Raw genomic sequence first — 57,671 nt, forward strand, 5'->3', positions numbered from 1 at the left:
TCAGAACAAGCCCTTGAACGCGCCGACTCGCAAGCGGTTCGATGACCTGCTCCATCGCTATCGCATCCGCCAGGCTGACCAGCTGCGTGAACGAGGCAATCTGGCCAGCGCCTATGACACACTGGCGCCCGCGCTGGCGCAACGTCCCGGTGACAGCGCTGCCGTCTCGGCCCTGGCGCGGATGTACTCGGCCAACGGCGACACGGCAAAAGCCCTCGAACTCTACAAACCGCTGTTACAACGTCAGCCAAACGACCCGCAACTGCTGCTGGGTGCCGCCGACGCGGCGGTTCTGGCACATGACACGGTATTTGCCGAACAGGCGCTGCAACAGTTGCTCAAGACCGAATCCGGTAACCCTCAAACGCTGACGCAGGCTGCACGCCTTTACCAGAACATGGGCAAGACCGGCATGGCGACCGATCTGCTGCGCAAGGCAGTGGCCATCGAACAGAGCGAGAAACGCAGAAGCCAGGGCGGTCAAATGGCAGGTTCGACGGTGGCCCCCAACCCTTTTGCCGGGGTGTCGGGGCAGCGTAGCGAGGTCAGTCGCGATACCTTGCTGGCAGCGATCCCGCCACCGGCTCAGGAGATGCCGGGCACCGCGAAGTCTTACGGCCCCTTCGACATCAACGCTACTCCAAGGCCGCAGCAGGCGAGCACTGCATTCGAGTCGCAGGTGCCGCGCGCCGCACTGGTGAACGAGGACATCAGCCCCGCGCAACTGGCGCTGAATAGAATCCTCCAGGAGCGCAGTGCCTACGTCACCCAGGGCCTGAGCATTCGCAGCAACAACAGCGAGTCGGGACTGAGCAAACTGACCGATATTGAAGCACCGCTGGAAATCAATATCCCGCTGGATGAAAGCCGCGTCGCCCTGCGCGTGACGCCAGTCTCACTGAACGCCGGCAGTGTCAGCGACGAGGCTCGGCAGCGCTTCGGTAGCGGCGCGCAAAGCGACGGCGTCGGCTCGCAAAAAGCCGAGGGTGTCGGCCTTTCCGTCGCTATTCAACGGCCCGCGGATGGGCTCAAAGCCGATCTCGGCACCACCCCGCTCGGCTTCAAATACACCACCGCCACCGGCGGCATCAGCGTTGATCGTCCCGTGAGCGACAGCTCCAATGTCCGTTACGGCGTGAGCGTTTCCCGGCGCCCGGTGACCGACAGCGTAACCTCGTTTGCCGGCACCACGGACAAACGCAGCGGCCAGTCTTGGGGTGGTGTGACCGCCAACGGCGGACGTGGTCAGTTGAGCTATGACGACAACGAAGTCGGCGCCTATGGCTACGCTTCCTGGCACCAGCTCTTGGGCAACCATGTCGAGTCCAACAGCCGCAGTGAACTGGGCAGCGGTGTCTACTGGTACCTGCAAAATGCGCCGGACAGCAAACTGACTGTCGGCCTGAGCATGACCGGCATGAGTTACGCCAACAACCAGGACTATTTCACCTACGGTCACGGCGGCTATTTCAGCCCACAGACGTTCTTCGCCCTGGGCGTGCCAGTGACCTGGGCACAACGCTCCGGGCGCTTGACGTATCAAGTCAAGGGCTCGGTCGGCGTGCAGCATTTCGAGCAGGACAGCGCCGACTATTTCCCCAACGACAAAGCCCTGCAGGCGGCCTCGGGCCTGCGCTACGAAGCGCAAAACAAAACCGGGATCGGCTACAGCCTCGCCGCGGCGGCTGAATACAAGGTCGCGTCGAACTTCCTGCTGGGCGCCAATCTTGGCCTGGACAACGCCCACGACTACCAACAACTCAGCGGCGCCCTGTCTTTGCGCTATCAGTTCGAGGACATCAGCGGCCCCATGAGCCTGCCGGTCAGCCCTTATACATCGCCCTATTCCAACTGATCATTCTGGAGCTTTCGATGCCCACTTCTGCCCTTGCCGGTCTGACTCTCCTTGTCCTTGGGGAGAGCCATATGAGCCTCGCGGACCATTTGCTGGAACCGCTGCATGACAACCTGACTCGCCAAGGCGCCCAGGTTCACTCTATCGGTGCCTGCGGCGCCAGCGCCGGCGACTGGCTGATCACTAAAAAAGTCGACTGCGGTGCCGAACGAAAAGGCAACGGCAAGATCGTGATCAAGGGACGCGATGCAACCACTACGCCGATCCAGGACCTGATAGCCGCCGACAAACCCGACCTGGTGGTACTGGTCATCGGCGACACGATGGCGTCCTATGACAAGCCGGTGTTTCCGAAGGCTTGGGCATGGCAAAGCGTCACCAGCCTGGCCAAGGCCATCGCTGCCACCGGAACCCGTTGCGCCTGGGTTGGCCCGGCCTGGGGCAAAGCGGGTGGCATGTACCAGAAAAATGATGCCCGCACCCAGTTGATATCGCAGTTTCTGGCCGCGAACGTGGCGCCTTGCACGTACATCGACTCGCTGACGCTGTCCAAACCCGGGCAATGGATTACCACCGATGGGCAGCACTTCACCGTCGCCGGTTATCAAGCATGGGGCACTGCGATCGGCGGTGCATTGGCCAAACTGCCCGCCGACCGCGTCAGCAGCACAGGAACCGCCAAATGAGCCGATCAGCACGTGGCTGGGCGCTGTTCGCGCCCTTGATGCTGAGCCTGCACGCCCAGGCCGCCGACATCGCTCTCTACCCGACGGGCCCGGATCAGGACTCGGCCTTCCTGCGTTTTATCAATGCCGCCGAGCAACCGTTGCAACTGCTGGCCGAAGGCTCTCGGGCAAGCCTCAGACTCGAAGGCTCGAATGCCGTGTCTGACTACCTGCCCGTGCCCGCCAACCAGCCGATCAAGGGCACCCTGGAACGCAACGGCAATATCCAGCCGCTGGATATCCAGGTGGCGGCGGGTGAATTCGCCAGCGTGATCGCATTGCCGGACAGTACTCAAGGCATCCGCCAGGTCGTCATCCGTGAGCAACCCGACGACTTCAATAGCCTGAGAGCTTCACTGGCGTTTGTCAGCGCCGATCCGGATTGCCCCCAGGCCGGTTTGCGCGCTGCGGGGGTGAACGCCGAACTGTTCAAGGATGTGGCCAATGCCAGCGTGCAACGCCGCGCCATCAACCCCGTCCGCCTTTCGGTTCAATTGGTCTGCGCCCGCACCGATGTCGGTGCCCCGCTGGACCTGGGCCAGCTCAAGGCCGGCGAGCGCTACAGCGTTGTGCTGCTGCCTGGTGCACATGGCCCGCAGCTGCTGCTCGCAACTGATGTCCTGGCCCACTGATCGGATTGCACCACCACTATGGTTTTTGCCTCTCTCGAGTTTCTGACGTTGTTCCTGCCGCTGTTCCTGTGCGCCTATGCACTGTGTCCAGGAGCCTGGCGCAACGTCACGCTACTGATCGGCAGCTGGCTGTTCTATGGCTGGTTGAGCCCACGGTTCCTCGCCGTGCATGTGATATTGACGATCACGGCGTGGGTCGGTGGCTTGCTGATTGACGCCTTACGGGAAGATGGCAAGGGCCGCATGCGGATACTCGTGGCCCTGATCGTGTTCAACACGGCGGTGCTTTGCTGGTACAAGTACGCCAACATCGTGGCCGGCACATTGATCGACGCCATCACCTGGTCCGGCGCCATGCCTCTGGACTGGCAGCGGGTCATCATGCCGGCCGGGCTTTCGTTCATCGTATTGCAGGCGATTTCCTATCTGGTGGATGTACATCGCCGCACCGTGCCGGTCGAACGCAGCTTCATTGATTACGCCACCTATATTTCGATGTTCGGCCATTCGGTCGCCGGCCCTATCATTCGCTATGACTGGGTTCGGCGCGAGCTGCAGCGGCGTGACTTCAACCTGCAGAATTTCTCGCTGGGCGCGCGCCGGTTCATGGTCGGGATGTGTATGAAGGTCCTGGTGGCCGACACCCTGTCACCCGTGGTCGACGTGGCGTTCAACGTGCAGAACCCAAGCTTCTTTGACGCCTGGCTTGGCTGCCTTGCCTACTCCCTGCAACTGTTCTTCGACTTCGCCGGCTACAGCGCCATGGCCATTGGTCTGGGACTGATGCTGGGTTTCCATTTTCCCGAGAACTTCAACCGTCCCTATCTGGCCAATAGCATCCAGGACTTCTGGCGCCGCTGGCATCTGTCGCTGTCCAACTGGTTACGGGACTATCTTTATATTCCGCTGGGCGGCAATCGCAACGGTGCCTGGAAAACCTATCACAACCTGCTCCTGATCATGGCCATCGCCGGCCTCTGGCACGGTGGTGATAGCTGGAATTATCTGCTTTGGGGCTGCGCCCATGGCCTGGCGTTATGCGCTGACCGTGCCTGGAGCCGTTCTACCCTGCCCACTTTACCGCCGGGGCTTTCCCATGGCCTGACACTGCTGTTCGTAAGCCTGGCCTGGACACTGTTCCGCGCGCCCGACCTTGATGGCGCACTGCGCCTGTATGCCGGGCAGTTCGGCCTGCAGGGTATCGCCCTCGGTGACGAACTGAGCACGACGCTGCGCCCGATACATGGCCTTGCGGCCTTGCTGGGTGTGCTCGGTATCGTCGCACCGCTGCTACGCCCTTACTGTGAGAAACAACTGGGCGGCATAGCGCTCTACGCCTCGACCCTTTGGCCCATCGCCGGTTTCATGCTGTCGTTCGCACTGATCGCCAGTCGTGAAACCGTGCCCTTCCTGTACTTTCAATTCTGATGACGTCCCCAGAGCACACTACCCTCCTCAATCAGCCAGATGCCCTGGTTGCACCCCGCCGTCCGTTGGCAGGCGTGGCGTTGCTGCTATTCCTGTTCGTCGGGCTGCTGTCCTCTGGCCGCCTGATCGGTTCAGGACAGATTGAACGGTTACCCGATAAGTGGCGGGCCGAGCAGATTCTCGACGGCAATGTCACCCATTGGATCGCCAGGGAACTGTCGAAAGCGTCCTTCCCCACAACCCTCGCCGACCTGGAGCGCGGCGCCAGTTGGCTGCTCCTGCGCGATACGGGGCCGAGGGTTCGCCAGGGCTGTCCTGACTGGCTGTTTCTGGCCGATGAACTCAAGGTCGATCATCAAGCCCAGCGCAATGCCGATGCCAAAGCCCAGGCGGTGATTGAGCTCAAACAGCAGCTTTCCCGACGAGGAATCGACCTGCTGGTGGTCATCGTTCCAGACAAGAGCCGCATTGCTTCCGAGCAACGTTGCTCGCTACACCGCCCCGCCGTTCTCGAAGGGCGCATCCAGGCCTGGACCTCGAAACTGGATGTGGGTGGCGTGTCGAACCTGGACCTCACCGGTGCACTGACGCCACTGGGGGCCACTGCCTGGTTACGCACCGATACGCACTGGAACGAATCCGGCGCGAGGGCGGCGGCCGATGCCATCGCGCAGCGCCTGCAGGCCCTGGGCATTACCGCAACACCACGCAGGTCATTCAACGAAAGTCATGCCCCGCTCGCGCTGCGGCCTGGCGACCTGGTCCATCTGGCGGGCATCGACTGGCTGCCGCTCAAATGGCAACCCGCACCCGAAATGGTCGCCCAGACCAACACCCACGAACTTCCCGTGGTATCAGCCGCCAGCCCTGACACTGAGGTAGACCTCTTTGGCGATGCCGACCTCCCCAACACCGCGCTCATCGGCACTTCATTCTCACGCAACTCCAACTTCGGGGGTTTCCTGCAGCAGGCACTGGGCGCCCCCGTGGGCAATTTCGCCAAAGATGGCGGAGCGTTCTCTGGTGCTGCAAACAGCTACCTCAACAATTCCGCCTTCAAAGAAACACCGCCCAAACACATCATCTGGGAGATCCCGGAGCGGGACCTGCAAACGGCCGACACCGCCCTCCTTGCGTATCGATCACTGCAATAGATGCCCCGAATGCCAGTAAGTTACGCTGTAATGCGATCTGTAGCAGCTGGTGAAGCCTGCGTTCGGCAGCTGCTACAAAAAGTACGTCGCGGCTTAACTTGCCGGCATTAGGGCTTGCCCGCGAGCCGCCCTTTGCACTCCCCGCAACACTGAATTGTGATCATTTCATTTGATAGCCCACTAATGGAAGGTGCATGCTAGAGGGCTCGCTTTGAGCTTATATCATTCCGAATGATAGTTACCTTCGCTTCATTCGATTCGTGCCATACCACCCCGCCAAGCATCATCCGTCCATCTCAATACATTGGCGGATGCATCCATGGAACAGTCACTCAAACATTTGCGCTTCCCCTTGGCCCTGTTGGCCGTGCTGGTGATGAGCGCTTGCGGCAAGACCCCGGACGCTGCCGCCACCATGCCCGCGGCCAAAGTCAGCGTGGCCAAGGTGCTGGAACAACCGGTCAACGAGTGGGACGAATTCACCGGGCGCCTTGAAGCGCCGGAAACGGTAGAGATTCGTCCACGGGTTTCCGGCCAGATCGATGACGTCGCCTTCACCGAAGGCGCGCTGGTCAAGAAAGGCGATCTGTTGTTCCAGATCGACCCGCGCCCGTTCCAGGCTGAGGTCCGCCGCCTCGAAGCCCTGGTTGCGCAAGCTCGCGCCACCGCCACCCGCAGCGAAAACGAATCCCAGCGCGGCGAACGTCTGCGCACCAGCAACGCGATTTCCGCCGAACTCGCCGACTCGCGCACCAGCGCGGCTCAAGAAGCCCGCGCCGCCGTTGGCGCCCTCCAGGCGCAACTGGACCTGGCCAAACTGAACCTGAGCTTCACCCGCGTCACTGCGCCTATCAGCGGCCGTGTCAGCCGTGCGGAAATCACCGCCGGCAACCTGGTGACCGCCGATACCACCGCGCTGACCAGCGTGGTGTCCACCGACAAGGTCTACGCCTACTTCGACGCCGACGAGCGTGTCTTCCTTAAATACACCCAGCTCGCCCGCCAGGGACAACGCGGTGCAACCACGCCGGTTTACCTCGGCCTGTCCAATGAAGACGGCAACCCGCACCAGGGCCAGATGAACTTCGTCGACAACCAGGTCAACCCGAAGACCGGCACCATCCGCGGTCGCGCGGTGTTCGACAACAGCGACGGCACCTACACCCCGGGTCTTTACGCACGCCTGAAACTGGTGGGCAGCGGCACTTACTCCGCGGTGTTGATTAACGACGAAGCAGTCGGTACCGACCTGGGTAAAAAGTTCGTGCTGGTGATGGATGCCGACAACAAAACGGCTTACCGCCCTGTCGAGCTGGGTCCGAAGATCGAAGGTCTGCGCATCGTGCGCAGCGGCCTGAACAAAGACGACACCATCATCGTCAAGGGTTTGCAGCGGGTTCGTCCTGGTTCGCCGGTCACGCCTGAAGTGATCCCGATGGCCAGCCAGGAAACCCTCGCGGCTCTCGCACAACAACGACAAGCGCTGGAAGCCAGCAACCTGCCCCAAGTCGCACCTGCCAAGGTCGCGCCGGGTACGGTTGTGAAAGTGGCTGCTGCGACTCCACGCGGTTAAGGGACAATTACTCCGATGAATTTTTCCCAATTCTTCATTTCACGGCCGATCTTTGCAGCGGTACTCTCGCTGCTGATCCTGATCGCTGGCGCCATCTCGCTGTTCCAGTTGCCGATCAGCGAATACCCGGAAGTCGTGCCACCGACCGTTGTGGTCCGTGCCAACTTCCCGGGCGCCAACCCTAAAGTCATCGGTGAAACCGTGGCCGCTCCTTTGGAGCAAGCCATCACCGGCGTCGAGAACATGCTGTACATGTCCTCGCAGTCCACCGCTGACGGCAAGATCACCCTGACCATCACCTTCGCCCTGGGCACTGACCTGGACAACGCGCAGGTGCAGGTTCAGAACCGCGTGACCCGGACCGAGCCCAAACTTCCCGAGGAAGTGACGCGCATCGGTATCACTGTCGACAAGGCTTCGCCCGACCTGACCATGGTTGTGCACTTGACCTCGCCGGACAAACGCTACGACATGCTTTACCTGTCCAACTACGCCTTGCTCAACATCAAGGATGAGCTGGCGCGTCTGGGCGGTGTCGGGGATGTGCAGCTGTTCGGTATGGGCGATTACTCGCTGCGGGTGTGGCTCGATCCGAACAAGACTGCTTCGCGCAACCTGACCGCGACCGATGTGGTCACTGCGATTCGTGAACAGAACCGTCAAGTGGCGGCCGGTGCCCTGGGCGCTCCGCCTGCGCCGAATGCCACCGCGTTCCAGCTGTCGGTCAACACGCAAGGCCGTCTGGTTTCCGAGGAAGAGTTTGAGAACATCATCATTCGCTCCGGCGAAAATGGTGAAATCACTCGCCTGAAAGACATTGCTCGCGTCGAACTCGGCTCCAGCCAATACGCCCTGCGCTCCTTGCTGAACAACCAGCCGGCGGTAGCGATCCCGATCTTCCAACGCCCTGGTTCCAACGCGATCCAGATCTCCAACGACGTTCGGGAGAAAATGGCCGAGCTGAAGAAGAACTTCCCGCAAGGCATGGACTTCAGCATCGTTTATGACCCGACGATCTTCGTGCGCGGCTCCATCGAGGCGGTGGTTCATACCCTCTTCGAAGCGCTGATCCTCGTTGTGCTCGTGGTGATCCTGTTCCTGCAAACCTGGCGCGCCTCGATCATTCCGTTGGTGGCGGTGCCAGTTTCGCTGATCGGTACATTTGCCGTGATGCACCTGTTCGGCTTCTCGTTGAACGCCCTGTCGCTGTTCGGACTGGTACTGGCCATCGGTATCGTGGTCGACGATGCGATTGTGGTGGTGGAGAACGTCGAGCGAAACATCGGGCTCGGACTCACCCCTATAGAAGCCACCAAGCGTGCGATGCGTGAAGTGACCGGTCCGATCATCGCGACGGCGCTGGTGCTGTGTGCGGTGTTTATCCCGGCGGCGTTCATCTCCGGGTTGACCGGGCAGTTCTATAAACAGTTCGCCCTGACGATTGCGATTTCGACCGTCATCTCGGCCTTCAACTCGCTGACCTTGTCGCCAGCGCTGGCCGCCGTGTTGCTCAAGAGCCATGACGCGCCGAAAGACCGTTTCTCCAAGGTTCTGGACAAGATCTTTGGTGGCTGGTTGTTCCGTCCGTTCAACCGCTTCTTTGACAAGGCCAGCCATGGTTATGTCGGCACCGTGGGCCGGGTTATCCGCAGCAGCGGTATCGCCCTGCTGGTGTACGCCGGCCTGATGGTGCTGACGTTCTTCGGTTTCTCCAACACCCCGACCGGTTTCGTACCCGGCCAGGACAAGCAATACCTGGTGGCCTTCGCGCAACTGCCGGATGCCGCGAGCCTGGACCGTACCGAAGACGTGATCAAGCGCATGTCCGACCTGGCCCTGAAACAGCCTGGGGTGGAAAGCGCCGTGGCCTTCCCGGGTCTGTCGATCAACGGTTTCACCAATAGCCCTAACGCCGGCATCGTGTTCGTCACCCTGAAGCCTTTCGACGAGCGTAAGGACCCGAGCATGTCCGCCGGGGCGATTGCCGGTGCATTGAACGGCCAGTACGCCGGGATTCAGGAAGCCTATATGGCGATCTTCCCGCCGCCGCCGGTACAAGGCCTGGGGACCATTGGCGGTTTCCGCCTGCAGATCGAAGACCGGGGCAACCTGGGCTATGACGAGCTGTACAAAGAAACCATGAACATCATCACCAAAAGCCACAGCGTGCCGGAACTGGCTGGCCTGTTCACCAGCTACACCGTGAACGTGCCGCAGGTCGATGCCGCCATCGACCGGGAAAAAGCCAAGACCCACGGCGTGGCCGTCAGCGACATCTTCGATACCCTGCAGATCTATCTGGGTTCGCTGTATGCCAACGACTTCAACCGCTTCGGTCGCACCTATCAGGTCAACGTTCAGGCTGAGCAGCAGTTCCGTCTCGAATCGGACCAGATCGGTCAGCTGAAAGTGCGTAACAACCGCGGCGAGATGATCCCGCTGGCGACCTTCATCAAGGTCAGCGACACCTCGGGGCCGGATCGTGTAATGCACTACAACGGCTTCATCACCGCGGAAATCAACGGTGCGGCAGCCCCCGGCTACAGCTCCGGCCAGGCCGAAAAAGCCATCGAGAAACTGCTCAAGGATGAACTTCCGAACGGCATGACCTACGAGTGGACCGACCTGACCTACCAGCAGATTCTGTCCGGCAACACCGCGCTGTTCGTGTTCCCGCTCTGCGTACTGCTGGCATTCCTGGTGCTCGCGGCGCAGTACGAAAGTTGGAGCTTGCCACTGGCGGTGATCCTGATCGTACCGATGACCCTGCTGTCGGCGATTACCGGGGTGATTGCCTCGGGCGGCGACAACAACATCTTTACCCAGATCGGCTTGATCGTACTGGTGGGACTTGCGTGTAAGAACGCGATTCTGATCGTCGAGTTTGCCAAGGATAAACAGGAAGAAGGCCTCGGCCCGCTGGCAGCGGTGCTGGAAGCCTGCCGCCTGCGTCTGCGGCCGATCCTGATGACCTCCTTCGCGTTCATCATGGGTGTTGTGCCACTGGTCTTCTCCAGCGGTGCGGGTGCCGAAATGCGTCATGCCATGGGTGTGGCGGTGTTCTCCGGGATGCTCGGGGTGACCTTCTTCGGGCTGTTGCTGACGCCGGTGTTCTACGTACTGATTCGCAACTTTGTGGAACGCGGTGAAGCGCGCAAAGCGGCCAAGGCGCTGAAATTGGAAAAGCAACTGGAGGCGCAACAATGAGCCTGAAAGCCTTCCTGCCGAGCCTGCTGGTACTGGCCCTGAGTGCCTGTGCCGTCGGCCCGGACTACAAAACCCCAACCACCGAGGCGGCCAACATCACGGCCGCCACCGATGGCAGCGCCGGTCAGAAGAACTTCGACCGCGCCCGTTTCGAAGGCATCTGGTGGCAGCAGTTCGACGATCCGACCCTCAACCAGTTGGTGACGCAATCCTTGCAAGGCAACCGCGATTTGCGCGTGGCCTTCGCCCGCTGGAAAGCGGCCCGGGCGATTCGCGATGACGCCAGCAATGACGCCATGCCGACCATCACCAGCCGTGCGAGCAGTGATCTGGCCAAGGGGCAAATTCCCGGCCAGACCACTAAACGCGTCAGCAGTGAACGCTATGACCTGGGGCTGGACATGGCCTGGGAACTGGACTTGTTCGGTCGCATCCAGCGCAACCTGGAATCCAGCGACGCTGAACAGCAGGCGGCCGAAGCCGATCTTTACCAACTGCAAGTCACCATGATTGCCGAACTGGTGGACGCCTATGGCCAACTGCGCGGCGCACAACTGCGGGAAAAGATCGCCCTGGCCAACCTGAACAACCAGCAGGAATCGCGCAAGATCACCGAAAACCTGCGTGATGCCGGTGTCGGCGATCAGCTGGACGTGGTTCGCGCCGATGCGCGCCTGGCCTCTGTCGAAGCCAGCGTGCCACAACTGCAAGCCGAACAGGTGCGTCAGCGCAACCGCATCGCCACCCTGCTGGGTGAGCGTCCGGACAAGCTGACCGTCGACCTGAGTCCTAAAGACTTGCCGGCGATCGCCAAGGCCCTGCCGATCGGTGATCCGGGCGAACTGCTGCAACGGCGTCCGGACATCCTCAGCGCCGAACGCAAATTGGCGGCTGCCACCGCGCGTATCGGCGTGGCCAAGGCTGATTTGTTCCCTCGAGTGAGCCTCAGCGGTTTTCTTGGCTGGACTGCCGGGCGCGGTTCGCAGATCGGCTCGTCGGCGGCCAATGCCTGGGCACTGGGCCCGAGCATCACCTGGGCGGCGTTCGACCTGGGCAGCGTGCGCGCCCGTTTGCGCGGCGCCGATGCTGAAGCCGAAGGCGCCCTGGCGACCTACGAGCAGCAAGTACTGCTGGCGTTGGAAGAGTCGGAAAACGCCTTCAGCGATTACGGTAAACGTCAGCAGCGCCTGATCTCGCTGATTCGTCAAAGCGAATCAAGCCGCGCCGCCGCAGACCTCGCCGACATTCGCTACCGCGAAGGTACCGTGGACTTCCTCGTGCTGCTCGATGCTCAGCGTGAGCGTCTGGCAGCCGAAGACACCCAGGCCCAGGCCGAAGTCGATTTGTATCGCGGCATTGTCGCAATCTACAAAGCCCTTGGCGGCGGCTGGCAACCAGAGACGGTCGCCAGCAAGTAATGTGTTAAAGCGCTCCTTTGGTTGGCCGCAACCAACCAATTTTTTTGCCCCGCGCCTCATTCGGTCGCGGGGCTTTTTTTTGTCTGCGCACGGTGCTGGAAGCATTCACAGAACCTGTGGGAGCGGGCTTGCCCGCGATAGCGGTCTGTCTGGTACATGGATGTTGGATGTACCGACGCAATCGCGGGCAAGCCCGCTCCCACAGGGTTAGTGGGTTACCTTGTTTTCCCGGTTTTCCTCAACGGTCACCGTGGCCGTGGTCCCGGCACGCAAACGGTTTTTAGCGACATAGTCAGCATCGATCTGAATCCGCACGGGCACCCGTTGCGCCAGCTTCACCCAGGTGTAACTTGGGTTGATGCTGGCCAGCAGGCGACTGCCGGGGGAGTTCTCGCGGTCGGCGATAGCAAAAGCGATGCTTTGCACGGTGCCGCCGAAGGTCTCGCCGCTCATCAACTCGACCCTGACCCGGTCGCCCTCCTCGATTCGCGGCAGCTTTGTTTCTTCAAAGTAGCCGCTGACATAAAACGAGTCGCTATCCACCAGCGCCAACAACGCCCCCCCGGCAGTGGCGTAATCGCCCTGGCGAGTCAGCAGGTTGGTCACGTAACCGCTGACAGGCGCAACGACCCGAGTGCGCTGCAAGTCCAGTTCGGCTTGGGTCAATGCGGCGATCGCCAGTTGCACATTGGCTTGTGCCAGGCCCAGATTGGCCTGATTGCGCAACAGCTCCGCCTGCGCCACCGCCACTTCGGTACTGGATTTTTCCCATTCTTCGCCGGAGATCGCGAAACCCTGTTTGAGGGTTCGACGGCGACGCTCTTCGCTTTGGCGCTGCCTGAGCAGCGCTTCGCTGGAGACAATCGTCGCTTCAGACTGGCCCAGTGTGGCTTTTGAGACTTCCACCGCTCGCTTGGCATGCTCCACTGCCAGCGCATAACGAGCCGGGTCGATCTCCAGCAGCAACTGGCCTTTCTCGACATGCTGGTTGTCTTGAACACTCAGGCTGACGATGCGCCCCGAGACATCGGCGGACAATGTCACCACATCGGCACGAACCCGCGCATCCCGAGTCCAGGGCGCGCGAGTGTAATGTTCCCAGGCGAACCAGCCGAGCACGAAGGCCAGCAATACCACCGCCACGGTCACCAGTCGAGCAAGGATCTTCCTCAAAGCATCAAGCTCCCATCACCAGAATCAGCGTCGCGCAAACGCAGGCGTACAACGCGCCTTCGAACAAGGCCTCATGCCAGACAAAACGCAGCACGCCAACGCGGCGCAAGATCCAGTCCAGCAGCAGGAAAATCGGCAGGGCCAGTAGCAAAGCCTGGGCGATCGGCGGCAAGTAGACACCACCCAATTCAAAATCAATGGGCAAGGGCTGGCTCTCCTTCCGTTTGGGCGGGTTGAAAGTATTTGCGATGTCGCTCCAGAAACGACACCACGATCAACAACGCCACTCGCATCCTGAATACCGACCACAGGTGTTCATGAACGTCTAAATGCAAGTCGTCCATTTCATCGCCCAAGACACGCAAGTTTCCGAGCAGCTGCTCAAGGTCAATCCCGGGCCGCCCAGAGATCAATCGGCCTGTCTCACGGACGGCAGCCAGCAAACGGTTTTGCTGTTCTGTACTCAGCAATGTGTTGCTTTGCCCCTGTTGCCTGAGCTGGTTCAAGGCCACACCCAGTGCCATGCAGCCAAGGCTGACTTCGAACAGCTCGCTGGAGTGCTTGTCGTTGGTAGCCGGCAATAGTCCCAGCATCATGGTCAGGCGATCGACCATACGGCTTTCAAACGTAAATTGCTGTTCATCGGTGGCCGGCGTCTTCAGCAAAGCGTAGACCTGCTCGCAGTTTTCATTGAACAGCCGGCGCATCCGTAAAACGGGCCTGAACGGGAAAATCAAGGCGTAGACACTGAGCGCCAGCGCGGAAGCGCTGATGTACGCACCGGCAAACTCGAACCACTGAATGGCACTGTTTTGGCCGATTTCTGTGTTTTGCGGACCCAGCAACAGAATGGTCGTCAGTCCAAGACCGATGCCTGTGCCAGTCGTTGCCGGACTGGCCAGCCCCACCGCAACGGCATACAGCAATGGGGCAAGCAACAAGGCGAGTAACTCGAAGTCACTGATCATCGGTATCAGCAAGAACAGATAGAGCGCCGACACCACCAAGGCCAGAGCCTGCCCCCTGGCAAAGCTTTGCGCGGCCAGCAACGGCCGCGGAAAAGTCGCCATCAGCGAACAGAGAATCCCCACCACAATCATCCCGCCACGGGCCCCGTCCCAAGCGGTCTCGATCCAGATCAGACCGGCCACCAGCAACGCGGTAAATGCCCGGATTGCATTCATTGCCGCCAAAGTGAAGTCCAGATGCAGCGGATTTTCCTGGCCACGGAACACGCAACTGGCTTCACGCCCTTCCTGAATCGCGTCGCTCAGTTCCAGAATCTGCGCCAGTTGCTCTAGCATCCGTGCCTGCTCCCAACGCAATGCCCAGGCCAATGAACGCAGCGTGGCAGGCATCGTCTCGGTGAGTTGTTCGGCCTTGTAGGCCTGGTCATCGAAACGCTGTTGCAGCGCGGCGAAATGGTGCCGCTCCTCGCTCGACAGTGAACGCCCTTGCAGGGCTAGTTCATCGAGAAACGCCAATTCTTCGGCGCGCAAACGCTGTATCTCTTCCGGCAACGCGCCTTCCCAGCGCTCGGTCAGCAGTTGTCGCTGATGGCGCAAAGCCGTCAACCGCGAAGTCAGCAGCCCCAGTTGATTGCCGAGCAGCTGCACCAGACTATTGGCGCTTCGCAACCGTGGCGCATCGTAATATAAATGCCGACGTACCCCCTCCAGAGCACTGATTGCGCCGAGCAGCTGCATCTGCCGCCGATGGAAGTCAACCTCGCTTTCTTCGGTTCGAATGACGGCAGCAGCGTGGGTCGCGAGCAGCTTGATGACCTGATCGATCTTGGCGAAGTAATCCCGCGCCACAGCTTCCGGCCGCGCCGTGAGAAGGCTGACCACGCACACACAAACCACCGCCAAAAGCGTCTCGGTCACACGAGTGACGGCCAGCAGGAACGTACCTTCCTGATCGGGCACCGCCAGCAGCGCCACCACCACCGCCGTGTACCCGCTCAGAACAAAGGCCTGGGAACTGGTGTAGCGCAACAACGTGCCGCCGGCGGTACAGAATGCCAACCACAAGGCCAGAGTGAGGATGAAAGGCTGGGGCGCCTGGGGAAAGATCGCCATGATCAATACCGCCACGACTGCTCCGAACGTGGTGCCGATGACTTGGCCGAAACTTCGGGCCAGGGCCATGCCACCCAGTGGCTGGCTGACGATGATCACCGCCATGATCGACCACTTGGGCTGTTCGAGGTCGAACAGGAAGGCCAGATACAATGTCAGCAGCCCCGCCACAATGGTCCTCAGGGCGAACAGCAGCACCTCTCTTCCGGGGTTGAGTATCGCCTTGAAATATAGAAGCAGTGATTGCATGGGAGCGCTCATTGAGTCATCTCCAGCAAGCGTAGTCATTGCTTCAATGCCTCGACAGGTTTCAATGTCGACAAAACCTGTAGGCAACATCTGTGCGCATGCTGGAGCGCGAAGTGCCGGCAGCGCTGGGGCAAACCGAGTTGCCACCCGCCCTTGAGCCCGTCGACTACGTGCTGAACCAAGCTTGGGTTTGACTCACAGCCCGGCCTGACCGAAGCTGGTGGCTTTGCAAAAGCCTGCCAGCCCCGGATTCCTGCATGCCTCAGTCCCGCCGCTACTTGCTCATCAGCCTCTGCGTATTGCTCGCCCTCGCTCTCGCCTGGTTTTTTCTGCGCAGCACGACGCCTGTGGTGCCGGCGGCGATCAAGCATGGCTACAGCGAAGCGCTGGCCCAGGCACGCGCGGGTCAACCGGGGGCGGCGCGGGTGCTTTACCAGCAATTGGGCCGCCCTGATCTGTCGGCCAAGCGCCGCGTCTGGCTGCATGCCGAACTGCCCAATTATCCGAGCCCCCAAGCCCTGAAGCTCGCGGATGCGGACCTGCAACATCCCTCGGCGGATGTGCGCATTGCAGCGATCAAAAGCATCAGCGGGCTGGTACCCAGTGGGCAGCGCAGTCTGTTGCTGGGGCCCTTGCTCGATGACAGCGACCCCAGTGTCCGGTTTGCGGCGGTCAATGCCTTATTGGGTCTGACGCCGGATGAACTGGGGTTGTACTTCGGCCCCTTGGAACAAGCTATCGATGCCTGGGAACAGCTCCTCAAGCGTCAGCCGGAAAGCGCCGAAACCCAGTATCAATTGGCGCGCCTGCACTTGCACAATGCCGAGCTGAAGAACGCGCAGCAGGCCTTGGAGCGCACGTTGCAACTGGCGCCCGGCAACCTGCCGGCACTGGTGATGCAAATCGAAGTGCTGGATAAACAGGGCCAAAGCGATGCCGCCAGGCAATTGTTGGCGAAACAGTTAAAAGCCCAGCCTGACTCGGCCTACCTGCAACATGCGTTGGGGCTCTGGTTGCTGCATCACGGGCAAAGTGAGTTCGCCCTGCTCGGGCTGTCCAAAGCCGTGGAGCTTGAGCCGGACAACAAGGATTACCGCTACGACCTGGCGACTACGCTGCATAGCGAGAAGGAGCTGGAAGCGGCGCAGAACCAACTGCAGGAAATCGTTCAGCGCCACCCGGCCGATCGCAAGGCGCGCGTGCTGCTGATCAACTACTGGAAGGAAAGCGGACAGTTGCAGAACGTGCAGATATTGCTGGCACAGCTGGAACAGCTCAATCCGGATGATCCGGCGTTGCAGCAAGGTCTGTAAACGATCGCTCTGCTACAAATCAGAGCAAGAAAAGGTTGAACCGCCGTCTCGACAAAAGGTCAAGTGATCAGGCAGTCCACTCAGGCTCCAAGCCTGCCGCCTCGCCTCCCTTAGTCACGAGAGGGCATTTCTTGTCTACGTCTAACGAGTTGATCAGTGCAAAAGCCGCCACCGGCATTGAAGGTCTGGATGACATCCTGGCCGGTGGATTGTCCCGCGGCCACGTGTTCTTGCTGGAGGGTGAACCCGGAACCGGCAAAACCACCGTCGCTTTGCATTTTCTGTTGGCTGGCGCCCGTGCTGGCGAGCGCTCGTTGTACATCACCTTGTCGGAAACCGAGCGCGAGCTGCGCCAAGGGGCGTTGTCCCACGGGTGGGAGCTGGATGAGAACATCCACATCTTCGAGCTGACGCCGCCGGAAAGCCTGCTCAATGCCGAGCATCAACAGAGTCTGCTGTACTCCTCGGACCTGGAGCTGGGCGAAGCCACCAAACAGATTTTCGAAGCGGTCGAACGGGTCAAACCGACTCGCGTAGTGGTCGACAGCCTGTCCGAAATCCGCCTGTTGGCCCAAAGCTCTTTGCGCTACCGCCGGCAGATTCTGGCCATCAAGCATTACTTCGTGCGCTACCAGGCCACGGTACTGCTGCTGGATGACCTGACCACCGAAGCCCTCGACAAAACCGTGCACAGCGTGGCCCACGGGGTGATTCGTCTCGAAGAATTGACGCCTAACTACGGTGCCGAACGCCGGCGCATCCGCGTGGTGAAGTATCGCGGTCAGAAGTACCGGGGCGGTTTCCATGATTTCACCATCATGGGTGACGGCGTACATGTATTCCCACGCCTGGTGGCGGCCGAACATCGCGGGCGTTATACACGCCAGCAGTTAACCAGTGGCATCCCGGAAATGGATGCCCTGCTCGGTGGCGGTATCGAGACAGGCTCCAGCACCCTGATCCTCGGCCCGGCCGGTACCGGCAAATCACTGATCTCGATGGTCTTCGCCGCTGCGGCGGTGGCCCGTGGCGAAAAGGCCGCGCTGTTCATTTTCGATGAAGAGCTGGGGTTGCTGTTCGAGCGCATGAAAAACATCGGCATCGACCTGAAGGCCCTGGAAGACACCGGCAACCTGCTGATCGAGCAAGTGGATGCCGCCGAGTTGTCCCCGGGCGAGTTCTCCCACCGAGTTCGCCGTTGTGTCGATGAGGGCCCTATCAAAACCGTGGTGATCGACAGTATCAACGGCTATCAGGCGGCGATGCCCGAGGAAAATGCCCTGGTGCTGCACATGCATGAGTTGCTGCTGTACCTCAATCGCCAAGGTGCCGCGACATTCATGACCGTCGCCCAACATGGGCTGGTCGGTGACATGCAGGCCCCCGTCGACATTACCTATCTGGCCGACACCGTCATTCTGTTGCGCTACTTCGAAGCCCTGGGCAAGGTTCGCCGGGCGATCTCGATCATCAAGAAACGTACCGGCAGCCACGAATCGACCATTCGCGAGTACCGCATCAGCAGCCAGGGCATGACCATCGGTGAACCACTGGATGCTTTTCAGGGTGTATTGCGTGGCGTGCCAACTTACTTGGGCGCGAGCAATCCGCTGCTTAAGGAAGATGTCCAGTGACGGCCATGGAGGCAATGTCCGAGCGTGCGATTATTCTTGCGCCGCTGGGCCGCGACAGCCAGATCGCTCTGATGATGCTCAACGAGGCAGGGTTCGAGGGGGTCATCACCCGCGATCTGGGTGCGTTGTGCAACGAACTGTCGCTGGGTGCCGGCCTGCTGGTGATTGCTTCCGAGGCCTTGTTGGGCGCAAACCTTGAACCGCTGCTGGGTCTGATCGAGCAGCAACCGGCGTGGTCGGATCTGCCGATCGTACTGCTGACCCACCACGGTGGCCCGGAGCAGAACCCTGCGTCGCGGCTCGGTTTGCAGTTGGGCAACGTGACCTTTCTCGAGCGGCCGTTTCATCCGGTCACGCTGATCAGTCTGGTCACCACAGCGTTACGTGGGCGACGACGCCAGTATGAGGCCAGGGACCGGTTGATTGATCTGAGCCAAAGCGAACTGCGTCTGCAAAATACCCTGGAAACCCTCGAACAACAGGTCGAGGAACGCACCGCGCAATTGCGTCACAACGAAGAGGTCCTCAGGCAGTCGCAGAAAATGGAAGCGGTCGGTCAACTCACCGGCGGTATTGCCCACGACTTCAACAACATGCTGACCGGTATTATCGGCAGTCTCGAGCTTCTGCGCCGGCGTCTGGCCCGGGGACGCACCGAGGACCTGGACAGCCTGATCGATCTTGGGGTGACCTCAGCCAACCGTGCAGCGGGCCTGACGCATCGTCTGCTGGCGTTCTCCCGACGCCAGTCGCTGGATTCAAAACCCGTGCAAATGAATACCCTGGTGGTATCCATGGGTGAACTGTTGCAGCGCAGCATCAACGAAAGCATTCACCTGGAAATGCAACTGGACGAGCAACTGTGGGTGGCCGAGGCCGACCCCAACCAACTCGAAAGCGCCCTGCTCAACCTGGTGCTCAACGCCCGGGATGCCATGCCCGACGGCGGAAAGCTGCTGGTCAAAACCTCCAATCAGCATCTGGATACGGGGTTCACCGAGGCCCACAGCAATCTGCAACCGGGCGATTACATTGCCCTGAGCGTCACCGATACCGGTTACGGTATGCCGCAAAGCACCATCAACCGGGCCTTTGATCCTTTCTTCACGACCAAACCCATCGGCCAGGGCACAGGCCTGGGTTTGTCGATGATTTATGGTTTCAGCAAACAGTCCGGCGGACACGTCAGCATTGACAGTGAAGTCGGGAACGGCACCACGGTCAGCCTGTTTTTGCCGCGTTTCAGCGGGGAACTGCTCCAGGACACCCCAGTCGATACCCAACACACCCCTTTCGCCCGGGACGGCGAAACCGTGCTGATCGTCGAGGACGACCCCGCCGTGCGAGTCCTGGTCAGCACCGTATTGAGTGAATTGGGCTACGCCTTCGTTGAAGCGAGCGATGCCGACAGCGCCGTGCCGATTCTCGACTCCGACCAGCGAATCGACCTGTTGATCAGCGACGTGGGCCTGCCGGGCATGAACGGCCGGCAACTGGCGGAAATCGGTCGGCAGTATCGGCCTGATCTCAAGGTATTGTTCATCACCGGGTATGCGGAACACGCAGCGGTGCGCGGGGGTTTTCTTGATCCCGGCATGCAGATGATCACCAAGCCGTTCACCTTCGATTTGTTGACGGCGAAGGTGCGGGAAATGATCAGAACCTGAGGGATGCTTGCGTAGGAGCTGCCGTGCGGTCAACAACCGCCGACGCAGCTTCAGGAGAGCAGGTCCTGCATGATCTTTTGCAACACATCCAGATCGAACGGCTTGGCCAGGATCGGGGCTTTGCGGGTGATCGGGCTGTCTGTCTCGCGAATTTCCTGCGGATAACCGCTGATGAAGATCACCTTGAGCTCCGGTCGCAGCTTCACGGCGGGTTCGGCGATCTGTACGCCAGAGATTCCCCCCGGCAAGCGGAAGTCGGTGATCATCATGTCCAGATGCGGTTTGCTCGCCAGAATTTCAAAGGCCTGCTCGCCGTTTTCGGCTTGCAGCACCCGGTAACCCTCACCCGACAAATAAGCAGACAGCACCATCAAGATCGAAGGGTCATCCTCGACGATCAGTACCACATCTTGTGCATCTTCACTCATGGAAAACCTTTGTTCGATCAATAGCTGCTGATACGACCGTGCGGTCACTCAGAGGTTGCGTTTATCGGGCTGTTTTCCTGCAGCGGCAGACAAACGCGAAACAAGGCGCCTTCGCCAATCCGGCTCTCGACGGTGATGGAGCCACCATGGGCGGCGACAATCTGCTCCGAAATAAACAGCCCCAGGCCCAGCCCCGCTACAACGGCCTTGGCGGAAACCCGTTCGAACTGCTGAAAAATGCGCTGCTGATTATCTTCACTGATCCCGATACCGCGATCCTGAACCTCAACTCGCGCTTGCCCGTCGTGATTGTACACGCGTACGTCGATCGGGCTCTTGGCGCCATAACGCAGCGCATTGGTCAACAAGTTGGAAATCACTTGTTCGATACGGAACTCGTCCCAGTTGCCCACCACGGGCTGGTCGGCCGTCAAGGTCACCGACGACTCTGCGGCCTCGGTCTGCGGTGCAAAGTTTTGCAGAAGATTCTTTACCAGCTGCACCAGATCCAGCCGACTGGAGCGGATCGACAGCTTGCCCGTGCGGATCCGCGACACATCGAGCATGTCTTCGATCAGGCGGATCAGGCTTTTGATCTGCCGCTCATCACGGTCGACCATGGCGTGCATCTTGTCCAGGGTGAATGCCGCGGCGTTATCCCGGGCCAGATGCATTTTGCGCAATTGGGTTTCGAGAATCAGGCCATTGAGCGGCGTACGGACTTCGTGGGCCACGATGGACATGAAGTCATCACGCATGCGCACCGCTTGCTCCAGCTCGTTTTGGGTGTTCTGCAATTGTTTGAGCAACGTCTCCTGTTCACGGCGACTTTGCTCCAGCGCTTCGACCTGGTGCTTCATCGCTTTGCTCTGGCGATACAGGTCGACGAAGACATTGACCTTGCTCTTGACCGCGTGAACATCCAGCGGCTTGTGCAAGAAATCCACCGCACCGCTTTCGTAGCCCTTGAACGCGTAATTAAGCTCGCGGCCGGCGGCACTGACGAACACAATCGGGATGTTTCTGGTTTTTTCCGTACCGCGCATCAACTCGGCCAGTTCGAAGCCGTTCATGCCGGGCATCTGCACATCGAGAATGGCCATGGCAAATTCGTGTTGCAGCAACAGCGATAAAGCTTCGTCGGCGGACAGGGCTTTGTAGACGATACGGTCCTCACGCCTGATCAATGCTTCGAGCGCCAGAAGGTTCTCCGGCAGGTCGTCGACGATCAGTAATTTGGCCTGGATATTACTTAGCATGCGATTCCTTCCAGCTCGACAAGCAAACGGTCGATGCCGCGAAGATCCAGCCGATGAGTATCCAGCACTGCACTGTTCATGATTTGCGATAGATCCGTTCTGGTTTGACCAATGCTTCAAACTGGTTGCCATAGGCCGAGAAGTCCAGGGTTTCTTTACTGCCCAGCGCCAGAAAACCCCGATGACACAAGGATTCGTGAAATAGGCCGAAGGCACGGTCCTGAAGCTTTTTATTAAAGTAAATCAATACATTACGACATGAAATCAATTGAGTTTCCGAGAACACACTGTCGGTAGCCAGGCTGTGATCGGCGAAGGTCACGTTGTCGCACAGGCTCTTGTCAAAAATGGCGTAGCCATAAGCCGCAGTGTAGTAATCGGCGAACGAACGCTGACCACCGGCCTGCTGGTAGTTGTGAGTGTAGGCCCGAACATTCTCCAGGGAGAAAATCCCTTGCCTGGCTTTATCCAGCGAGCGCGGGTTGATGTCGGTGGCATAGAGGATGGTGCGATCCAGCAAGCCTTCTTCGCGCAGCAGAATCGCCATCGAATAGACCTCTTCGCCGGTGCTGCAACCAGCGATCCAGACCTTGATCGACGGCCAGGTCTTGAGCAGTGGCACCACTTCCTGACGCAGTGCCAGGAAATGCGAAGGGTCGCGGAACATTTCACTGACCGGAATCGTCAGCAATTGCAGCAGTTGCATGAACGCGGTCGGATCGTGCAGAACCTTCTCTTGCAGCGCCGAGATGGTTTTGCACTCGAACTGGCTCAAGGCGTGATTGACCCGGCGTTTGATCGACGCGCTGGAGTAATCGCGAAAATCGTAGCTGTACTTGAGGTAGATCGCCTCGATCAACAAGCGCAATTCGATTTCGGTATTGCGTTCCACTAAATTCGTTCCATCTTCGGTAACCACACACGAATCAGCGAGAACAGGCGATCCAGGTCGATGGGCTTGGCCAGGTAATCGTTGGAACCGGCCTGCAAGCAGCGCTCCTGATCGTCCTTCATGGCCTTGGCCGTCACCGCAATGATCGGCAGCTTGCGCCAGCGCGGGTCCTTGCGGATTTGGAGGGTGGCTTCGAAACCATCCATCTCCGGCATCATCACGTCCATCAGCACCAGATCAATGTCCTCGATTTGATTCAATTTCTCGATCGCTTCACGACCGTTACGACCAATGACCACGATTGCGCCCTTTTGCTCCAGCGCGCTGGTGAGGGCAAAAATGTTGCGTACATCGTCGTCCACCAGCAGCACTTTACGTCCCTCGAAGACCTTGTCGCGACTGCGGGCGGTCTTGAGCATCGTCTGGCGTTCCTGGGACAACCGGGATTCGACTTTGTGCAGAAAAAGAGTCACTTCGTCCAGCAACCGCTCCGGCGAACGCGCGCCCTTGATGATGATCGAGCGCGAATATTTGCGCAGCTCGGCCTCTTCGTCCCGGGTCAGGTTACGTCCGGTATAGACGATTACCGGCGGGAACGAGCAGATATCTTCGGTGGACATGCGTTTAAGCAAGTCGTTGCCGAGCATGTCCGGCAGCTTCAGGTCGATGATCATGCAGTCGAAAATCGTCGTGCGCAGCAGGTCGAGCGCATCCTGCGCCAGGCCGACGGCGGTGATTTCGATGTCCTCGTCGCCGATCAGTCGGGCGATGCTGTCGCGTTGCACATCGTCGTCTTCAACCAGCAAGACCCGTTTGACCTTCTGCGTCAGTTTGGCTTCGAGACGGGCAAACACATCCTTGAGTTCCTCGCGGGTGGTGGGCTTGACCGCATAACCGATCGCGCCCATGTGCATGGCGGCCTCGACGCGGTCTTCGACCGAAATCACATGCACCGGGATGTGCCGGGTTTCGGCATGTTCTTTCAAACGCTGTAATACCGTCAGCCCGGAATGATCCGGCAGGCGCATGTCCAACAGAATCGCATCGGGGATGAACTGCCTGGCCAGGTCGTAGCCTTCGTCGGCGCCGTGGGCCACCAGGCACTGATAACCCAGTTCATGGGCCAGGTCGTAGAGAATGTGCGCAAAGTTCGGCTCATCCTCCACCACCAGAATGCAGCGAGTGGCGAATGGCGCCTTGTTGCGATCATCGTCGAAACGCGGAATGTCGACTTCGGCAATCAGCGGCACAAGCGCAGCAGCCACGGCGCTTTTCTGCACGGCAACCGGCGTGGCTTTCATCGTCGTGACAGGCGCGTCACCTGGCTCGACGTACTGCTGCGGCAGCACCAGTGTGAACACACTGCCCTGCCCAGGCGTACTGGTCACACTGATCGAGCCGCCCAACAAGGTGGCCAGATCACGAGAAATCGACAAGCCCAGGCCGGTGCCGCCGTAACGACGATTGATGGTGCCGTCGGCCTGACGGAAGGCTTCGAAAATGCTTTGCTGGTGATCCGGTGCAATGCCAATCCCGGAGTCGCGGACGATAAAGGCAATGCCCTCGCCCGGCTGAACAGCGACGCTCAGGTTGACGGAGCCCTTTTCGGTGAATTTCACCGCGTTCGACAGCAGGTTCTTGATCACTTGCTCCAGACGCTGGCGGTCGGTGAACAGCATCAGCGGTGCATCGGCCTGCAATTTGATCTGGAAATCCAGGTTCTTTTCCGCAGCCAGCGGCTGGAACATGCCCCGCAGGCCTTCCACCAGACGCGCTACACTGGTGTTCTCTGGACGCACCTCAAGCTTGCCGGCCTCAACCTTGGAAATGTCGAGAATGTCGTTGATCAGGTTAAGCAAGTCATTGCCAGCGGAGTAGATCGACTCGGCGAACTTGACCTGCTCGGCGCTGAGGTTTTCCTGCGGGTTTTCCGCCAGCAGTTTGGCCAGAATCAATGAACTGTTCAGCGGCGTGCGCAGCTCGTGGGACATGTTTGCAAGGAATTCGGACTTGTACTTGCTTGAGCGCAGCAATTCTTCTGCCCGCGCTTCGAGTTCAATCTGAGCCAGGTTCAGTTCAGTGTTCTTCAGGTCCATGGCGTCGCGTTGTAACGCCAGGATCTGCGCCTGTTCGGCGAGTTGTTCGTTGGTTTGCTCCAGCGCGGTCCGCTGGGTTTCCATATGGACTTGGGACTCCTTGAGAATCCGCGATTGCTCTTCCAGCTCTTCGTTGGCGGTCTTGAGTTCTTCTTGCTGAACTTGCAGTTCTTCGTTGAGTTGCTGGGCTTCGGCCAGTACTTCCTGCAAGCGCTGGCGATAGCGAGCGGCCTCGATCGACGTGCCGATGTTGCCGGCAATCAGTTCGAGCAGTTCGACGTCGCGGTCGCTCAAGGGGCGCAAGAAGCCCAGCTCGATCACGCCGTTGACCCGATCGTCGTCACTGGTCGGCACCACCAGCACGCTATGCGGCAGGCCTTCGCCAAGACCGGAGCTGATTTTGAAGTAATCACTCGGGACGTCGTCGAGACGGATCAAGCGCGCCTGTTGCACCACCTGGCCGACAATTCCTTCGCCACTGTAAATCTGCTGTTCCAGCGCTTCCTGTTCCCGGGAGAAACCGTAAGACGCTATGCGCTTCAGGCCACCATGATCCTCACGGACATAGATCGCCGCGACAGCCGTCCCTAAATATTGGGCGCAGAACTGCAGAATGTTGCGCCCCAACAAATTGAGGGATAGCTGCCCCAGGACTTGCTCGGCCAGTTCTGTCTGGCCGTTGCGTAACCAGGCTTGCTGTTCAAGGCGGCGGGCACTGGCTTGTTGTCCGGCGAGGTTGGCACTGTAGCTTTGGGACAGGTTGAGCAAGTCCCGACGGCCAATGTAGGCCAGCATCCCGCTGATACCGGCCACGAACAGCAGATAAAGAGCGATGCTCCAGATCGTGGTGCGGCGCACTTCCTCGTTACGAGTGGTGCGCAACTGCTGCTCCATGTCGATAAGGTCTTCGAATTGCTTGCGGATCTCATCGGTCAGCCGCTTGCCGCGTCCGGCCTTGACGGCGCCGCGGTAGTCACCACTGGCACGCTGCAAATCAATCATCGACTGCGCGTAACTGGCCCATTCTGCCTGCAAGGCTTGAAGCCGGCGCAGCCGATCCGTCTGGACCGGATTGTCGCCTGTCAATTCGAGCAAGGTAGTGAGAGCGACGGCGATTCTCGGCTTGGCCGTCTCGTAGGGATCAAGGAAATGTTCGTCGCCGCTGAGCAGGAACCCGCGCATGCCGGTTTCCAGATCGACGGTCAGCTTTATCGCCTCATTGGCATTATTGATCACCCGGTCGGTGTGCTGGACCCACTGGAACACCGACAACAGGTAGGTGATCAGCGAAACGAAGAAAACCGCGCTGATGACGCCGACACCCAATGGCAGGCTGACGTTGCGGCTCAGAAGTTTACGGAATCGTTGCTCATCAACCGAGGACGCAGAGGTCATGGGGAAGCCTTGTCGTACTGTTGAAAACCATCGAGTCTGCCCCAAAACGGCCGAGCCGATCCATTTTTCTGACATGTTTTACGGCAAAATCCCGCATTTATCTGCTCTGGGACAAAGGAGCGGTTATTCTCTGCGGCTCTTGTGCGGCTATTGTTTTTGTAGCGCGTCGGGAACTTGTCGTGATTCGTCACTTACTGATGCAAGAGCCCGACGATTTCGATCGTCCGGCAACCGCGAATTCAATCTTTGAGAGCCCACTATGTCCGCTAAAACCTCCACCATTCTAGTCGTCGAAGACGATGCCATCGTGCGCACGCTGATCGTCGATGTGCTGGAGGAACTGGAGTTCCGGGTGCTTGAGGCCGATGGCTGTGAAGAGGCGCTGGATTTCATCAACGATGAGGACCAGGACATCGACTTGCTGATGACGGATGTGGGGTTACCGGTCATGGACGGTCGTGAACTGGCCAAGCAGGCGCGCATGCTGCGTCCCAAATTGCCAATTCTGTTCGCCAGCGGTTATGCCGAAAACATTGAGGTGCCTGATGACATGCAGGTGATCGGCAAGCCGTTTTCCATTGATCAACTGCGGGACAAGGTCAAGAATATTTTGTCCTCTCTCCCTTTATCCACGCCTGGGCAATGACGCAACTCAAGCACTCAGGCGTTTGCGCTTAGCCTCCTGCCGCTCTCGGAAAGCGATGATGTCATTGATGCCCACTTCAGCCAGTGGTCGTGCAGGCGTCGGAGTAGTTTCTGGTACAGACAGCACTGCTTCCTGCTCGGCAACCGCCTCGTTACCAAAATCGACGCCAGCAAGTCCGTTGATATCAGTCAGCGGCTGGCGGAATTTATTCCCCACTTCTCGACCACTGCCTTTCAATGGATTGACCTCACTCGCCCTGATTGCTCGTTCGATCGCTTTGGGATTGGGAATGAACCTCCCGGTCTTGTCGTAGGCGCCGAGAATCAAGGCAGGCGGTAGATCGACGGCATAGTTGATTTCCAAAGGAGGCAGTTGTTTCAACCCGGAGTTGGGGCGAAATGCTAGTTCGGTATTGGCATACAAATGGAATCCCTCCAACTGACGAGCATCGACGAAATAGGTGTAGCCGCCTTTTTCGCCACCATAGACAAAGGCCCCTGCGCCGTCTTTCTTGTAAAAAGACGAGGTCGAAATACCTGCGCCATCAAGATCGAGTGCATCGTGAGCACCACCATAGCCACCTTTGAAGCCGTTGACCTGGTTGAGATCCCTGATTGGCGTGCGTTGGGTAAACCCTTTTTCAAAGATTACTATCGGATCGCGCATGTCCCCGCGAAACACGAAACCTTGATAGACAAAACCTTTTTCCGGCCCGGAAAGCCTCACCACCTGTGAGCTCGTCGCGACGGACTGCGCCACATTAGGCCCGCCCGCCAACTCTGACAGGTAGCCTGCGACAAGCACCCCCTTGCCGGCCTCAGGTATTTCTTTGCCAGCAGTACTCGCCAACTGATGGCTGATGCTGCCTGCGGGTCTGCGCACCAACGAGGGTCTGTTGCTGCGCATAAGCGTTTCTAGCACTCGGCGGCTGATGTTCTTCTTGGCCACAATGGAAAGGGCTTTACCCAAAAGTTTTTCCGCAATGGGGCCGGCGAGTTCAGATAGAACTCCGATCGCTGCGTTGATCCTCAAACGCTCCGCCTCGGAAGGGTCATCAGAGATTTCGGCACGGATCAAATCAGTCGCCGATGCCCCAATTCCCAACAGGAAGGGAATCAGCATACGAATCGGTGCAGACACCCAGGCCGCCGTTCCTCCGGTAGGGATCGAAACCGCGAACGCAATGCACTGAAGCAAATACCCGGCGACTTCCAACGCAATATCGGTCATACGCTCGGTGTGGGTTGATACCAATGTATCGATATCCGCCAACGCTCGCTTGATCTGCCGGTCGAAAAGGGCTTTACCAAGGTCAGTGCTGGATCGAAATACAATCTCTCGATAGTTTGGGCGCGTCGCGAACAGGGGGAATTCCAATCCCCTATATTTGAAATCACGGACGTAAGGTTTTTGTTGGGCGCTCAATGGAACACGCTTCAGCAGACGCTTTTGCAGTTGCGGATGGTTTTCCAGAAACCTTCCACGCTCGTCATGCCCGGCGGGAAATTCGATGGCAGCACTGTCTTCGCCCAGAAAAAACAATACGCCTCGATCCAAATTGTTGCGCCCGATAAATACGGCGTTATCGACCTCAAGATCCGGGTCGCTGTGCAAGTTAAGAACGCGCGCAGGGATCAAGCCTTTGAGATACTCAAAGGCAATCATCTTGTCTTCCATTGAGCGAGCGTCACTCTTGATGAACTCTACGACCAGCTTGTTGAGTTCGGCTTTTTTTAGCAGTTGCCCAAAAGCGTACGCTGCAGAATGTTGTAAGCTATCGGCAACATACTTCTTGAAATCAGCTTGATAGTCGGCCCCCTCCAAAGTCTTTACAAGCTTGGCAGGATAGTAGGAAGGCCATTGTATTTCAGAGTACCCCCTGTCTTTCAGTACACGATAATGATAGCCGGTGCATATTTCTGCCAATGTAAATTCTCTCTCCTTCCAGTTGGCGGGATCTTTTTCAGCTTCAAGCATGTCGCTGCGATTGGGTTGTTTAACCTCTATATATTTAATCAGCACTTTTGAATCATACTTTATCCGCGACCTGTTTTTTTCGTCAGGCACTAGCGCCTGGACAGTTTCATCAATGCGATGACGAATAAAATATGCAGGATCAAAGCTGGCTGGGTCAGCGACGACCGAACAGCCATGCAATATCTCATCACTCAGATTTTTTATATTAACACCCTCAACATCTTCTTCATCGACCGAACTGATTAATGTTCTGGCTTTCACCATTGGCACAGGCTCTTCCTCCTCCAGATCACTTAGGGGGTCCAGCAGCCATAAAAGCGAATATTGATCTTCGGCATCGTCGTAAATACCAGGCAATTCCATTTTCATAACTTATTCCTGCGAGCAGCAACAAAGCACGAACTGCACTTTTCCATTACTGCACGCTAGGCACAAGCGTAATCACCCCCAAGCAAACAATACACCGTGGAAATGTTATTAATATTTACAACACAACCAAAAACCTTAGGTATATTTTCCGACATGCATGCAATGCCGAGTTACTGCAACAGGACGCATGCGACCACTACTGTACTGTGGTTTAATTGCGCCCTTTTCTGCCCCTCGCTTGCTGCAAAGGATCACTGTTCATGACTCAGCCGCCCGCCACTAAAGTCCTGGTCATTGGCTACGTCTGGCCCGAGCCCCGCTCTTCTGCGGCCAGTGGGCATGTGATGCAAATTCTCGATACGTTCCTGCAGCAAGGCTGGGACATCACCTTCAGCAGCCCGGCCGGCACCGGTGAGCACCGTGCGGACCTGACCTCGCTGGGCATTCGCGAAGTGCCGATCGAGTTGAATAACAGCAGTTTCGACACCTTTGTCAGCGAACTGGCCCCGGATATTGTGTTATTCGACCAGTTCATGATGGAGGAACAGTTCGGCTGGCGAGTAGAAAAACACTGCCCCGACGCCTTGCGCGTGCTGGAGACCTCCGATCTGCAAAGCTTGCGACATGCCCGGTATCAGCGCCTCAAGGAGCGCTTGAAAGCCAGTGACGACGCCAACGATTTCAGTGAGTTATTCGCCCCGGCATTGCGTGAAGAGTTCGAGTTCATGGCCGATACCGACTTGGCGAAACGGGAGATCGCCGCGCTGTATCGCTGCGACTTGAACCTGATGATCTCCGAAGTGGAGATCGAATTGCTGGTCGAGCAGTTCAAACTGCCGCGCAACTTGCTGCACTGGTGTCCGCTGATGGTCGATGCGCCGAGTGCGCCGTCACCAGCCTTTGAAGATCGTGCGCATTTCCTGAGCATCGGTAACTTCCGTCACGCGCCGAACTGGGATGCCGTGCTCTGGATGAAAACCATGATCTGGCCGCTGATCCGTGCGCAATTGCCAGAGGCGCAACTGCATATCTATGGCGCCTATACGCCGCCCAAAGCCACCGCCCTGCACAATGCGGCCCAAGGGTTTCATGTGATGAACTGGGCAGAAGATGCCTTGCAAGTCATGTCCGCGGCCCGGGTCTGTCTGGCGCCGTTACGCTTCGGTGCGGGTATCAAAGGCAAAATCGTCGACGCCATGCTGTGCGGCACACCCAATGTCACCACCCCGATCGGTGCAGAAGCGATGCACCGCGAACAGCCGTGGCCGGGCGCCGTGACCCAAACCGCGCGTGAGTTCGCCGATTGTGCGGTTCGTCTTTATAAAGACAAAGACCTGTGGATGAGTGCCCAATCCCATGGACAGATATTATTAGCCGAGCGCTATCAGCCGTCGATACATGGCCCGGCTCTGATCGAGAAATTATTATATTGCCAGCAACACCTGGCTCAACTTAGAAGGGATAACTTTACCGGCAGCATGTTGCGCCATCATCATCACAAAAGCACTCAGTACATGGCGCAGTGGATCGAGGCAAAGAACCGTCATTAATGACCAAGCTTTCAATTATTTCTAACTAGCGGATATAAAAACCACATACTTTGCATCAATCCAATGATTGGCCATTTATACGTTCATCGTTATAAGTACGGAAAAGCCGCCCTCAATTACTTCGATACTCGAAGGTGTGACTTTTTCTATTTAATCAATGCAAGGATGCATTAATGAACAACGACACTTTAAACAATTACGCACTCAACAACTGGATGGCCGCGACACCGGCCATCGACACTTTATCGCTCTGCGAGTTGACGCTGCCAGGCACTCACAACGCGGGGTGCGACTGGAAAGCGTCCTACCCACTAATTCCAGGCGCTCACTGGCTGGCGTGCCAGCACGACTCGTTTTATGCCCAACTGAACAACGGTGCGCGGGCACTGGATGTTCGACTGGATTTTGTCTTCGACGAACCGGGGCTTGGCAAATTTCGTTTTCAGCACAACGGTTACCGCTCTTCCCGCACCTTGGGGGACCTTGTTACAGACGTGGAGCGTTTTCTTCAGGAAAACCCGGACGAGTTTATCGTCTTGGACTTCCACGAACTGAAGGGCGGCCAACAACCCTTTGACTATCATTTTTTCAACGCGATGATGCTCAGGTTTCTCGGCCAAAGAATGATTCCCTCCAACAACTTGTACCTTAGCCTCGGGCAACTCAAGAAGCTCAGCAAAGTTCAAAGAGTCCTAGTCGCTGCCGAAGGGTATTGGGAGCTTGATCGAACCTGGTTTTGCGAAAAAATCGAGCACAAATGGAGTGGCATCGCCGACACGAATGCCGCTGAACTGGAAAAACACATCATCGAAGTACTGAAAAACCCTCCTGGCACATGGGCGCCTTGGTCTCTTTCCGCAACGAGCTACAGTCTTCTCGGCGGCCCTGTCGACATCAAAGGACATCTTACTGGGTGGTTCGACCTCGCCAAGCGCGACTGGGCAACCAAGTGCAACATTATCAATGTCGACTTCATTGAAGAGTCAAAAATAGTTTCTTATTGCCGAACCGCGAGTTTGATAAAAGCGAACAATCAAATCAAATAGCCCCACACCAACGCGCCATCAGTTAGCTATATTTGTGGAGATATTTCTATCGCTGGCAATACTGCCGAGCACTCCTATGCTGGTTTCTGAACTTGTCTTTATGACAGCCTGACAATCCGGACGCGGCCCTTCGCCGCCTCTGGTTCACGAACCGATTCGCCCCACGGATGGGGCGAAGTTAACGCACAAGGAATAATCATGACTCACAGTGCAACAGGGACGCTCGACAAACAGAAATGGATGAGCAACGTACTGGATATCGATCAGTTGAAGCTGACCGACATTGTCTGGCCCGGCACGCACAATGCTGGCATGGACAAAAAAGCGCCAAACTATGAAGTGGTGTTCGGCAACTGGACAACCTGCCAGAACGATTCATTTGCCTGGCAACTGGCCAATGGCGCGCGAGCTTTCGATCTGCGGCTCGGCTACACATTCGGCCCCGTAGAGCCGGTGTTTTACTTTCATCACAATGGGTTTCAGTCCCACCGAATCCTCGATGAACTGATCGATGCGGTATCGGCCTTTCTGGATCGAAATCCGGATGAATTCATCGTGCTGGACTTTCATCAGCTGGGAATCGCGGGCAAACCCTTCGATTATCGGAAACTCAACGATGTGCTGGTGCGTCGCCTTGGGCTGCGAATCATCCCGCACAGCGACGCATTGAAAACCGTGGGCGAACTCAAGCGCACCAGTTCACTGCGCCGCATCGTCATGGCGGCCCAAGGCGCGTCGGGGCTGGACAGCAATTACTTCTGGCCGCGCATACCGCACAAGTGGCGCGACCAGGCATTCACTGATGCCAGCGAGCTGCGTAGCCATATCGCTACGACCCTTGAAGACGCGCCCTACGAAACATTTCTCTGGTCGCTGTCGGCGACCACCTATTCGCTATTGGGTGGCCCACAGCACATAAAAAGCCAAATCAATGACTGGTTCAGTACAACGCGCGACTGGGTAACCCGTTGCAGCATCATTAACATCGACTTTTTCGACGAGTGCGAGATTGTCCGCTACTGCTGGATCGCCTCCAGCATGAAAGCCGTGTATGGCCGCTCGTTGCATGAACGGACCTGAACGGTCAACGTCGCGGGGCTGGCACAGAGAGCCTGGAAAGAGGCATGATCAACGGGCGATAACAATAAAAGTGTCCTGACATGAGCCGACCAGCCAGAGTTACCGATCCTTCCTACGAATTGATGGACGACCATAACGGGTTGTCCATCATCTATCGTCAGCACGGCTTCCCCTGCCCTTTGGTGCGCTGGCATTTCCACAAGGAATACGAACTGCACCTGATCGTCGCCAGCTCCGGCAAGGTGTTCATCGGTGACTACATCGGCAACTTCTACCCGGAAACGCTGTTCCTGACCGGCCCCAACCTGCCCCACAACTGGATCAGCCAGGTCGCCGAAGACGAAGTAGTGTCCAAAGCGCGACATGCTGGTCAATTTCACTGACGAACTGTTTGAAAGCGGCCATCAGGTGTTCGCCGAACTCAAGACGCTCGCCCCGTTGCTGGAGCGCGCGCAATACGGCATCGAGTTCCGCTGCAAGCGCACGATCCACCAGGCCATGACCTTGATGCAGCGCATCGCCGACACCAAGGGCATGACCCGGCTCGGGTACTTTTTCATTCTGCTGGAGTTGCTGGCGGCGTCCGATGACTATCAGTTGCTGTCCGGTGCCACGACGCCACAATTGGCTGATGAACACAATATCGACCGCACCAACCGGGCGGTGGATTACATCTTTGCCCATTACGCCCGGGAACTGCCGCTGGAAGAAGTCGCCGAGCATCTGGGTCTGAAGCCGACCTACTTCAGCCGAGTGTTCAAACAGGCCACCGGGCGCTGCTTCATCGAATTCGTCAATCGCCTGCGCATCAGTAAATCCTGTGAGCTGCTGGCAGATGGCGACAAAACGGTGACCGATGTGTGTTTCGAGTCGGGCTTCAATAATATTTCCAACTTCAACCGGCGTTTCCAACAACTCAAAGGCATGACGCCGTCGCACTACCGGCGGTTGGCGGTGCAGCGTTTGACTGAGCAAAACCTGGGCTGAATGCCTTGGTCATAGGGTGATTTTCAGATCGCCTTCGCGAGCAAACCTCACGCCTACAAGAGCGAGGCTTACCCGCGAAGGGGCGGGTAAAACCTGTACAAATTCGATGCCCCCTCGTCCCTGCAAAGCCTGCCCTTGCATCTCCCGCTCCAAACCCCAGTGCAAAAAAGTATCGATGACAGTGCGATGGATGATTTGTCAGCCCATCGATTGAACGCTGTAATCAGTGCACATTCTTCCTGCCTCGGAAGACACAAAAACAATAACTGTCCTTCTGTAACCCGCCGGGTGCAGAAAAGGAGTGCACGATGCAACCCTCTGTAAAAGCTCTGCTTGCTCTCACCTGCATGACCCTCAGTAGCGTCAGCCTCGGTGCACAGACCCTGACCATTGCCACCGTCAACAACAGCGACATGATTCGCATGCAAAAACACTCGAAAACCTTCGAGGCCGAGCATCCGGACATCAAGCTCAATTGGGTGGTGCTTGAAGAAAACGTTCTGCGTCAACGCCTGACCACCGACATCGCCACCCAGGGCGGACAGTTCGATGTGTTGACCATTGGCATGTACGAAGCCGCACTCTGGGGCGCCAAGGGTTGGCTGGAACCGATGAAGGACTTGCCGGCCAGCTACGCCCTCGACGACGTCTTCCCTTCGGTCCGTGAAGGCCTTTCAGTCAAGGGTACGCTCTATGCCCTGCCGTTCTACGCTGAAAGCTCCATCACCTATTACCGCACCGACCTGTTCAAGGACGCCGGTCTGACCATGCCCGAACGCCCGACCTGGACTCAGATCAGCGAATTTGCCGGCAAACTCACCAATAAAGATAAAGAACAGTACGGTATCTGCCTACGCGGCAAGGCTGGCTGGGGCGAGAACATGGCGCTGATCACCACCCTCGCCAATGCTTACGGCGCACGCTGGTTTGATGAGAAATGGCAGCCGGAATTCACCGGCCCCGAGTGGAAGAATGCGCTGAACTTCTATGTCGACACCATGAAGAAGTCCGGCCCTCCTGGCGCGTCGAGCAACGGCTTCAACGAAAACCTGGCGCTGTTCAACAGCGGCAAGTGTGCGATCTGGGTCGATGCCAGCGTGGCCGGCTCGTTCGTCACCGACAAGACCCAAAGCAAGGTCAGCGATCACGTCGGCTTCACCTACGCACCGCATGAAACCACCGACAAAGGTTCGGCCTGGTTGTATTCCTGGGCGCTGGCCATTCCGACCAGTTCCAAGGCCAAGGATGCGGCGAAAACGTTCAGCGCCTGGGCCACTTCCAAGGAATATGGTGCGCTGGTCGCGGAAAAAGACGGCATCGCCAACGTGCCGCCAGGCACTCGCGCCTCGACCTACACCGAGGCCTACCTGAATGCCGCACCGTTCGCCAAGGTGACGCTGGAATCGCTGAAGGCTGCGGACCCGAGCAAACCGTCCCTCAAACCCGTGCCCTATATCGGCATCCAGTTGGTGACCATCCCTGAGTTCCAGGCCGTGGGCACCCAGGTCGGCAAGCTGTTTTCGGCAGCGCTGATCGGCCAGACCACGGTCGACCAGGCCCTGACCGCCGCCCAGTCAACCACCGAACGTGAAATGAAGCGCGCCGGTTATCCCAAGTAACCAGCACCTTTCCCTGTGGGAGCGGGCTTGCCCGCGATAGCAATGGATCAGTCACGAAGATGTGCCGGATGTACCGGCCTCTTCGCGGGCAAGCCCGCTCCCACAGGTTCCGCGTCGTCTGTTCTCAATCGGTTCTATCGCCATGAATATTTCAACTGTCAAAACTCACATGGACATCTCCCAACCGGTGCGCAAAAGCCGGTTGACCAACCCCGGCTGGTTTCTGGTCAGCCCCTCGGTTGCGTTGTTGCTGCTGTGGATGATCGTGCCGCTGGGCATGACCGTTTACTTTTCAATGATTCGCTACAACCTGCTCTACCCCGGCGAAAACCAGTTCGTGGGGCTAGAGAACTTCAGCTACTTTCTGAGCGACTCGGGCTTCCTGCCCGGTGCCACCAACACCCTGTTGCTAGTGGGCAGCGTGTTGCTGATCAGCGTGGTATTCGGGGTGTTGATCAGCGCGTTGCTGGAGGCCAGTGAGTTTCTCGGTCGCGGCATCGTGCGGGTGATGTTGATCTCGCCGTTCTTCATCATGCCCACCGTCGGTGCGCTGATCTGGAAAAACCTGATCTTTCACCCGGTCTCGGGGATTCTCGCCTACATCTGGAAACTGTTCGGCGCGCAGCCGGTGGACTGGCTGGCGCATTACCCGCTGCTGTCGATCATCATCATTGTCTCGTGGCAATGGCTGCCCTTCGCGATCCTGATCCTGATGACCGCCATGCAGTCCCTCGATCAGGAACAGAAAGAAGCCGCACGCCTGGACGGTGCCGGTCCTATCGCGATTTTCTGGCACCTGACCCTGCCGCACCTGGCCCGGCCGATTGCGGTGGTAGTGATGATTGAAACCATCTTCCTGCTGTCGGTGTTCGCCGAAATCTTCACCACCACCAACGGTGGCCCCGGCTACGCCTCGACCAACCTCGCCTACCTGATCTACAACCAGGCGCTGGTGCAGTTCGACGTCGGCATGGCCTCCGCCGGTGGGTTGATCGCGGTGTTGATTGCCAACGTCGCGGCCATCGTGCTGGTGCGAATGATCGGCAAAAACCTGACAGACAAAGCCTGAGGCCTGCGCCATGACTCTTCAACAATCTCGCCACCTGCAAAGCCTGCTGCTCGGCACCCTGGCCTGGGCCATCGCGATCCTGATCTTCTTCCCGATCTTCTGGATGGTGATGACCAGTTTCAAAACCGAAATCGACGCGTTCGCCACGCCGCCGCAGTTCATCTTCACGCCGACGCTGGAGAACTACCTGCACATCAACGAGCGTAGCGATTACTTCAGCTTCGCCTGGAACTCGGTGGTGATTTCCTTCAGCGCCACGGCATTGTGCCTGCTGATTGCGGTGCCGGCAGCCTACTCCATGGCGTTCTACGAAACCCAGCGCACCAAAGGCACGCTGCTGTGGATGCTCTCGACCAAGATGCTGCCGCCGGTGGGCGTGTTGATGCCGATCTACCTGCTGGCCAAGAGTTTCGGCCTGCTGGACACACGGATTGCGCTGATCGTGATCTACACGCTGATCAACCTGCCGATCGTGGTCTGGATGATTTACACCTACTTCAAAGACATCCCCAAAGACATCCTCGAAGCCGCACGCCTGGACGGCGCGACGCTGTGGCAGGAAATGGTCCGGGTGTTGCTGCCGATTGCCAAGGGCGGCCTCGCTTCCACGGTTTTGCTGTCGCTGATCCTGTGCTGGAACGAGGCGTTCTGGTCGCTGAACCTGACCTCATCGCAGGCCGCGCCACTGACCGCGTTGATCGCCTCGTACTCAAGCCCTGAAGGTCTGTTCTGGGCCAAGTTGTCGGCAGTGTCGACCCTGGCCTGTGCACCGATCCTGATCTTCGGCTGGATCAGCCAGAAACAATTGGTCCGCGGCCTATCGTTCGGTGCCGTGAAATAGCCCTCAAAGAATAAGCACAAAGGAGCGCCATCATGGCCAACCTGAAAATCAAGAATCTGCAAAAAGGCTTCGAAGGTTTTTCCATCATCAAAGGCATCGACCTTGAAGTGAATGACAAGGAATTCGTGGTGTTCGTCGGCCCGTCGGGCTGCGGTAAATCTACCCTGCTGCGACTGATCGCCGGACTGGAAGAAGTCAGCGGCGGCACCATCGAACTGGATGGCCGCGACATCACCGAAGTCAGCCCGGCCAAGCGCGACCTGGCGATGGTGTTCCAGACCTACGCCCTCTACCCGCACATGAGCGTACGCAAAAACATGTCGTTCGCTCTGGACCTGGCCGGTGTAGCGAAAGCCGAAGTCGAGAAAAAAGTCGGCGAAGCGGCGCGTATCCTTGAACTCGGGCCGATGCTGGAGCGCAAGCCGAAGCAACTGTCCGGTGGTCAGCGTCAACGCGTGGCCATCGGCCGGGCGATCGTGCGCAACCCGAAAATCTTCCTGTTCGACGAACCGCTGTCCAACCTCGACGCCGCCCTGCGGGTGCAGATGCGCCTGGAATTGTTGCGCCTGCACAAAGAACTTCAAGCCACGATGATCTACGTGACCCACGACCAGGTCGAAGCCATGACCATGGCCGACAAAGTCGTCGTCCTCAATGGCGGCAAGATCGAGCAAGTCGGTTCACCATTGGACCTGTATCACCAGCCGGCCAACCTGTTTGTCGCAGGCTTCCTCGGCACGCCGAAAATGGGCTTCCTCAAGGGCAAAGTCACCCGCGTTAACGGCCAAAGCTGCGAAGTGCTGCTGGACGCCGGCACTCGCATCAGCCTGCCGTTGAGCAGTGCCAGCCTGAGTGTCGGCGGCGCCGTGACCTTAGGGATTCGTCCAGAACATCTGCAGCTGGCGCAACCCGGTGACTGCACCCTGCAAGTCACTGCCGACGTCAGCGAACGCTTGGGCAGCGACACCTTCTGCCACGTCCTGACGTCTTCCGGCGAAGCGCTGACCATGCGGGTTCGCGGCGATCTGGCCAGCCGTTATGGTGAAACCCTGAGCCTGCACCTGGATGCTGAACACTGCCATTTATTCGATGCTGACGGCGTGGCGCTGACCCGCCCACTGCGCGCCGCAGCCTGATTCGAGAGCATGCGATGAAACTGAATAAACAGAACCTCAACCGCCTCGCCCCCGAGGTAGCCCTGCCCGCCTACACCCTGAGCGATACCCGCCAAGGCATCGCGCACATTGGCGTCGGCGGTTTCCACCGCGCGCATCAGGCGTACTACACCGATGCCTTGATGAATACCGGCGAAGCACTGGACTGGGCCATTTGCGGGGTCGGCCTGCGCGCCGAAGACCGCCGCGCCCGGGACGATCTCAAAGAGCAGGATTATCTGTTTACCCTGTTCGAACTGGGCGACGCCGACGACGCCGAAGTCCGGGTTATCGGTGCCATCCGCGACATGCTGCTGGCCGAAGACAGCGCCGAGGTGCTGATCGACAAACTCGCCGATCCAGACATTCGCATCGTCTCGCTGACCATCACCGAAGGCGGCTATTGCATCGACGACAGCAACGGCGAGTTCATGGCGCACCTGCCCCAGATCCAGCACGACCTGACTCACCCGAACGCGCCAAAGACTGTATTCGGTTTCCTCTGCGCCGCGCTGGCCAAACGTCGTGCAGCCGGTACGCCCGCGTTCACGCTGATGTCTTGCGATAACCTGCCGCACAACGGCGCCGTGACCCGTAAAGCCCTGCTGGCATTCGCCGCCCTGCGCGATGCCGATCTGCGCGACTGGATCGAGCGCCATGTCAGCTTCCCTAATGCGATGGTCGACCGCATTACGCCAATGACCAGCACCGAGCATCGTCTGCAACTGGCCGACAAACATGCGGTCGATGACGCTTGGCCGGTGGTCTGCGAACCGTTTGTGCAGTGGGTGCTGGAGGACAAATTCGTCAACGGTCGCCCGGCGTGGGAAAAGGTTGGTGTGCAGTTCACCGACGATGTCACGCCTTACGAAGAGATGAAGCTCAAGCTGCTCAACGGCAGCCATCTGGCACTGACCTATCTGGGCTTTTTGAAGGGTTACCGCTTCGTTCACGAAACCATGAACGACCCGCTGTTCGTGCGCTACATGCGCGCCTACATGGACCTGGACGTGACGCCGCAACTGGCGCCGGTGCCGGGGATCGACCTGACCGAGTACAAAAACACCCTGGTGGCGCGCTTCTCCAACCAGGCGATTGCCGATCAGCTGGAGCGGGTGTGTTCGGATGGTTCGTCGAAGTTTCCGAAGTTCACCGTGCCGACGATCAACCGCTTGATTGCCGATGGACAGGAGACCAAGCGCGCGGCGCTGGTGGTCGCAGCCTGGGCGCTGTACCTCAAAGGCGTGGATGAGAATGGCCAGACCTTTGCAATTGCGGATCCGCGGGCGGCGTTCTGCCAGGCGCTGGTGGCCGATGATGTGTTGATCACCCAACGATTGTTGGAGGTTGAGGAGATTTTCGGGACAGCGATTCCGCGTTCTCGGGAGTTTGTCGCGGCGTTTGAGTGGTGCTGTAACAGCTTGCGGGAGGTTGGGGTGACGCGGACGCTGGAGCGGGTTTTGGCTTAAGTGCGGTGGTGAATCTTCTGTCGCCATCGCGGGCAAGCCCGCTCCCACAGGAATCGAGGTTGGTCCCAAATCTGCGTTTCACCCCAGACCACTGTGGGAGCGGGCTTGCCCGCGATGGCTGACTGACAAACAACATAAATGTTGAATAGGCATTGATATCGACCTGACGATCCAAGGACCTTCCATGGCAAACCAACAATTATTCCTCGGCATCGACTGCGGCACCCAAGGCACGAAAGCCGTCATCCTCGACGCGCACAGCGGACAGGTCCTCGGTCAGGGCGCCGCTGCCCACAGCCTCATCAGCGGCGCCAATGGTCGTCGCGAGCAAGACACTGCCCAATGGCTGGAAGCCTTTACCCTGGCCACCCAGCGCGCGCTGCTCGCAGCGGATGTGGAGGGTCAGGCGATCCTCGGCATCGGTGTTTCCGGCCAGCAGCATGGCCTGGTGCTGCTCGACGATCGCGGCCAGGTGCTGCGCCCGGCCAAGCTCTGGTGCGACACCGAGTCCACAGCGGAGAACGACCGCTTGCTCACCCATCTGGGCGGCGATGAAGGCTCACTGGAACGCCTCGGCGTGGTCATTGCACCGGGCTACACCGTGTCAAAACTGCTTTGGACCAAAGAACAGCACCCGGAAGTATTCGCCCGAATCGCCCGCATTTTGCTGCCCCATGACTACCTCAACTACTGGCTCACCGGCCGCAGTTGCAGCGAGTATGGCGATGCCTCGGGCACCGGCTATTTCAATGTGCGCACCCGCCAGTGGGACTTGCAACTGCTGCGCGACATCGACCCCACCGGACGTCTGCAAGCCGCGCTCCCGGAGTTGATCGATGCCCACCAACCGGTCGGTACGATCCTGCCGAGTATCGCCGAACATCTGGGCATCAACCCGCAGGCCCTGGTCTCCAGCGGCGGCGGTGACAACATGATGGGCGCGATCGGCACCGCCAATATACAGCCCGGCGCGATCACCATGAGCCTCGGCTCCTCGGGAACGGTCTACGCCTATGCCGAGCAAGCGAACGTCAGCCCGGATGCCTCGGTCGCGACGTTCTGCTCCTCCAGCGGCGGCTGGCTGCCGCTGATCTGCACGATGAACCTGACCAACGCGACCGGCGCGATTCGCGAGTTGTTCGAACTGGATATCGAGGCGTTCAACGCCTTGGTCGAGCAAGCGCCGATTGGTGCCGACGGCGTGTGCATGCTGCCGTTCTTCAATGGCGAACGCGTCCCCGCCCTGCCCCATGCCAGCGGCAGCCTGCTGGGGCTGACCATGACCAACCTGACCCGGGCCAACCTGTGCCGCGCCGTGGTGGAAGGCACCACCTTCGGTTTGCGTTACGGGCTGGACCTGCTGCGCCAGAATGGCTTACAAAGCCGCAGCATCTGCCTGATCGGCGGCGGCTCGAAGAGCCCGGTGTGGCGACAGATCGTCGCAGACATCATGAATACGCCAGTGATTTGTACCGAACAAAGCGAGGCCGCAGCCCTCGGCGCAGCGATTCAGGCGGCGTGGTGTACGTCCTGGGCAAACGGTCACGAAGACAGCTTGGCGGACTTGTGTGAGCGTTGCGTAAAGCTCGATCTGGCCAGTGAAACCTTACCGAATGCAGAAAATGTGGTGGCCTGTCAGCAGGCCTACGAACGCTATCAACAGCATGTCGCAACCCTTTAAAGAGCGAGCAATTATGTATCTGGTGTGTGGCGAAGCGCTGTTCGATTTCTTCAGCGAAGACGATGCCAGCGGTGTGGCATCCAAAGTGAATTTCAAGGCAATTGCCGGCGGCTCACCGTTCAACGTGGCCGTAGGTTTACGCCGCTTGGGCGTGGATGCCGCGCTGTTTGGCGGGCTGTCGACCGACTACCTGGGCCGACGTTTGCAGCAAGTGCTGCAGGACGAAGGTGTGCGCTCGGACTACCTCGTGGACTTTGCCGCGCCGACCACCCTGGCGATGGTCGCGGTCGGTGCCAATGGTTCACCCCATTACAGCTTTCGTGGCGAAGGCTGCGCTGATCGGCAATTGAGCCTGGCGCATCTGCCGCAACTGGGGCCAGAAGTGCGCGGTTTGCACGTCGGCTCGTTTTCGCTGGTGGTGCAACCGATTGCCGATACCTTGCTGGCGCTGGTGCAACGGGAAAGCGGCAAGCGCCTGATCAGCCTCGACCCGAACGTACGCCTGAATCCCGAACCGAACATCGAGTTGTGGCGCTCGCGGATTGCCACGCTGGTGGAGCTGGCCGACCTGATCAAGGTCAGCGACGAAGACTTGAGCTTGCTGTACCCCGAGCAGGATCCTCAGCGCGTGATCGAAGGCTGGCTGGAGCATCGCTGTCAGTTGGTGTTCCTGACCCGTGGCGGCGAAGGCGCAACGGTGTTCAGCCGTGCCCACGGCTCGTGGTCGGTGCCGGCCTGTTCGGTGAAGATTGCCGACACGGTGGGGGCTGGCGATACCTTCCAGGCGGCGTTGATTACCTGGTTGACCGAGCAGCAGCTGGATTCGGTCGACGGTTTGCAACAGCTGAGCAAGGAGCAGATCGATACCATGCTCAGGTTCGCCGTTAGCGCCGCCGCCCTGACCTGCAGCAAGACCGGGCCGGATTTGCCGTATCGGCGGCAGTTGGGCTGACATCGGCGCCCCCCCATGCCGCCTCTACTATGGCAGGTCCTGATTTCAGGGCCTGCCGGTGGACCTGAACAATAGACAGTCTTCTGAACCGCTCAACGTATTTTTGACAAGGGGCGATCGCAATAGCTTTGCCTTCTTGATGCTTACAAGAACGCACTGACGCATAACTTTCTTCATCGGCGCTACATCTCTTCGCCTCTTATATTTTTTAGATATATTTTTATTTCGATTTAAAGTTGCAATAGTCCGACCAAAAGACAAGCGGCTATTGACAGCTTAATACTCTCACCCCAACAAGAATAGTTATAGCAATTCACGCTTTCAACTAGTTCAAAACAAAATAACCACACAACACCAGTGACATATTAATTCTGTAAGCTTTTAACCTCCCCACCTGTAAGACAGCACTGGATCAGTCCTCATACAACAACCCCATCCTATTGAATTAAATCAATAAACCAGACTACCGCTGAAAATGATGTTGGTTTAATTAAAAATAACCAGCCAGTTACTTGACCACTACATGCCTTCAACTAATATCTTTTCCACGCACAGCGCAGGTAAGGATTATTGCTGTGCGTTCATCCTTATACCCCCACAACAGGAAAAGGAACTCCAACATGGAAAGTGTCGCTATCTCAGCTGCCCAAATTAACTGGAACGGCGGACAACGCATTACGCTCACCGCAGGAGATACAGCCACCTGTACCGCGCTTAGCCCCGGCCAGCTTTATGGCATCTTTATCTACAACTCCGCTCAGAATGACAACAACTCGACTGTCTCCGTGAACTGGAGCAACAGCCAGCCGCCCGTACCGATCACGGTGCCTGGCACCACGGCGAATGCAGGCCTGGCATCGTTGGGTTTTGTCTCGGGCACCGATACTCAAACCGTTTCGGTTTCACTGCCCAGCAATGCCGGTAAGTCACAGGTGGAAATCTGGTTGGGAAGTGTCAGCATGCCGACCAATACATCGGGGCTGACCAATTATCCGCTGCCGGCCGATGGTGAGCAGCACCCGTTCAACAAGTACACCCGTTACTATGCGGTCCCCCCCTCGAAATGGATGAACCTGACGATCACCAGCACCATTACACAGTTCCTCTCCTGCCAGTTCCGTGAGGCACAAGCGACCGTGTTCGTCGTTAATGAGACTTCGAACGGCCTCCTTGCCAATCAGGTTACCAACATTGGGCCTACTGCCAGTGCGTCTGGGAACGTCAAGATCGTTTACTCGCAGATCCAGAGCATCACCAATAATCTGCAAGGCGACGGTACGCAATGGGTGTGGATGGATGCTGACAGTCAGCAAGACTCTCAGAGCGCGACCATTTCCTTGCAATCGCTTTGAATTTCTTGGCTGAGTAATACGGAAGGCCCCACCCAGTGGGGCCTTCCTTTATTTGGCGTGACGGCCAATCGCTTCAAAAAATGCCAGTATTCATTGCGCAAAAGCTCGGCTATAGGGGAAAGCCCGATAGCCGTCAGGCCCCGGACCTACGGCATTTCAACCTTGAACATGGCACTTTAATGCTGCACCATCCGCCCCTGCTTTTTCAAAGGACGGAACTCAAGGCATGCTGGACGCAAACGCAATCCATATTTCCCTCACGCTCGAAGGCATTTCCGTCGACCTGCAGGTCCTCAGCTTCGTCGGTCGCGAAGCCCTCAACCAGCCGTTCTGTTTCGACATCGAACTGGTCAGCGCCCGCCCCGACCTGAAACTCGAAGAGCTGCTGCACAAGCCCGGTTGCCTGACCTTCGGCGCCACTGGCCAAGGCAAAATCCATGGCCTGGTCTACCGCATCGAGCAAGGCGATTCCGGCAAGAGCCTGACCCGTTACAGCATCAGCCTGGTGCCGCAACTCGCCTACCTGCGGCACAACCACGACCAGCAGATTTTCCAGCATTTAACTGTGCCAAAGATCATCGCCCAGGTGCTCGAAGCCCGGGGCATTCTGGCCGACGCCTACAGCTTCCAGCTCGGCGCGATCTACCCCGAGCGCGTGTACTGCGTGCAGTACGACGAATCCGACCTGCACTTCATCCAGCGCCTGTGCGAAGAGGAAGGCATTCACTTCCACTTCCAGCACAGTGCCAGCGGCCACAAACTGGTGTTCGGCGATGACCAGACGGTGTTCCGCAAACTCGCGCCAGTGAGCTACCAGCAAGACTCCGGCATGGCCGCCAAAAAACCGGTGATCAAGCGCTTCAACCTGCGCCCTGGAAACCCGCACCACCCGCGTCAGCCGCCGCGACTACGACTTCGAAAAACCACGATTGCTGCCCGAAGGCGCGGCTAAAAGCGAATTCGCCCCGGACCTCGAAGACTACGACTACCCCGGCCGCTTCACCGACCGCGCGCGCGGCAAGCAACTGGCGACCCGTGCCCTGGAACGCCATCGCAGCGACTACCAACTCGCCGAAGGCAAAGGCGACGAACCGACCCTGGTCACTGGCCACTTCATGGCCCTCAGCGAACACCCGCGCGCCGAGTGGAACGACCTCTGGCTGCTGCTGGAAATCGTCCACGAAGGCAAACAGCCGCAAGTGCTCGGCGAGAACATCACCAGCGACGTCACCCATAACAAGGACGACTTCCACCAGGGCTACCGCAACCGCTTCCTCGCCACGCCGTGGGACGCGCACTTCCGCCCTGCCCTGGAGCACCCGAAACCCAAAGTGCTGGGCAGCCAGACCGCCATCGTCACTGGCCCGCCGGGCGAAGAAATCCACTGCGACGAATACGGCCGCGTCAAAGTGCAATTCCATTGGGACCGCGACGGCCAGGGCAACGACACCAGCAGCTGCTGGCTGCGCGTCGCCACCGGCTGGGCCGGCAACGCCTACGGCGGCATCGCCATTCCGCGAGTCGGCATGGAAGTGCTCGTCACCTTCCTCGAAGGCGACCCCGACCAACCACTGATTACCGGCTGCCTGTACCACAAGGAAAACGTCGTCCCCTACGACCTGCCAGCGAACAAAACCCGCAGCACCTTCAAGACCCTCAGCTCACCGGGCGGCAAGGGCTACAACGAGTTTCGCATCGAAGATAAGAAAGGCGCGGAACAGATCTACCTGCACGCCCAGCGCGACTGGGATGAAAACATCGAGCACGACCAGAAAATTCGCGTCGGCAATGAAAGGCATGACACCGTTGAAGCGAATGCTTTTAGTGAGTTCAAGGTGGAAGAGCACCGGGTTACCCACCTGGACCGCAAGACCGAGGCGCGGGCGGATGATCACCTCACCGTCGGTGTGACCCAGCATGTGAAGGTCGGGACGGCGCAGTTTGTCGAGGCGGGTCAGGAGATTCACTACCACGCTGGGGAGAAGGTGGTGGTTGAGGGTGGCATGGAGCTGACGGCCAAGGCTGGTGGGAGCTTTGTGAAGATTGATGCGGGTGGGGTGACGATTAGCGGGGCTGAGGTGAAGGTTAATTCCGGAGGTGCTCCCGGCGCAGGTACAGGAATTCAGATTCTCGACCCGGTAATCCCGTGGGCCGCCGCCAAAGACAAGGCCGGCGCCCTGCTCGTCCCGGCCGCCGTGCAAATGGCCATGGCCAAGGCTGCCCGTGCGGCCGGCGACATCCGCTGCCCGATTTGCGAAGCCTGCCGTGAAGGCAAATGTGATTTGGGGGCAACAGCATGAGCGACGCACTGAACAACTGGCTCGGCGAACAAGCCCGGCTCAATCGCGTCCTGATCCTGGCCCTCGACAGCCTCGCCGAACCGAACCCCGTCACCTCGCTCTACAGCGCAGGCCTGATGCAGCGCTCGGTGCAACTCTATCGACGCACCCAATACGTTGAGTTCGCCGCCATCAGCCCTTGGCTGACCGAACTGCACAACCCCGGCGCCGATGCCTTCCGCAAACTGCTCGACGACCCACAACGCAACTGGGGCTGGATCGGCAGCATGGACAAGGCCGACCTCGATGGCCTGACCCAACACTGGCAGGCCCGAATGGTGATTGAGGAAGATGGTGAGCGTTCATTGTTCCGTTTTCAGGACAACCGCGTGATTGCTCGCTGCCTTGCCAACCTGAGCGAGACCGAACGCCCCTTGCTGCTAGGCCCGATCAGCAGCGTGCTGTATTGGGATGAAGAGCAGTGGAAAAGCGCGGACAACGCCAGACCCGGTCTGTACCCGGTGCCAAACCCCGCGCCGTGGTTGCGAATTCCAAACTCGCCGGAGCGTACGCGCAGCATCTTGCGCGAAAACCTGAAACGCTGGTTGCTGGTGTACCACGTCGAAGCCGCCGCCAAACTCTCCGAAACCCGCAACGTGCGCGAATGGCTGGAAGAACAGATGGACCTGCTTGAGGCCTGGCAATGGAACACGCCGGAACAACGCGAGTTCATGCTCAGCCTCAGACTTGATCCTCAATGCGCGGACGATGTGGCTTGGCAACCGTTGCCGGGTGAAACGCCGGAGCAACACTTTGCGCGGTGTCAGCGGGTGTTTGATGCGCAGTTAGGTGAGTCAGAGCGTGGGTGAGATTGAGGCGTCTGGCGCAACCTTTTTGGGGCGTTTTTTTTGGTTGTTCGCTGTTGCGGGTGTTATGGCAGCTTCTGGTTGTTCGGTTAGATCTGCTGACAGCTTTACGCTGGTGACCGAATTGCCGCCGGGGTTCAGCATTAAAGGTGAGGCGTCTTATGTGCCTAGGACGGGAGAGATTTGTACGGTCCCTCCTGGCAAAGGCAGGAACTATCCGAGCAAAAAGTTTTTTGAGCAAGACCTGAGTAACGAAGCGCAGACGGCACATTTCGAAGTCCCACTGATAAGCAATGAAGGAGGCTGCCCTTTAGTACTTAAAAGTTTCGGATATGAGGTCGACGCGAAGTACGGAGCTGCACGGCTCGATTTAGGTAGGGATTACACGGGTATTGCCTTTCAGGATGGAACGGCAGACAGTCAAAATTATCCTTCACCCACAGCATTACGCAAACAGTGTGAATGGTTGTTTCGCACGGCTGGGCCTGATCGTTACATCGTTAAAATTCTGAAATGCAAATCGGTGGCTACTCCCGAACAAGCAAGCGGTTCAGTTGCAAAAGGTCCACTGCAACGTACTCAATTCGCCGGAAAGACGTTAAAAATAGTATTTTCAATTGCAAAGGAAGAAACCCCATATATGGGGGATACGTGGGTTAAGTTCCCTGAAGGCTGGAAGCGGTGTATGGGAAAGAGCCTCGAAGACCCTTATGCGTTTTGTCGCGGTAACACTACCGACTTCAAGCCCTTTAAAATGCCGGATGGACGTGATTGCACCGTCTACCCAAACTGCACCGAATAAGGACAATAAAATGTTTTCTCGAGACTTTTTCACTGGACTTGTTCGAGCTGCTGCCATCGGGTTAGGGGTACTCGGGGCTACAGGATGCTCAGTCGCGCAACAGGATAGCTTCACGCTGGTAACTGAACTGCCACCCGGATTCAGCATTAAAGGCGAAGCGTCTTATGTGCCTAGAATGGGAGAGACTTGTACGATCCCGCCTCGCAATGGGAGAAACTACCCTGGCAAAAAATTTTTTGAGCAAGAACTTAATAACGAAGCGCAGACGGCACATTTCGAAGTCCCACTGACAAGTAACGAAGGAGGCTGCCCTTTGGTACTTAAAAGTTTCGGATATGAGGTCGACGCAAAGTACGGAGCTGCCCGCCTCAATTTAGGTAGGGATTACGCGGGGATTTCGTTTCAGGATGGAGTTGCAGACAGTCTCAATCCTCCTTCACCCACGACACTACAGAAACAGTGCGAATGGTTGTTTCGTACAGTAGGACCCAATCGTTACATAGCTAAAATTTTGAAATGTAAATCTGTGGCAACACCTGAACAGGAAAGTGGCGCAGTTGCAAAAGGTCCGCTGCAACGTGCTCAATTGGTAGGGAAGACGGTTAAAGTAGTCTTCGCTATTTCAAGCGAAGAAAGGCCGGCCGTAGGTGATAATTGGGTGAAGTTCCCGTCTGGCTGGAAGCGTTGCATGGGTGACAGCCTTGAGGACCCTTATGCGTTCTGCGGAGACAATAAAACTGACTTTAAACCCTTCAAAATGCCAGATGGACGTGACTGCACCGTCTATCCGGCTTGCAACGAATAAGGAAATTCACACATGCCAGCAAAGAAACCAGTACAACCGCTACTGACTGATACTAAACAAGCCTGCCCGCTCAGAGGCACTTGGGTTAGTTTTCAACTAGTGGATGAGTCAGGGGATGGTAAACCCTATGCCGGCTTAGCCTACAAACTTGTTGATAGTACCGAGCAGTCTCATGAAGGGATTTTAGATTCTGAAGGTTTCGCCAAGGTTTGCGACAATTACGAAGGCCCCGTCATTCTCACAGTGGATAGCACCTACAAAGGAGACGACAAGTTCTATAAATCTCTAATGACACGGCCGAGCTACCCTCTAAAAATCACCGAATTACAGGTGCGAGCCGAAACAACCCGTTTCATCCGCAAGGATGGTCTACGGGTTGAAAATAATCCTGCAAAAGCGAAAGCCGACCATTTTTTTCACATCGAAGTTAAACACTTAGTTCAAAAACACACCCATCTTCCTCCTGAATCAAAAAGCAAATACCCACCGAATCATAATCTTCTAAATTTAATGGGCGACCTTGGATTCGGCCAAGAAAAAATGGACCTATGGGGAGTTGTCTTACTTCCGAACAAGCACACTGCTCTTGAAATTCGCCCGTTACGCTCTTATCGCCCTATGCTTTCAAAAGACAATAAATTCAGCGCCTTGAATTTGTATCAGCTTTCTTTGTTTGCCAGTCTTAGCTACTGCGACTTTGGTCAAGAACCGGCCGAACAGCCAACCGACACTGTCAAATTACCTCTCGATCCGAGCGTCGGATACTTGTTTGGAAATGGACTGGCTAGTTTCAAAGAAATCTGGAAAATCAATTCAGCCCAGACGATCCCTTACTACCCGCTTTATGAAGATGTGCCCTACTCGAAGCGTTTCGAAGTCCTGCCGTTTGATCCGACGCTCTACGAAAAAAACAAACCTGAATTAGGCGAAGAGCAGGAATGGCCTGCAAAATGGCATTTCTTTGATGATGGCCAAGTAAAAGGTGGTAGTAATACTCAGGCTTTCATAACCCACCATGACGAAGTCATTCTGATTTCCGTCCGTGGAACGAAAGAACTCGTGGACTTTGTGCGAGACACCGATGCAGAGCAAGTTCCATTTGAAGAGGGTGTAGGTAAAACGCACCAAGGCTTCTACAAGGCCTATAAGGCGATGAGTAAATTTGTTCAGGTTTACCTCGACCAGTTCCACACGGGGCAAAAAATCATTATTTGCGGGCATAGCCTGGGCGGGGCAATCGCGACATTGCTCGCAGAAGCGTTACGACGTAGTCCAAATGCGTACGACATATTGCTTTACACCTACGGCTCCCCAAGAGCCGGCGACGCCGACTTCGTCAACGGCGCCGCAGAACTGGCCCATCACCGAATGGTCAACAATAACGACCCGATCCCAAGTGTTCCCGCGCCATGGATGAACACTCGTAAACGTATCTGGGTGCCCGGTGTAATCATCAGTTTTGTCACCGCCCCGTTAGGCGCTCTGATTTTCGCTGTAGGCCTGTCGCGAACCGGCGGCGCGCCATACGAGCACCACGGCAATTTGCACCACTTCATGCCCGTCCACTTTAAAGGACGTGAGCAATCCGCCGTTCTCTGGGATCCAGGTTGCGATTCCATCGAAGAGGCCGCCTGTACCAAAGCATTGAAGAAGTTTGGAGACTTACCCGACCGTGCCGCTTTTGTGCAGCAACTGTTCCACATGAGTGATCACTACATGGTGCCCTCGTACATTCCGTACGCCTGGGCAACATTGCGCCGCTGGCAGCAAACCCAGGAAAGCGGAACCACGGTGGTGACCAAGACTGAGTACGATCAGGTCTACTACCAATTGCAAGAGATGCAGGACCGTTTGAAGGCAAAGGAAGTTGAACTGAACAACGCCTTCCAATACGACCGTCAGGCAAACCAGCGAGAAGCGAGTTTACTGAGAGCGGAAATAGGTCGGTTGAATACAGCCCGGCAACGGCTGCACGCCTTGAGCTTCCTTAAACTGACGCCCGAAGACATTTACGGCTCTGCCGCCCAGGCGCCGGAACATAAAATCAACGTCGATCGCTGGATGGCGAAAAAAGAAAACACTGTCGAGGTTCAGCTCGCAATGATTCCTCAAGCGAGTGGCAGTGAACTGAGGACGGCTTAGTTTTCAGTGCGTCCCGCAAACAAGCCAGCCTTCATAAGAGACTGGCTTGTTTGTCATGCTGTGGCGTCAGACCGGCGCTTTCCAGCCCATCATCCGCTGCTGCGCGACCTGCAGCAGGTCGTAACCATCCTGCGTCAGCAGATAAAGCGCATGGGTAATGTGCGGAATGTCCTGAACATCGCCGTGCTTGAAGCATTGGCAGTGGAGTGTTTCAAGTAACTGGCTGGAGGCTCGGATGCGCTGCAACGCGGCTTCGAGAATATCTTGGGGATTGGCTTCTGTGTCGATCACCAAAGGATTTGAGTCGGTGACACTGCTTTTGATTGAACGGTAGCGTTCGGGGAACGGATTTATCGTTGGCATAGTAATTACTCAAGTATTAATTAGTAATCGCCAGCACCGTGACCAAACGATGGGAGGCGGCTGCGTACAGGCTTGGTCAACCGCTAACACTCAAAACGGCTCGCCCGAAAGCGTCCTGCACACAGCCACCATTACAACGCACTACGAGACGTAGAAGTCCGCAGAGCGAATGATGGCACATATATGTGCAGTGTTAGTCAGGTGACCAAACCTGTTCGCTGATTTTGCAGCGAAGCCAAACAATAACCGCTGGCAGCCGGCCGGCGAAAGGCGACAAAGCGCCCTAACTTGTAGGAACGGGCCGAAGCTCCCGCAGCTTTTTTACCTAAATGAAACCTCTGACAGAAAACGCCTCACGACAAACGGCATTCACGCAGTTAACCATCGCTTAACTCCACGGTCCAAACTTTAATGGACCGCACGCCCTCAGCTACCTCTGACGCCCAGTGCGGCAGGTTCGACGTTCTTCAGTCGAACTGACTTCCTCTGCACTGGAGACCCATCATGAACATGCGAACACTACTGATGACCACCGCCCTCGCCTGCACCGCGCTCGCAGGTTTCGCTCAGGCCAACGATACGTCGTCCTCCCAGGCCGTGCCCTACCACTACGGCATGCCGCTGCATGTGGGCAAGGTCATTTCCATGATCGAACCGTCGACATTGGACTGCAAGGTGGTCACCGCTGAGATGAAGTACATCGATAGCGCCTCGGGCAAGCCTGCGGCAATCACCTACCTAAAACTTTCTGACGCGTGCAGTTATCAGAACTGACAGAAGATTCTGATTCGGTGCTTGGCAGTAGGCCAGTGAGGGTTCTGACGCTATGCTTTGGCGTCTCCCTCACTGCCGAACGGATTTGCCATGCAGTTCTCATTTCGCACTCTGTCGACGTTCACCGCCGCGCTTTGTTTTCTGCTGGCACTGGTCTGGGGTTTGATGCCGCAAGGGTTGTTGGCAATCTGGAGTATCGAGTATTCGTCAGCGGCGGGCTTTATCGCCAGGCGCAGTGCGGTGCTGTTCGGCGCATTGGGGGTGATGTTTTATTTCGTGCGGCAGGCACCGCCCTCGGCGGCGCGAAGCGCGATGTGCAGCGGCTTTATGGTGGGGTGTTTCGGTTTGGCAGCACTGGGCTTCGGCGAATGGCTCAATGGTCATGCCGGGCCGGGTATTTTGCTGGCGATCCTGGTGGAATTGGCGCTGGGCCTGGGGTTTATCCAGACCCGGCGCGTGTCGGTCGAACTGGGTGAAACGGCCGGTTAATGGGCTTTCGACTTAGCGCTGAACAACTGGCCATGGCTGTTGTGCTCAAGGTCGGTGCGTAACTCGGCGATCAGATTATTGATCTCCCGACACCCGTTGAGGCGATGGGCGTCTATACCGGTGACGCACAGGTCGAGATGGTCAGTCTCGTTGTCCGAATACACTTTGACGGTCATCGACAGGTCCGGCGACAGCGTGCATTGGCAGCGCTTCGGCGAGAGAAAACTGCTTTCAACGATATTGCGTAGTTCCAAGGCAGAAAGAAACATGGCCACCCTCTCGGTATTGTGAGATTGCCAATCAAGAATCAATGTCGGTCGGAGCTCAGATCACCCGTTCTTTTCTTCCTGGCGGGCTTCATCGTTCCAACGTCCGACCGTTTTTTTGTTTCAGCGCCGACTCAACGAGACCGTGGTCAACTCAAGACAGCTTCAGCATAAAACATGCCCAGAATTTCGCCCTGCGACTCGTCGGCAAATCAAGGGTTGGGCGGGGGTGGCAATAAAGCGAGTCGTGCAATATGCAAGAAAGGACTGTTTCAAGCCCTGCATTTTGCAAACACCCCGATGGCGGGTTTGCATTGGGCGAGGACGGCAGTAAGAATGCGGCCCATCCAATTAGTATCCGCTGACCCCACACACACGCAAGGAGGCATCATGGGTGCTTTGCCGCTTAACACGACCGCCGGGCTGATAGTTGCCATTCTGTCGTCCGTAACCCACGCCGCAACCCTCGAAGATGTCGCTCCATACCCCAAGCCGGAGAACGGTTTTACCCGCCAGGTCATTCATCTCACCCCGCAAAAACAAGAAGACGGCTATCAGGTCGAAATCCTGGCCGGCAAGACCCTGACCGTCGACTGCAACCGTCAGCGCCTGGGCGGCATGCTTGAGGAAAAGAACCTTGAGGGCTGGGGCTACCCGTTTTACCGACTGGAAAAAGTCACCGGCCCGATGAGCACGATGATGGCCTGCCCGGATGGCAAGAGCAAAAAGGACTTCGTGCCGGTGGTCGGTGACGGTTTCAGGCTGCGTTACAACAGCAAGTTGCCGATCGTGCTCTACGTGCCCAAGGACGTCGAAGTGCGCTACCGGATCTGGTCGGCGTCGAGCCATGTCGAGAAAGCCGTTCAGGAGTAAACGGCCTGTCCCTCACGCCGACACGCCGCTCAACGCGGCGCGCTCGGCCACATGTCGCAAACTGTCGAAATTGATGTTCGCTCCCGAATCGATGGCCACCAGGGTCTGACCCTTGGCGCCGGTTCGTGCCACGTACTGTTTGATCCCGGCCACGGCCAAGGCGCCGGAAGGCTCGGTGATCGAGCGGGTATCGTCGTAGATATTCTTGATGGCGGCGCAGAGTTCGTCGTTGCTGACGGTCATCACCTCATCGACACAAAACCGGCAGACCTCAAAACCATAGGCACCAATCTCTGCAACGGCCACGCCATCGGCGAAGGTGCCGACGGTTGGCAGCACAACCCGTTCGCCAGCCTGTAATGCAGCCTGCAAGCAGGCGGAATGTTCCGACTCGACGCCGATGATGCGGACTTCAGGGCGCAGGTATTTGACGTACGCGGCAATGCCGGCGATCAAGCCACCACCGCCCACCGGAATGAAAATCGCGTCTAGCGCCCCTTGGTGCTGGCGAAGGATTTCCATGGCGACGGTGCCCTGCCCCGCGATCACGTCCGGGTCATCGAAGGGCGAGACAAAGGTGCGACCGGTTTGCCTTGCCAGGCTCAGTGCGTACTCCAGGGCAAACGGAAAACTCTCGCCGTGCAACACCGCATTGGCGCCTCGGCTGCGGACACCCGTCACCTTCAATTCCGGCGTCGTGCAGGGCATGACGATGGTTGCGGCGATACCCAACTCGCGGGCCGCCAATGCTACGCCTTGGGCATGGTTGCCCGCCGAGGCCGTGATCACGCCACGGGCTTTCTGTTCGTCGCTCAGGTTCACCAGTTTGTTGTAGGCACCGCGGATCTTGAAGGAAAACGTCGGTTGCAAGTCTTCGCGCTTGAGCAGGATCTGATTGCCCAACGCCTCGGACAAGGCCGGTGCGGTTTGCAACGGCGTGCGCACGGCGAGTTCGTAAACCGGCGCGGCGAGGATCTTTTTCACGTAGTGCTCTAGCAAGCTCTGCTGGGCGGGGGTGCTGTTCATGGTCGTCTCCTGACTTTGATCGGAGCCCAGAGACAGAAAGTAAAAACCCGCCTCTAGGGCGGGTTGGGTGCTGCAGTCGTGAGCTAGCCCGCCAAATAAGGAATGGCGGTAATAATGCTTGGCTGGCAGCGCAATACGGTGGAAGTCATGGCTGGAAATTAGCCGGACGCTAATGGCAAGTCAATGGCCAATTTTCGAGGGTCGCTGTAGGCTGGCGATTCTGCTCATTGTCCCAAGGAAGGAAACCATGAAGTCTGTCGCCCTGCCCCTCATCGCCCTGATCGTTTTCGCCGGCTACACCATTTCAGTAATGCTACAAGCCGAGCAGTCGTTGCTCGACTTCGGCATCAGCCTGATGTCGCGGCCGGATACCGCGCAGGTGGTGATCGATCTATACCTATTGGCGACCCTTGCCGGTATCTGGATGTACCAGGATGCGCGCAAGCGTGGGCAGTCGGGATTGTCAGTGGTTCCCTATCTGTTGGTGACGGCGATTTTTGTGTCTGTCGGGCCGTTGTTGTATCTGGTGGTGCGGGGGCTTCAAAGTGGGAAAACTCCATCGATACCACTCAACAAGCATGATTCAGGATTGTTGTGATTTTTCGATGGCTTTCGCGAGCAAGCCCGCTCGCGAAGGCGATCTGACAGCCGCCGGAATCACTTCGCCAGGCGCTTGAGGCCAATCACCATCCCCCCCGCCCCGAGCATCATCGCCGTCAGAAACAACGGATAGGAAAGCCACCACGGCGTGCCGGCGGTCATCATGCTGAACTCGGACATACCGCCAATGCTCGCAATCAGGTTCAACGGCAGAAACACCACGTTGATCAACGTCAGTTTGCGCAGCAGGTTGTTCATACTGTTGTTCATCAGGTTGCCCCGCGCATCGATCAGCCCGGAAAACACCGTGGAGTAGATTTCCGCCTGTTTGTAGCACTGGTTGTTTTCGATAATCAGGTCGTCGATCAAACCAATGGCTTCAGCGCTGAAGTGTTCCTTCGCCGCATGATTACGCAGCCGGGTCAGGACCGCGCCGTTGCTGTGAATAGCGTTGATGTAATAGATCAGGCTTTCGCTGAGGTTGAACATCTGAATCAGGTGCTGGTTCTGCATCGAGGCATTGAATTTTTGTTGCAACTCCCGGGCAACCATCTTGATCACCTTGAGGTGCCCCAGATAGTGGTGAATGTTGTTGAACAACAGGTCGAGCAACACATCCAGTGGCGTGTTCAGTGACTGCCGCGTGCCGAGGCCGCTGAGCGGCGAGTCGTCGGTGGCGATCACCAGCAGACGCCCCGGGGAAAACAGCAAGCCGCAGGACGACACTTCGAAGGCCAGGCTGCCGCCACCGGAGTAGTTTTCCGGGCGCTTCCAGATCAGGAACAGGTTGTCGGGGTGGAACTCGATGCGCGACACCTCGTCGGGGTCCAGGGCTGAGGCCAGAGCGTGTTCGTCGAGTTTGAAATGGCTGTGCAACAGATCCCGTTCGGCCGCGTCGGGGTTACTGAATAGCATCACGTCGGCGTCTAGCCGCTCAATCGCGTGCAGGGCGCCGTGGCTCAGCTCAAAACTCTTGATCATCGGCCGCTCACCAGGCTTGGCCGCGGCGTTTGAGCTCCAGCCGACGGACAAACTCTTCCAGCACCAAGGAATACAAATCGTCCTGCAAGTAGGCGTCTTCGATGCCTGCGTCCATGTTCGGGTTGTCGTTGACTTCGATCACCACCACTTTGTCGCCGGACTGTTTCAGGTCAACGCCGTAGAGGCCGTCGCCAATGAGATTCGCGGTTTTTACCGCCAGTTCAACCACCGCTCGCGGCGCTTCGTGAACCGCCAGGGTGCGGCATTCGCCGTTGATGTCCTGGCCTTTGGCTTTGTGGTTGTAGATCTGCCAATGGCCCTTGGACATAAAGTACTGGCAGGCAAAGATTGGTTTGCGGTTGAGCACGCCAATGCGCCAGTCGTATTCGGTGTAGAAGAATTCCTGGGCCAGCAGCAATACCGAGTGTTCGAACAGTTCGGCGGTGGCTTCAAGCAAGGCTTGCTGGCTTTCAACCTTGATAACGCCCTTTGAGAAACAACCGTCGGGTATCTTCAGCACCAGTGGAAACCCCAGACGCTCGCCTACCCGCTCGAAATCTTCCGGTCGTTCCTTGTAGAGGATTTCAGTGGCGGGCATACCCAGCTGATGGCTTTTGAGCAAATCAGTCAGGTACACCTTGTTGGTGCAGCGCAGGATCGACGCCGGGTCATCCATCACCACCAAACCTTCGCTCTCGGCTTTTTTGGCGAAGCGGTAGGTGTGGTTGTCGACGCTCGTTGTCTCGCGGATCAGGAGCCCGTCGTATTCGGCGATTCGGGCGTAGTCCTTGCGTTCAATCAGCTCGACGTCGATGCCTAGTGTCTTGCCGACCCTGACAAAGTTGTCCAAAGCCTTGGGATTAGAGGGCGGTAATGCTTCTAGCGGATCGTGCAGAATGGCCAGGTCATAACGGGCCAATCGCCTGGAGCGCGGCATGCGCCAGATCTTGCGACTGAAACTGTCGAGCGCATGAGCGAACTGATCTTCCTGATCTCCACGCAACTTATGCAAGGCACCAAACTTTACACCTTCGATATGCCAACCGTTAGTTCGACGAAACTCAACCAGCAATATCGGACAAGGAAAAACCTCGAACAACTGTCGAGCCAGATCCTGTAATGGTTCGATAGAAGTTTTGCCGAAGTACAGTGTCAGGGTAAACCCTTCGGTATCGCTGTAAAGGTGATTGCTGAGGGCTTTTTCCAGGGTTTTATCCAGATCATCCAGGGCCAGGCCATACAGGGATTTACGGGTCAGTTCGCTGATGGTTCGCACCGATGGAATAACCTTGTGCCCCCGCGCTTCGGCCAGCAGCGAGCAGTAATAACCGTGCCCGAGGTACTTGTAGCTGCGGCACAGGTTGATCACCTGAACCCGCTTGCCCTGCTCGTTGTCGCGGGTCTGTTCGAGGTATTCCTGGGCAGTGACGATGT

General features: G+C 57.7%; 43 protein-coding genes and 3 pseudogenes (2 of these 46 only partly in view). 33 read left to right on the plus strand and 13 right to left on the minus strand.

Annotation, left to right across the window (positions count from 1 at the left end; all coding sequences use genetic code 11):
* The 8 genes from PSH65_RS16820 to PSH65_RS16855 form a co-directional block, all read left to right on the plus strand.
* Nucleotides 1-1,855 carry the final stretch of a cellulose biosynthesis protein BcsC gene (locus tag PSH65_RS16820; RefSeq protein WP_305421374.1) on the plus strand. The gene continues 2,006 nt to the left of window position 1, outside the view, so only the last 1,855 of its 3,861 coding nucleotides appear in the window; the start codon falls outside the window, past its left edge; its stop codon occupies nt 1,853-1,855.
* A gap of 17 nt (nt 1,856-1,872) precedes the next feature.
* Nucleotides 1,873-2,541, plus strand: a complete 669-nt coding sequence (locus PSH65_RS16825; RefSeq protein ID WP_305421375.1) for an SGNH/GDSL hydrolase family protein — start codon at nt 1,873-1,875, stop codon at nt 2,539-2,541.
* Nucleotides 2,538-3,212 carry an alginate O-acetyltransferase AlgF gene (locus PSH65_RS16830; protein WP_305421376.1) on the plus strand — a complete coding sequence of 225 codons (675 nt, stop codon included), beginning with the start codon at nt 2,538-2,540 and terminating at the stop codon, nt 3,210-3,212. Before PSH65_RS16825 ends, PSH65_RS16830 begins: the two co-directional genes overlap by 4 nt.
* An 18-nt stretch (nt 3,213-3,230) precedes the next feature.
* Nucleotides 3,231-4,640, plus strand: coding sequence for an MBOAT family protein (locus PSH65_RS16835; protein ID WP_305421377.1), 1,410 nt, complete (start codon nt 3,231-3,233; stop codon nt 4,638-4,640).
* Nucleotides 4,640-5,794, plus strand: coding sequence for a cell division protein FtsQ (locus PSH65_RS16840; protein WP_305421378.1), 1,155 nt, complete (start codon nt 4,640-4,642; stop codon nt 5,792-5,794). The genes PSH65_RS16835 and PSH65_RS16840 overlap by 1 nt, the downstream gene beginning before the upstream one ends.
* A gap of 319 nt (nt 5,795-6,113) precedes the next feature.
* On the plus strand, nt 6,114-7,367 hold the full coding sequence (gene mexE, locus PSH65_RS16845; protein WP_007905572.1) for a multidrug efflux RND transporter periplasmic adaptor subunit MexE: 1,254 nt from the start codon (nt 6,114-6,116) through the stop codon (nt 7,365-7,367).
* A gap of 15 nt (nt 7,368-7,382) precedes the next feature.
* Nucleotides 7,383-10,574: an efflux RND transporter permease subunit gene (locus PSH65_RS16850; RefSeq protein WP_305421379.1), complete on the plus strand. Its 3,192-nt coding sequence runs from the start codon at nt 7,383-7,385 to the stop codon at nt 10,572-10,574.
* Nucleotides 10,571-11,992 (plus strand): efflux transporter outer membrane subunit, encoded by a 1,422-nt coding sequence (locus PSH65_RS16855; protein ID WP_305421380.1) that lies wholly within the window; start codon nt 10,571-10,573, stop codon nt 11,990-11,992. The genes PSH65_RS16850 and PSH65_RS16855 overlap by 4 nt, the downstream gene beginning before the upstream one ends.
* 207 nt (nt 11,993-12,199) lie before the next feature.
* Here PSH65_RS16855 and PSH65_RS16860 read toward each other — a convergent pair whose 3' ends face one another.
* The 3 genes from PSH65_RS16860 to PSH65_RS16870 are packed head-to-tail and all read right to left on the minus strand — an operon-like array spanning nt 12,200 to nt 15,507.
* Nucleotides 12,200-13,165: an HlyD family secretion protein gene (locus PSH65_RS16860; protein WP_305421381.1), complete on the minus strand. Its 966-nt coding sequence runs from the start codon at nt 13,163-13,165 to the stop codon at nt 12,200-12,202.
* Nucleotides 13,166-13,169: 4 nt separating this feature from the next.
* Entirely contained in the window at nt 13,170-13,370 is a 201-nt protein-coding gene (locus PSH65_RS16865; protein ID WP_305421382.1) for a DUF1656 domain-containing protein, read from the minus strand.
* Nucleotides 13,360-15,507, minus strand: coding sequence for an FUSC family protein (locus PSH65_RS16870; RefSeq protein ID WP_305421383.1), 2,148 nt, complete (start codon nt 15,505-15,507; stop codon nt 13,360-13,362). Before PSH65_RS16870 ends, PSH65_RS16865 begins: the two co-directional genes overlap by 11 nt.
* Before the next feature lie 245 nt (nt 15,508-15,752).
* Here PSH65_RS16870 and PSH65_RS16875 point away from each other — a divergent pair, with 245 nt between their 5' ends.
* From PSH65_RS16875 to PSH65_RS16885, 3 genes are all read left to right on the plus strand, one after another.
* Nucleotides 15,753-16,808, plus strand: coding sequence for a tetratricopeptide repeat protein (locus PSH65_RS16875; protein WP_305421384.1), 1,056 nt, complete (start codon nt 15,753-15,755; stop codon nt 16,806-16,808).
* Between the two features lie 131 nt (nt 16,809-16,939).
* A complete protein-coding gene (locus PSH65_RS16880) occupies nt 16,940-18,442 on the plus strand; it encodes an ATPase domain-containing protein (protein ID WP_305421385.1) in 1,503 nt (500 codons plus the stop codon).
* Nucleotides 18,439-20,109, plus strand: a complete 1,671-nt coding sequence (locus PSH65_RS16885) for a response regulator (RefSeq protein ID WP_305421386.1) — start codon at nt 18,439-18,441, stop codon at nt 20,107-20,109. The genes PSH65_RS16880 and PSH65_RS16885 overlap by 4 nt, the downstream gene beginning before the upstream one ends.
* A 50-nt stretch (nt 20,110-20,159) precedes the next feature.
* On the opposite strand, the gene PSH65_RS16890 is transcribed toward PSH65_RS16885, so the two are convergent.
* The 4 genes from PSH65_RS16890 to PSH65_RS16905 all read right to left on the minus strand — a co-directional run bounded on the left by PSH65_RS16890 (nt 20,160) and on the right by PSH65_RS16905 (nt 26,179).
* Nucleotides 20,160-20,537 carry a response regulator gene (locus tag PSH65_RS16890; RefSeq protein WP_305421387.1) on the minus strand — a complete coding sequence of 126 codons (378 nt, stop codon included), beginning with the start codon at nt 20,535-20,537 and terminating at the stop codon, nt 20,160-20,162.
* Between the two features lie 44 nt (nt 20,538-20,581).
* The gene (locus tag PSH65_RS16895) at nt 20,582-21,796 is read right to left on the minus strand and encodes a hybrid sensor histidine kinase/response regulator (protein WP_305421388.1); all 1,215 of its coding nucleotides are present in this window, start codon (nt 21,794-21,796) and stop codon (nt 20,582-20,584) included.
* Nucleotides 21,797-21,872: 76 nt separating this feature from the next.
* Nucleotides 21,873-22,688 carry a protein-glutamate O-methyltransferase CheR gene (locus PSH65_RS16900; RefSeq protein WP_305421389.1) on the minus strand — a complete coding sequence of 272 codons (816 nt, stop codon included), beginning with the start codon at nt 22,686-22,688 and terminating at the stop codon, nt 21,873-21,875.
* On the minus strand, nt 22,688-26,179 hold the full coding sequence (locus PSH65_RS16905) for a response regulator (RefSeq protein ID WP_305421390.1): 3,492 nt from the start codon (nt 26,177-26,179) through the stop codon (nt 22,688-22,690). Before PSH65_RS16905 ends, PSH65_RS16900 begins: the two co-directional genes overlap by 1 nt.
* A gap of 259 nt (nt 26,180-26,438) precedes the next feature.
* Between PSH65_RS16905 and PSH65_RS16910 the strand changes: the two genes are divergently transcribed.
* The gene (locus PSH65_RS16910; RefSeq protein ID WP_305421391.1) at nt 26,439-26,825 is read left to right on the plus strand and encodes a response regulator; all 387 of its coding nucleotides are present in this window, start codon (nt 26,439-26,441) and stop codon (nt 26,823-26,825) included.
* A gap of 6 nt (nt 26,826-26,831) precedes the next feature.
* Here PSH65_RS16910 and PSH65_RS16915 read toward each other — a convergent pair whose 3' ends face one another.
* On the minus strand, nt 26,832-29,171 hold the full coding sequence (locus PSH65_RS16915) for a hypothetical protein (RefSeq protein ID WP_305421392.1): 2,340 nt from the start codon (nt 29,169-29,171) through the stop codon (nt 26,832-26,834).
* Nucleotides 29,172-29,431: 260 nt separating this feature from the next.
* On the opposite strand from PSH65_RS16915, the gene PSH65_RS16920 reads away from it, so the two are divergent.
* From PSH65_RS16920 to PSH65_RS17000, 17 genes and pseudogenes are all read left to right on the plus strand, one after another.
* Nucleotides 29,432-30,721, plus strand: coding sequence for a glycosyltransferase (locus tag PSH65_RS16920; protein WP_305421393.1), 1,290 nt, complete (start codon nt 29,432-29,434; stop codon nt 30,719-30,721).
* 173 nt (nt 30,722-30,894) lie between these two features.
* Entirely contained in the window at nt 30,895-31,767 is an 873-nt protein-coding gene (locus PSH65_RS16925) for a phospholipase (RefSeq protein ID WP_305421394.1), read from the plus strand.
* 198 nt (nt 31,768-31,965) lie between these two features.
* Entirely contained in the window at nt 31,966-32,847 is an 882-nt protein-coding gene (locus PSH65_RS16930; RefSeq protein WP_305421395.1) for a phospholipase, read from the plus strand.
* Nucleotides 32,848-32,927: 80 nt separating this feature from the next.
* Nucleotides 32,928-33,834 (plus strand): annotated as a pseudogene (locus PSH65_RS16935) (helix-turn-helix domain-containing protein).
* Between the two features lie 308 nt (nt 33,835-34,142).
* Nucleotides 34,143-35,453 carry a sugar ABC transporter substrate-binding protein gene (locus PSH65_RS16940; protein WP_305421396.1) on the plus strand — a complete coding sequence of 437 codons (1,311 nt, stop codon included), beginning with the start codon at nt 34,143-34,145 and terminating at the stop codon, nt 35,451-35,453.
* A 142-nt stretch (nt 35,454-35,595) separates the two neighbouring features.
* Nucleotides 35,596-36,522 (plus strand): carbohydrate ABC transporter permease, encoded by a 927-nt coding sequence (locus PSH65_RS16945; RefSeq protein ID WP_305421397.1) that lies wholly within the window; start codon nt 35,596-35,598, stop codon nt 36,520-36,522.
* A gap of 10 nt (nt 36,523-36,532) precedes the next feature.
* Nucleotides 36,533-37,363, plus strand: a complete 831-nt coding sequence (locus PSH65_RS16950) for a carbohydrate ABC transporter permease (protein WP_305421398.1) — start codon at nt 36,533-36,535, stop codon at nt 37,361-37,363.
* A gap of 32 nt (nt 37,364-37,395) precedes the next feature.
* Nucleotides 37,396-38,499 (plus strand): ABC transporter ATP-binding protein, encoded by a 1,104-nt coding sequence (locus PSH65_RS16955; protein WP_305421399.1) that lies wholly within the window; start codon nt 37,396-37,398, stop codon nt 38,497-38,499.
* 14 nt (nt 38,500-38,513) lie between these two features.
* Nucleotides 38,514-39,986, plus strand: coding sequence for a mannitol dehydrogenase family protein (locus PSH65_RS16960; RefSeq protein WP_305421400.1), 1,473 nt, complete (start codon nt 38,514-38,516; stop codon nt 39,984-39,986).
* A gap of 184 nt (nt 39,987-40,170) precedes the next feature.
* Complete coding sequence (gene xylB / locus PSH65_RS16965) at nt 40,171-41,667, plus strand: xylulokinase (protein WP_305421401.1); 1,497 nt, start codon at nt 40,171-40,173, stop codon at nt 41,665-41,667.
* Between the two features lie 13 nt (nt 41,668-41,680).
* A complete protein-coding gene (locus tag PSH65_RS16970) occupies nt 41,681-42,619 on the plus strand; it encodes a carbohydrate kinase (protein ID WP_305421402.1) in 939 nt (312 codons plus the stop codon).
* Between the two features lie 620 nt (nt 42,620-43,239).
* The gene (locus PSH65_RS16975; protein WP_305421403.1) at nt 43,240-43,971 is read left to right on the plus strand and encodes a hypothetical protein; all 732 of its coding nucleotides are present in this window, start codon (nt 43,240-43,242) and stop codon (nt 43,969-43,971) included.
* A 226-nt stretch (nt 43,972-44,197) separates the two neighbouring features.
* Nucleotides 44,198-46,271 (plus strand): annotated as a pseudogene (locus tag PSH65_RS16980) (type VI secretion system tip protein VgrG).
* Complete coding sequence (locus PSH65_RS16985) at nt 46,268-47,119, plus strand: DUF4123 domain-containing protein (protein ID WP_305421404.1); 852 nt, start codon at nt 46,268-46,270, stop codon at nt 47,117-47,119. The pseudogene PSH65_RS16980 and the gene PSH65_RS16985 overlap by 4 nt, the downstream one beginning before the upstream one ends.
* On the plus strand, nt 47,112-47,918 hold the full coding sequence (locus PSH65_RS16990) for a hypothetical protein (RefSeq protein WP_305421405.1): 807 nt from the start codon (nt 47,112-47,114) through the stop codon (nt 47,916-47,918). Before PSH65_RS16985 ends, PSH65_RS16990 begins: the two co-directional genes overlap by 8 nt.
* A 10-nt stretch (nt 47,919-47,928) precedes the next feature.
* Nucleotides 47,929-48,723 carry a hypothetical protein gene (locus PSH65_RS16995; RefSeq protein WP_305421406.1) on the plus strand — a complete coding sequence of 265 codons (795 nt, stop codon included), beginning with the start codon at nt 47,929-47,931 and terminating at the stop codon, nt 48,721-48,723.
* Nucleotides 48,724-48,735: 12 nt separating this feature from the next.
* Nucleotides 48,736-50,865: a lipase family protein gene (locus PSH65_RS17000; protein WP_305421407.1), complete on the plus strand. Its 2,130-nt coding sequence runs from the start codon at nt 48,736-48,738 to the stop codon at nt 50,863-50,865.
* A gap of 66 nt (nt 50,866-50,931) precedes the next feature.
* Here PSH65_RS17000 and PSH65_RS17005 read toward each other — a convergent pair whose 3' ends face one another.
* Nucleotides 50,932-51,228, minus strand: a complete 297-nt coding sequence (locus PSH65_RS17005) for a hypothetical protein (RefSeq protein ID WP_305421408.1) — start codon at nt 51,226-51,228, stop codon at nt 50,932-50,934.
* Between the two features lie 504 nt (nt 51,229-51,732).
* Between PSH65_RS17005 and PSH65_RS17010 the strand changes: the two genes are divergently transcribed.
* Both PSH65_RS17010 and PSH65_RS17015 read left to right on the plus strand, forming a co-directional pair.
* A complete protein-coding gene (locus tag PSH65_RS17010) occupies nt 51,733-52,002 on the plus strand; it encodes a DUF2790 domain-containing protein (RefSeq protein ID WP_305421409.1) in 270 nt (89 codons plus the stop codon).
* 90 nt (nt 52,003-52,092) lie between these two features.
* Nucleotides 52,093-52,491 (plus strand): hypothetical protein, encoded by a 399-nt coding sequence (locus tag PSH65_RS17015; RefSeq protein ID WP_305421410.1) that lies wholly within the window; start codon nt 52,093-52,095, stop codon nt 52,489-52,491.
* On the opposite strand, the gene PSH65_RS17020 is transcribed toward PSH65_RS17015, so the two are convergent.
* Nucleotides 52,488-52,760 carry a DUF1652 domain-containing protein gene (locus PSH65_RS17020; protein WP_305421411.1) on the minus strand — a complete coding sequence of 91 codons (273 nt, stop codon included), beginning with the start codon at nt 52,758-52,760 and terminating at the stop codon, nt 52,488-52,490. The two genes, PSH65_RS17015 and PSH65_RS17020, sit on opposite strands and share 4 nt — an antisense overlap.
* A gap of 387 nt (nt 52,761-53,147) precedes the next feature.
* Between PSH65_RS17020 and eco the strand changes: the two genes are divergently transcribed.
* The gene (eco, locus tag PSH65_RS17025) at nt 53,148-53,630 is read left to right on the plus strand and encodes a serine protease inhibitor ecotin (RefSeq protein ID WP_305421412.1); all 483 of its coding nucleotides are present in this window, start codon (nt 53,148-53,150) and stop codon (nt 53,628-53,630) included.
* Nucleotides 53,631-53,660: 30 nt separating this feature from the next.
* Here the strand turns inward: eco and ilvA are convergent.
* A pseudogene (ilvA, locus tag PSH65_RS17030) lies at nt 53,661-54,656 on the minus strand (threonine ammonia-lyase, biosynthetic); the annotation flags it as partial.
* A 247-nt stretch (nt 54,657-54,903) separates the two neighbouring features.
* On the opposite strand from ilvA, the gene PSH65_RS17035 reads away from it, so the two are divergent.
* Nucleotides 54,904-55,254, plus strand: a complete 351-nt coding sequence (locus PSH65_RS17035; RefSeq protein WP_305421414.1) for a DUF2834 domain-containing protein — start codon at nt 54,904-54,906, stop codon at nt 55,252-55,254.
* A 59-nt stretch (nt 55,255-55,313) separates the two neighbouring features.
* Here the strand turns inward: PSH65_RS17035 and PSH65_RS17040 are convergent, their stop codons facing one another.
* Entirely contained in the window at nt 55,314-56,237 is a 924-nt protein-coding gene (locus PSH65_RS17040; RefSeq protein WP_305421415.1) for a magnesium transporter CorA family protein, read from the minus strand.
* A gap of 7 nt (nt 56,238-56,244) precedes the next feature.
* On the minus strand, nt 56,245-57,671 hold the 3' portion of the coding sequence (locus PSH65_RS17045) for a RimK family protein (protein ID WP_305421416.1). It continues 52 nt past the right edge of the window; 1,427 of the gene's 1,479 nt are visible here — the last part of the coding sequence; its start codon lies off the right edge, out of view; it ends in the stop codon at nt 56,245-56,247.

Origin of the sequence: Pseudomonas sp. FP603 (genome assembly GCF_030687415.1) — a bacterium.
Lineage (GTDB): Bacteria > Pseudomonadota > Gammaproteobacteria > Pseudomonadales > Pseudomonadaceae > Aquipseudomonas > Aquipseudomonas wuhanensis.

Excerpts from the sequence above, each read along its gene's own strand:
- PSH65_RS16825 (WP_305421375.1), top strand. The coding sequence starts at position 1,873 with ATGCCCACTTCTGCCCTTGCCGGTCTGACTCTCCTTGTCCTTGGGGAG.
- PSH65_RS16830 (WP_305421376.1), top strand. The coding sequence starts at position 2,538 with ATGAGCCGATCAGCACGTGGCTGGGCGCTGTTCGCGCCCTTGATGCTG.
- PSH65_RS16835 (WP_305421377.1), top strand. The coding sequence starts at position 3,231 with ATGGTTTTTGCCTCTCTCGAGTTTCTGACGTTGTTCCTGCCGCTGTTC.
- PSH65_RS16840 (WP_305421378.1), top strand. The coding sequence starts at position 4,640 with ATGACGTCCCCAGAGCACACTACCCTCCTCAATCAGCCAGATGCCCTG.
- mexE (WP_007905572.1), top strand. The coding sequence starts at position 6,114 with ATGGAACAGTCACTCAAACATTTGCGCTTCCCCTTGGCCCTGTTGGCC.
- PSH65_RS16850 (WP_305421379.1), top strand. The coding sequence starts at position 7,383 with ATGAATTTTTCCCAATTCTTCATTTCACGGCCGATCTTTGCAGCGGTA.
- PSH65_RS16855 (WP_305421380.1), top strand. The coding sequence starts at position 10,571 with ATGAGCCTGAAAGCCTTCCTGCCGAGCCTGCTGGTACTGGCCCTGAGT.
- PSH65_RS16870 (WP_305421383.1), bottom strand. The coding sequence starts at position 15,507 with ATGAGCGCTCCCATGCAATCACTGCTTCTATATTTCAAGGCGATACTC.
- PSH65_RS16875 (WP_305421384.1), top strand. The coding sequence starts at position 15,753 with ATGCCTCAGTCCCGCCGCTACTTGCTCATCAGCCTCTGCGTATTGCTC.
- PSH65_RS16890 (WP_305421387.1), bottom strand. The coding sequence starts at position 20,537 with ATGAGTGAAGATGCACAAGATGTGGTACTGATCGTCGAGGATGACCCT.
- PSH65_RS16895 (WP_305421388.1), bottom strand. The coding sequence starts at position 21,796 with ATGCTAAGTAATATCCAGGCCAAATTACTGATCGTCGACGACCTGCCG.
- PSH65_RS16905 (WP_305421390.1), bottom strand. The coding sequence starts at position 26,179 with ATGACCTCTGCGTCCTCGGTTGATGAGCAACGATTCCGTAAACTTCTG.
- PSH65_RS16910 (WP_305421391.1), top strand. The coding sequence starts at position 26,439 with ATGTCCGCTAAAACCTCCACCATTCTAGTCGTCGAAGACGATGCCATC.
- PSH65_RS16915 (WP_305421392.1), bottom strand. The coding sequence starts at position 29,171 with ATGAAAATGGAATTGCCTGGTATTTACGACGATGCCGAAGATCAATAT.
- PSH65_RS16920 (WP_305421393.1), top strand. The coding sequence starts at position 29,432 with ATGACTCAGCCGCCCGCCACTAAAGTCCTGGTCATTGGCTACGTCTGG.
- PSH65_RS16925 (WP_305421394.1), top strand. The coding sequence starts at position 30,895 with ATGAACAACGACACTTTAAACAATTACGCACTCAACAACTGGATGGCC.
- PSH65_RS16930 (WP_305421395.1), top strand. The coding sequence starts at position 31,966 with ATGACTCACAGTGCAACAGGGACGCTCGACAAACAGAAATGGATGAGC.
- PSH65_RS16940 (WP_305421396.1), top strand. The coding sequence starts at position 34,143 with ATGCAACCCTCTGTAAAAGCTCTGCTTGCTCTCACCTGCATGACCCTC.
- PSH65_RS16945 (WP_305421397.1), top strand. The coding sequence starts at position 35,596 with ATGAATATTTCAACTGTCAAAACTCACATGGACATCTCCCAACCGGTG.
- PSH65_RS16950 (WP_305421398.1), top strand. The coding sequence starts at position 36,533 with ATGACTCTTCAACAATCTCGCCACCTGCAAAGCCTGCTGCTCGGCACC.
- PSH65_RS16955 (WP_305421399.1), top strand. The coding sequence starts at position 37,396 with ATGGCCAACCTGAAAATCAAGAATCTGCAAAAAGGCTTCGAAGGTTTT.
- PSH65_RS16960 (WP_305421400.1), top strand. The coding sequence starts at position 38,514 with ATGAAACTGAATAAACAGAACCTCAACCGCCTCGCCCCCGAGGTAGCC.
- xylB (WP_305421401.1), top strand. The coding sequence starts at position 40,171 with ATGGCAAACCAACAATTATTCCTCGGCATCGACTGCGGCACCCAAGGC.
- PSH65_RS16970 (WP_305421402.1), top strand. The coding sequence starts at position 41,681 with ATGTATCTGGTGTGTGGCGAAGCGCTGTTCGATTTCTTCAGCGAAGAC.
- PSH65_RS16975 (WP_305421403.1), top strand. The coding sequence starts at position 43,240 with ATGGAAAGTGTCGCTATCTCAGCTGCCCAAATTAACTGGAACGGCGGA.
- PSH65_RS16985 (WP_305421404.1), top strand. The coding sequence starts at position 46,268 with ATGAGCGACGCACTGAACAACTGGCTCGGCGAACAAGCCCGGCTCAAT.
- PSH65_RS16995 (WP_305421406.1), top strand. The coding sequence starts at position 47,929 with ATGTTTTCTCGAGACTTTTTCACTGGACTTGTTCGAGCTGCTGCCATC.
- PSH65_RS17000 (WP_305421407.1), top strand. The coding sequence starts at position 48,736 with ATGCCAGCAAAGAAACCAGTACAACCGCTACTGACTGATACTAAACAA.
- PSH65_RS17005 (WP_305421408.1), bottom strand. The coding sequence starts at position 51,228 with ATGCCAACGATAAATCCGTTCCCCGAACGCTACCGTTCAATCAAAAGC.
- PSH65_RS17010 (WP_305421409.1), top strand. The coding sequence starts at position 51,733 with ATGAACATGCGAACACTACTGATGACCACCGCCCTCGCCTGCACCGCG.
- PSH65_RS17015 (WP_305421410.1), top strand. The coding sequence starts at position 52,093 with ATGCAGTTCTCATTTCGCACTCTGTCGACGTTCACCGCCGCGCTTTGT.
- PSH65_RS17020 (WP_305421411.1), bottom strand. The coding sequence starts at position 52,760 with ATGTTTCTTTCTGCCTTGGAACTACGCAATATCGTTGAAAGCAGTTTT.
- eco (WP_305421412.1), top strand. The coding sequence starts at position 53,148 with ATGGGTGCTTTGCCGCTTAACACGACCGCCGGGCTGATAGTTGCCATT.
- PSH65_RS17035 (WP_305421414.1), top strand. The coding sequence starts at position 54,904 with ATGAAGTCTGTCGCCCTGCCCCTCATCGCCCTGATCGTTTTCGCCGGC.
- PSH65_RS17040 (WP_305421415.1), bottom strand. The coding sequence starts at position 56,237 with ATGATCAAGAGTTTTGAGCTGAGCCACGGCGCCCTGCACGCGATTGAG.